Genomic DNA, 48,136 nt, shown 5'->3' on the forward strand with positions numbered 1-48,136 from the left:
CACTATTATACCGCCTCTCGATCTCGACCTCCGGCATGAAGACCAGGTTTGCCAGGATCGGTTTCCGCTCCCCATAGAAGGGAAGAGCATACTCATAGTCGCCCTTGCCGAGCATCGAGTCGGCAGACACTCCGGTCAGTCCCTCCATCGCACGGTTCCATGCAATGACGATACCATCCCTGTCGATCACGAGTGTTGCATCAGGCAGAAAATTGATGATCTCTATAAGGTTCTGGTGGGATCTGGCGATCTCCTCTTCGGCACGCTTCCGATCAGTTATATCCCTGATCGTTTCAATTGCACCGATGATCTCGCCATCCGGAGCATAGAGCGGGCTGGCTTTCGCCCACAGATAGATCCCATCCGCCCCAAATGAAGGGATGAAGATATCAACAACCAGAGTATCACCGATCTTTTCGACACTATTATACCGCCTCTCGATCTCGACCTCCGGCATGAAGACCAGGTTTGCCAGGATCGGTTTCCGCTCCCCATAGAAGGGAAGAGCATACTCATAGTCGCCCTTGCCGAGCATCGAGTCGGCAGATACTCCGGTCAGTTCCTCCATTGCCCGGTTCCATGCAATGACGATACCGTCCCTGTCGATCACGAGTGTTGCGTCAGGCAGAAAACCGATGATGTCTCCATGAATAACCCCATTCTCCACTTTTAAATCCACTCCCAATCCAGAAATGGATTCATCACAATATGAAGGTTATCAATCCCAACTATGTGAAATCGTAGAACACGCCTCCCACATCGGGATCAGTACATTACAAGCCTGACCGTATCTGCTGATGAGAACCAGAATGTCAACTATCCTAATATAAAAGGGGGATGGTTGATACTATGATACACATTGAGAAACTGCGGGAATCCTGAATTCACCTTTTGGAATTCGTATTTCAAACCGGGCACCCTCTCCAAGGAGACCGGTTTCACGGATGGTAATTCCGGTTATTCCCAGAATCTCCTTCGATAGGAAAAGACCAAAGCCGGTATTTTTACCATACCCACGATCAAAGATCTTAATCTTCTCATCCTCAGGAACTCCTATTCCATCATCCTCCCAGGTGATGATGAGGGCTTCATCCGACTGTTTGCAGGAGAGACGAATCAGGGAGACGCGCTCGCCATGGCGGAGCGAATTATCAAGGAGATTGTCAAAAACCCGTGGAATCATCGGATCAGCAAAGAGTGTAATCTTCCCGGTATCTGATGTAAACGATACCCCATCCGGCACATCGGTGCGTGGCAATATGCGATCCAGATCATGCCATTGCGGCTCATGGACACCAATATCCTGATATACCCGGGTAAACTCTATCTGGCGCTGGATCTTCTCTGATGAACGCCCAATACTCTCCAGTTGACGGATCAGTGATTCATTTCCGGTTGCCTCCGCTTTTGCAAAGTAAAGGTATCCATCAATAATCATAAGCTGGTTCAGAATATCATGGCGTGTGATGCTTGTCATCAGGTTGAGCTGCCGGTTCGCATTCCGGAGTGCATCTTCAGCAAGCTTCTTTTCGGTAATATTACGCGATACAACCAGGATCGATTGGAGGCCTCCGTTATTATCACGGAGGAAACGGGCATTGTTGTTGACCCAGATTGTTGATCCATCTTTTTTCCGGACTTCAAGATCAAGGGTAATAACCCGGTTCGGATCAGCCGGTTTATCTTTCTCAGATGCAAGCTCTTCCTCAAAACGGCTAAGAGCAAGCTGCAGAGATTCCGGTGCCAGTATCTCTTCCAATGACTGCTGCATTGCCTCATCAACAGAAAAACCTCGCAGCACCGTAATCGATGGCGAAACATAGATCGCTTTTAGGGAGAGATCCAGAACAGTCACTGTTTCGGTCATATTATCCGCGATCATCCGGTATTTCTCCTCGCTCAGGCGTAACGCCTCTTCAGCCCTCTTGCGATCGGAGATATCACGAACCACACAGAATATAAGCTTCTTTCCTGAGAAGAGAGCAGCATTGGTGCTGATCTCAACTGAAAGGACAGTGCCGTCCTTTTTCCGGTGAAGGGTCTCGAAATGATCGCCTTTCTCATCAACCGACCTGAGCATCTTACGCAATGTCTCTGGTTCAAACTGGAAATCCCAGTCCCATACACAGAGATCCCGGATCTCATCCTGCGTATAGCCGAGCATGTCGGCAAACCGCTGGTTTGATTCGAAGACTTTGCCATCCTGCTCCAGGGTAACGATACCATCCCGTGACTGATCGATCAGTATGCGGTGACGGATGGCTTCATCAGCCAGCTTTCTATCGGTTAGGTCACGGACATTTGACAGATAGAGCTCCCTGCCCTCGAAAACGATCCTTGAGCGGAACACTTCCACGTCAAAGAGTGTGCCATCCTCAGAACGCCTGGCAGTCAGTGCAGTTAACTCACCGGTTTTAGATAATACCGCTTTCAAGCCGGGATCATATCCATTCCCACCCGTATCGGTGGAAAAAAAATCAGAAATTTGAGATCGCAGAGCATCTTCATATGGAATCCCAAACATCTCGAGCATCGTTTGGTTTACATCAATGATTGTGCCATCTGAATCACTGATGATGATTCCGTCATATGAATGATCAAGAATAATCCTTAGCTGTTGCCTGCTTTCATAGAGTGATGACTGTACTTCAGTCAGTTCATCAAGCTGCTGGCGCAATTCCTCCTCTGCCGCAGTCAATTGTTCATAAGCCGCATTAATCTCGTCATTTCTTCTTTGAAGTTCAATATCCCGCTCAATGAGATCGGTGATATCTTTTCCGACAGCCTGGTATTCGGAGAGAGCGCCCCTCTCATCAAAGAGTGCATAGGTACTCCAACGGTGCCAGCGGATCTCGCCATTGCCCATGATGGTGCGTTGATCAATGGTGGCGGACGGATGCTTAGGGATGAGAGAATCATACAGCAGGGAAACCTTTCGAAGATCATCGGGATGAATCTTCGGCTTGAACCGACTCCCGATAACGCTCTCCCGGCTCACATTAAAAGTGCGGCAGTATGCATCATTCACAAAGAGGATCGTACCATCCGGGAGAAAACGGCAGATCAGCTCTGTCTGCACTTCAACAACAGTACGGTACCTCTCTTCGCTATCAAGAAGTGCCTTTTCGCTCCTCCTCTTTGATACGGCATAACGTACCTTATTTGAGAGCTCGGCAAACTGCGGCTTTGGATCACCGCCTTTCTGCAGGTAAAAATCTGCTCCATTGTTCAATGCATCTATGACGATATCCTCGCGGCCTTTTCCGGTGAATATGATAAAAGGTGTTTTGTCCCCATTCTCACGGAGATATTTGAGGAAGCGGATACCATCACACCCTGGCATCTGGTAATCGGAGATGATCGCATCAAAAGATGTTTCCGAAAGGAGCCGGACTGCATCAAGTGCACTCTCAAGGGTGGTAACGGCAAATTCACCACTCCGTTCCAGATATATTTTTCCAATCTGGAGAAGACCTGCTTCATCATCTACGTAGAGAATTGAGATTTTGGCCTTAACCGCTCCAGTATCGGGCATACAGGAGAATAGGGATTCACATGAATAATACTATTGTTTAAAAGGCTGTGTTAATCGGGTAGAAATGTTATCCACGTTTATTTTATTCTCCACCCATCCTCATGATCCGGACAGCCGGGCTTGATCGCTCAAAGAATGATGCCAGAAATACCGATAGATCCTCATTCCAACAGTCAGCATCGCGCGCAACCTCCCAGCCATGCTCTGCCATCGCCTTTCGGACATGCTTACCAAGAGATCCATCCAGAAGGATTGTGGATGAGAGAAGGGCAACAGCTTCGGTATAGGAACGGCGTATCTCGACTATATAACGCCCATTCTCAATAAAGGGACCTGATAGGGGATTTTTTTCGACATATTTCCTGATGAACCGTCCCGCATTGTCACCATTTGTTACCGGGGGGCCGATATGCCGGACAACAGGGGGAACGGTATCGTTGAAGAGCTCAAATAGAATGACCGATCGATCCTCTCCCATCCAGCAGTCGTTCCGGTTCACGGAGAAGCCCATGCGTTCCAGAAGTTCTCTAATCGCTTCCATACTCTTCCTGAGCTGGGGTACGATGGTATCCGGGACATAAGGGGGTGTTGGAAATGAGATAGTGTACAGGGAGGTCCCACGTTCGGCGAGTGCCAGCCTGACCTGGCTTCTTGTGAAGGAGACGGGGCTGTGAATTGTGAAGAATGCATCAGATGGTTCACTTTCATAAGCTCGTGCGAGTTCAATAAAAGCGCACATCTGATCAAGTGAGAGGGCAGCGGCGACATTCCGGTTCGGATCGGTCGGATCCACCACCACAAGCGGCTCACTGAAGGAGCGTTGCATGTGGTTTTCCAGATCAATCACCATTCCCGGCCGCCAACAAGCTGCTTTACTGATGAGCTGGTTAAAACCCCCATAGTAGAGTACCAGGAGTTCGCAAAGATATCCTGAAAAACCCTCTGTCATGTGATCTGATCCATATACGCCCCCGGCTTTTGTGAACTGTTTCATCAGGAGGGCATCATCGACAAAACCGGCGATCCGTGGAATGATGTACCGCGTGTGAAACGGCGTCCTGTCCACTGCACTCTGGATCTCACGGGCAGATACCACATGATAGCAGGGAACAAGATCGATATCAAGATCAAAAATCCTTGCATTCAGGTATGGATGCTCTGCATATTTCTCAACAGCAGTCCCCCCGAAGTAGTCGACGACGGCACGCCCAAGACCAATCCCCTCCCTCGCCAGATCATCCCGGGGGAGATCCGGGGGGAAGAGCATGAAGATATCGAGATCGCGATCCCCACGGACGAATGTGCCTCTGGCAACCGATCCGACAACCATGGAAGGACGCCGATGACACTCCATCAGGTACGCAATAATCCGATCCGAAATGGTACGGAGATGTTCCACCTCCTCGGGAGTCGGCCTTACCCGGGAAAGGATATCCTCTTCAAAGGGGCTCCTGCTCATAAAGGCACCTCTGTTATTGTCTCATATATTGGGCCACGGGGGGTGAGCGTGCTCTTCTTCAGGACAAAACCTGCAACCTCCATCTCTCCACAAACCCAATCTGAGAGGGAATCGATAGCAACCGGTATATCCGGGTGATACTCCTTCACACGCGCCAGAGTAATATGCGGCCGGAATGGACGTTTTTCACGGGAAAAACCAAGGGGTTCAAGGGCAGCATCGATTTCATTTGCAAGCGCACCAGTTCTCCCCCCATCCTCCACCACTGCCCAGATGACCCGGGGGCGCTTTGGATTGTTTGAAGAGATACCGCAAATTCTGAGGGTGAATGGGGACGATTCTACAGAATGAAGTACTTCACCGACTCCGCGAACCTGATCGGCAGGCACTTCTCCAAGGAATTTCAGGGTGATGTGAAGGAGCGAGGGGTCAACGATTGCAAGCCTCCCGGAACACGTTTTCAGCGGCTCCTGTACAAGAGAAAAAGCCTCACGAAGGGAGGCTACAAGATCGATTGCTACAAACGCCCTCACCATAACGGTTAACCTGTTTACCGTTTCGTCACAGAAAGGGAAATATCTTCACCCCGGTTATGTCAGGAGAATAACAGATATCAGATGATAAATAAGAATAGTGGTAAGGTATAGATCTATACCAATAACAGGGGTATGCCTCATGTCTGAAGTTCACGATATCATTGTCTATTCACTTGAAGTCTGTCCGAACTGTGAAATACTCAAACAATACCTTCAGGACAATTCGATCCCCTATATGGAACGAAGCCTTGAGGACCCCGAATCACTAACCGATCTCCGGATGAATGGCATATTTGTGATGGAAGCACCTGTGCTCCAGATAGACGAGACATACCTGACTTCACAGGAGATCTTTGAAAAAGGCGCTGTATCGGCGTCGATTGCAGGTATGTGCCGACGGTGAAGGCTGCATGAAAGAGACGCGGCAGTCAACACTTGACGGGGCATTTCAGCCCCCGATGCCCAGGGTGCGGACATCCTTTGGCCATATGATGGAATGGGATCGCCAGAAGATTGTCCAGCAGATCCTCAGTGAAACCCGTCTTGTAGAAACATTCTATGGAAGAGAAGGCGCAGAGCTGGAACTCGCAGAGCAGATAGCGCAGAGTGTCGAGAACCGGATCAAGAAACTCGGCCTCACATTCCTTTCAGGCCCTCTTATCCGCGAGATTATGAACATCACACTCCTTGAAGAAGGGCTTGTCGACTACAGAAACGTCTGTACCCGGGTCGGCACACCAGTCTATGATGCGCATCAGATCGATGTCGGGCGAGGTTTTGAGGCAAAGGACAACTCGAACCTCCAGGAGAATGCCGAAACCTCGCACAAGAAGAAAGCAGACAAGATCAGCAAAGAGCAGTACCTGCTTCAGCTCCCACCTGAACTCGCCGATCTCCACCTGACCGGTGATATGCATGTCCATGACCTTGAATATTTCGGGACAAGGCCGTTCTGTATAGACGGAAAAACCGTCATCCCCGTGAAAAGCGAAGGGCGAATCAGGAGCACCAGAGTCGATGAAATTCCAATAGACGGGGATGAACACTTCCCCCTTGATATCTCTCTTCTTACGCCCAAAGGCTGGAAACGTGTGAATAAGGTGACACGAAGAGTCCCGGATGATGGAGAACTGCTCAGGATAAAGACATCAGGCGGCCGCTCGCTCTCTATCACCCATGAGCACAGGATCCCGATACACACAGAAGATGGGATGGTAATCCGGAAGGCAGATGAGATTAGAGAAGGAGATATCCTCTACACAATTACTGCATCCGATTCGGTCAGGGGAGAGCCGGTGAATAAGATAAACCTGATCCGTGAACTCACTGATTTCGTGCCGGAAGAGCTTCTTGCCGGAATATATGTGCGGGGGGCAGCAGATCTCTTCTCTGAAATTGTCAGGACAGGGCAGGCAGGATCCTTCACTGCGATCTCAGGAACCCTTGGGATAAAACACAGGAAGCAGTGGTATTCAAGAGGTATTATGCCCGTTCGTCACTTCCGGGCATTGTGTGAACACTATGGAATCGTTGAGATGACAGGTTTGACAGTCGGGGCAACCGGCAGTGAACATGCCCTCCCAGCTCTTCTCCCAATCACCCCTGACCTGATGCGGCTGCTTGGATTCTTCGTCTCTGAAGGTAATTACAGTACCTCGCCAAAAGTCGGACAGTACAATCTTGCGATCACGGAAAACCATCATTCAGCCTCGATACAGGCATCAGTAAAGGCTACACTCAATACCTATGCAACGATCACCCTCCCAACCCCGGATACAACACAGATCTACGGGATTGATGTTCAAAGGAATCGAGCACAGCAGGTCTATTTTGGGGGGAAGATTGTCTATCTCCTCTTCCGGCATATCTTCAGAATACCAGAGGGAAGCACCAGGAAGCGGCTGCCCTGGATAGTCTATCATGCCAATGACGCATTGCTTCGCGACTTCCTTTCAGCACTCTTCACTGGCGATGGAACGGTGTACTATCGTCCTGAAAAGTCAGATTGTATCATCAACTATACAACAGCATCAGAGTCACTTCGCCAGGAACTTGCACTCCTTCTGACAACACTCGGCATAGGTGTGCACATCACCGAGCTGTATAATGATGATACAGAACGGCGGATACTCTATCGCATCCAGTTTCATGGAAGAAAGAATATCGATATCTTTTCCAGATACTGTTCGTTCCTCGATGAGAGGCAGGATCATATCGATCGCTTCCTCCAGCAGACGCAGAAGATCGACCGGACAGATAAGCCTGAACGCGTTCTTGCCATCGAACCCAGGACACCCTCCGGCAGATATGTCTACGATCTCTTCATTGAAGGCGACGGCAGCGAGGAGAGCCATACCTTCTTTGCATCGGACGGCCTCCTTATTCACAATTGCCAGGACTGGGATCTCCGCTATTTCTTCTACTATGGCTTAATGCCGGATGGAAACGGAACAAAAGCCAGTGTAGCTGGTCCAGCAAAACGCGCCGAGGTGGCGGTCCTTCATGCAGTCAAGGCACTTGGATCCGCACAGACAAACTTTGCCGGAGGGCAGGGCTATTACAACTTCCTCACCTTCTTAGCACCCTATGTCGAGGGGATGGACAGAACCGAGATAAAACAGCTGATGCAGATGTTTGTCTATGAGATGACCCAGATGATGGTCGCACGAGGTGGCCAGGTCGTCTTCTCATCAGTGCAGCTCTCGCCGGGGGTGCCAAAGCTCTGGCGTGACAAACCGATTGTCTTCAAGGGCAAGGTCTGGAATGGCAGGCAGGCTCCGTTCAGAGCATATGGAGAGTTTGAACGTGAAGTCCGGCTTCTCTTTGCAACCCTGATGGAAGTCATGCTTGAGGGAGATAACTGGGGCAAGCCCTTCAACTTCCCAAAGCCAGAGATCAGCATCGAACCGGACTTCATGGAGGAATATGAGGAGTTCAATACACACCACCCGGATATACCCACCTACCGTGAGCTCTATCTGATGACATTTGAACTCGCCTCGAAGTTCGGTACTCCATATTATGACAACCAGCTCCCGGCGTACCGTGGTGCCGGGGAGGGGATCTCATGTTACCAGTGCTGTGCCTACCAGTTCTCGACAACCGCGGCAAATGACACCACATTCGAGGACAAACTCAATTTCACAGACGGTAAACATTTCTCGATGGGATCCTGGCAGGTGATCTCGGTGAACTGTCCGCGGGCAGCATACCGTGCCGATCATGATGACCAGAAGCTCTTCTCCGAACTAAAGAAACAGATGGATTCAGCGGTCTCTATCTTTAAGATAAAACGCCGCTGGATGGAGCTTGTCAGGGCAAACGGGAGGATGCCGTTTGCGATGCAGAGGCCAAAAGATCCAAAGACACAGGAACGGGGATCTGTCGCTGTCGATCTCGACGGACTCGTCTATACAATTGGTATTGTGGGCGTTAACGAGATGATACAGCACCATCTCGGATCCCAGCTTCATGAGACAAAGGAAGCATTCAGGTTAGCAGTCCGGACAATGACCGAGATGGAACAGTATGCTAAGAAACTCTCGATCAAACACGGGATGACGATTGCACTTGCACGCACCCCGGCTGAGACGACCGGGCAGCGGTTTGCCGTTGCAGATCTGCTTGACGAGAACTTCCGCCCCCATGCCCTCCGAATCGTCAAAGGTGATACAAAGAACCTGCTTGAACGGTCAAAGAAGACGCTCGATCTCCCGGTGTATTATACAAACGGTATCCATGTCACACCATCAGCAGATGTTCCCCTGACAAAGCGTATGGAGATAGAGCATGTCTTCTTCCCGATCGTCGACGGCGGCAATATCTTCCATATCTGGCTTGGAGAGGGCCGCCCCGACCCACGCGGGCTGATGGATATGGCAATGAACCTCTGCAGGACCACCCAGATTGGATACTTCGCCTTCACCCGCGACCTGACGGTATCACTCAAACAGTTCACCGAGTACCGTTCCGATAAAACACCCGAGGCGAGCGGGAGCATCGTTCAGGCAGACCGGCGTGTGCTGATCTGATTATACCCCACCATATCTTTCATCGCCTCAAAGCACCAATAGAGTGAACAATGCGAGAGCCATCTGTCAAAAAGGAACTCTTCTGGTGTGATTCCTGCAATATTCCGCTTATCGGGAGGAGATGCGGATGTGGGAGAGAGGCACGGGCGATCCCCTTGCTCGAACCATATGACCTGAGGCCCGCCCTTCGTGCAGATTGTGATCTCATTCAGAGACTCATCAATGAGCGATTTGGAGCTGTGCCCCTCCCTGACATAATCCTCCTGAACAAGACAGGCGGAAGGGACAGATCTGATCTCATCATCATGAATGGCAGCCGCTTCGGGTGGCTTCTCTTCGACCCGGTATCCCGGCAGTTCTCACTGGATATTGCAGTTGAATCTCTTTCGTACCTGCTGAACTATGCAGCAGACGGCATCGTGAATCTCGATGATCATTTCGACGGGGATAAGAAGGTCAGGATCGGCGGGAAGCGCTTCCCCCTGAAGGAATCTGTCCGGGAAGGCACCGTCATTGTCCGGTACAGGAGAAAATATGGAACCGGCGTTGTTCGGGACGGGCATATCAGGGTCAAAGAGCTTGTACAGGTGAGCAGGGTAAACCCTCCAAATCCGGACTGGAAGAAGGCAATCCAACAGAACGAGTACCATCTCAAACTTATGGAGAGGGATGCCCTGCGGATCATCAAAAAACATAAAAATGACCGGCCGACCGCAAATGCCTCCTTTTCAGGTGGAAAAGACAGTGCCGCAGTCCTTCATCTAGCCAGGAAAGCCGGGGTGGACTCCGCCTTCTTCATCGATACCGGAATCGAACTCCCTGAGACCATTCAGTATATCGAATCCCAGGGTGTGCATATCATCAGAAAAGCCGGAGACTTCTTCGCTGCAGCCGAAAAGGCGGGACCACCGGGAAAAGATCACCGCTGGTGCTGCAAACTCTTAAAACTCCACCCACTCAGGGCATACCTCTCTGAGATTGGGCCTTCAGTCACATTCCAGGGGAATCGGTGGTATGAATCATGGAACCGCGCTGATCTTGATGAGACCAGCCAGAACCCGGCAAACCCTCTCCAGCTGAATGTATCGCCGATCCGTAACTGGCGGGCCTTTGAGGTCTTCCTCTATCTCTGGTGGCAGAATGTACCAATCAACCCACTCTATGATATGGGACTTGAGCGGATCGGCTGTTATCTCTGCCCTGCAATGCTTGAGAGTGAATACGAACAGCTCAGATCACTCCACCCCGAACTCACCGACCGGTGGGATCGCTTCCTGATAAGATGGGCAGAGGATCATGGCCTCCCAGATGCATACCACACTATGGGGCTGTGGCGATGGAAGGCGCTCCCCCCGAAGATGCGTGAGCTCTGCCGCGAATATGAAATCCCGGTCAACAAGGACTTCACCCTCAGGGAGAATCAGGTTCAGAAGAAGGAGGAAGGGATGCTGACGAGAGAAAAGAGGAATGATGAATCACAGGAGAGGAACACAAGCGCCCATTTTTCCGAAACAATACGGCGGGACTTTCCGATCATTCACGACTGCATCTACCTCGACTCAGCGGCAATCAGCCTCTCCCCGGAACCGGTCGTAAATGCTGTTGTTGAATTTGAACACCGGTACCGCTCAAATGTCGGCAGGGGCATCCACAGGTTCACACAGATCGCATCCCAGCGGTACTGGCATGCCCATGAGAAGGTCGCCCGGTTCATTGGCGGGGAGGAGGGAACCACCGTCTTCACGAAGAATACCACTGAGTCGATTAATATGGTTGCCCATGGCCTCTCATGGAAACCGGGGGATCGAGTCATAACCACCATCCTCGAACACCATTCGAACCTCCTCCCATGGAGAGCGCTTGCAGAGGAGGGAGTCGAACTCTCTGTTATCGGCATCAGACCCGATTATTCACTCGATCTCAAATCCCTTGAAGAGGAGATCAAAAAAGGCGCACGTCTTGCTGCAATCACCCATGCCTCAAACGCAATCGGGGTGGTAACCCCTGTGAAGGAGATCGCAAAGATATGCAGGAGATACAATACCCTGCTCCTCATCGATGCCGCACAATCTATCCCCCACATGCCGGTGAATGTAGGGGATATCGGCTGTGACTTCTGCTGTTTCTCGGGCCATAAGATGCTTGCTCCCACCGGAACCGGCGTCCTCTGGATGAGGGAACCTATCATTGAACCGATGATGCTGGGCGGGGGGATGATCGAAGAGGTGCATCGGGATGGGTTTGTCCCGATTGAGGGATACCAGAAATATGAAGCCGGCACCCCGAATATCTCAGGTGGGATCGGCCTTGGGGTTGCGGTCGATTATCTCAATACAATCGGAATGGAGCAGGTACGTTGCTATGAGGAAGGGCTCACAACACAGCTGATCAAAAGCCTCTCACAAATCGAGGGAGTCACTGTTTTCGCACCCACTGATTCCAGCTACCGGATCGGCGTTGTCTCCTTTTCAATCAAAGGACTCCACCCACACGAGGTTGCTGAGCGACTCGATCACGAGTATGACATCCTGGTGAGATCGGGGCATCACTGCTGCCAGCCGCTGATGGAATCCCTCGGGCTCCCCAATGGAACCGTCAGGGCAAGCCTTGCCCTTTATACCACTGAAACAGAGATCGATCTCCTGGCAGCAGCCGTCCAGGAGATCACGAGGAGCCTCTGATCCTCCCGGGATGGGATAAGCAGGCAATTCTTCCATCTGAGATGCGGGATACGAGGCAGAGGTTTCTGTCGACAGCTATCCTGACTGCAAGATCTGTTGCCTTGCCTGTTGAGACCAGGATCGGTATCCCGGCAAGGAGGCATCTCCTGATCATCTCTGAGGTGACCCTGCCGGATATGCAAAGAAATGTTTCGGAAAAGTTCACCTTCTTCATCAGCCCGTGCCCGATCGCCCGATCCACTGCACACCGGCAGTCGATATCCCGATACGATACGATTAACCCATTTTGATCTGCAAGTGCCGCCGATTCCATCTCACCAGAGAGTGAAGCAATATGATCCCTGATGGCAGAAAGAGAAACAAACCTATTCCCAGGTATTTTTGGGAGGGACGATGTGTCGATATACGAGGTACTCCCACCGCATCCGGCAAGGATAGTCTTTCTCCGTCCGGTGATCCGAAAAGGGTTTGTTGTCAGAACACTGATCCGGTTCTTCTCGATTCTGATCGATTCGATATCATCTGTTGACCTGATGATCTCTTCAGAGAAGAGATACCCGACCACATACGCCTGAAGACTGCCGGGAGAGAGGATAGTGGTATCTGCATGGCGCCCATTCACAAAGAGCGCAACAACCGTCTCTTCGAGTAGAGACCCTTCTGTCCCCATGCATTCACTATCATCCAGAAGAACGAAAACAGGAGATGCGGGGTCTAAATGAGTCATAATCTGGATCTCTTCTCCAGGTAGGAGAAACAAGACGGGCTAAAAAAAATTATTCCTGAATCAGTTCAACATCAGCGATGTCAAACTGTCTCCGGAGAAGCTGCTTGGCTTTTAAGATGTTCTTACCTTCTTTGCCTATAGCAAGACCGCGATCTTCCTCACGGACTTCAACATGTGCCACCTGGCCATCCTCCTCGCCTTCAAATTCTATCGAGAGAACCTGGGCAGGAAGGAAACAGTTCCTGATGAACTGGACGAGGTCGTCTGAGTACTCGACTACCTCAACCCGCCTGTCAAGGGCTTCAGATGCCTTCTTGATAGAGGCACCCTTCTTCCCGATTGCAAGACCCATCTCGCCGGGATTGATGATGAATATGACCCGGTCATGCCGGTCATCGATGACACAGTCGCGTGCACCTGCACCAGTCAGGCTCTCAAACTGAGAGATCAGCCGCATGCAGTCTTCTGTTAAGGTAATTTCCGACATATCAAGCTCTCTGAATGGTTAAAATGTCGGATTCACCGGCATTAATGACTGCAAGTGTGCTGACGATGAAATCCTTTCCACACTCTTTGCCGAGCTGACGGCCTGAGCCATTGTAGTGATATACAGCCACTTTCTCCTGTGCTTCGACGATCTTCTTAAAGTCTTCGGGGCAGTTCTTTGCCAGGATAACAAGCTTCGCGGTCTCATCCTGTATGCTTGCTTCTGTGCTGTTCCGGCCAAGGATGACCGTTCCGGTCTTCATTGCCCTGCGTAAAGATGTATTGAAATCCATTAGTTTTCACCTGTTTTGGTGATCGGTTGCATTGGTTTTACGACCAACCTGACATCGCCTGTACCAAGCCGGATAGGCTGGCCGACGATGACATTCTCTGTCACACCGCAGAGTTCGTCATGCTCATGCGCAATCGATGCGTCAAGGAGGTGATTTACCGTCACCTCGAATGCTGCACGTGACAGGACACTCTCTTTTTCTCCAGCAATCCCGTGGCGGCCGATCTGTTTGACCTCGCCATCCATGCACATCATATCTGCGACGAGCATGATATGGCGGACATCGACACCGATACCCTGTTCACGAAGCGTGCTGTTTGCCTCATGTATGATGGCATCACGTGCAGCCTCGATCCCAAGTACCTGGGAGATTTCGCTGATATTGTTCGTTCGGGTACGGGTGGTGTCGACACCCTCGACCTCGAATACGTCTTTAAGATTTGATCCTTCAGTATATAGGATATACTCTCCTGACTCCTTTCTGACCACGACACGCTGGATATCATCGATGCCCTGAACAATAACATTTCTGACGTGTTCTACAAGCTGGAAGAGATTTTGGTAGCTTCCCTGGTCTTTTGGGAGGAATCTGAGTATACCTGCCTGTTCATCCACCTCAGATTCAAAGTCGCGGTAATGGCGCCGATCGCGGATCTTTGTCGGAGCGCGCTCAAGGATCTCACTCACTTTAATCCTCCGCTTATCACATACCGCCTTATTTAAGGTGACAATAACCCGCATATTCTCCATATCGGTGGTGATATCACCAAACTCATGGAGAGGGGACGCCTCGATATCCCAGGAGACCTCACGTGCCCTGTCCCGGTTATCGCGGAAACCATCTTCCAGGTAGATTGTCATCGCCGGTGTTGATGGCTCACGACGTGCATCCATAATCTCGATAAGACGCGGCAGACCAAGGGTGACGTTAATCTCAGCAACACCCGCATAGTGGAAGGTACGCATCGTCATCTGAGTACCTGGCTCGCCGATCGACTGTGCAGCGATGATACCGACCGCCTCACAGGGCTCAATCCGGGTTGACTGATATTCGTTCACCACACGCTTGAGAATCTCATCAAACTGATCGTCGGTAACTGGCGATCCCTTCTCTTCCTTCTTCAGAATAAGGGTGATCAGCTGATCGTGAGTCTTCACCGGGAGATCCGCCTCATGGATACGGACAAGTCTCCGAAGAATTCGGTCAAATATCTCTTCATCAACCTCATGCTGGGCGAGCCAGTCTGAGATCAGCTTATGAATCGTCTCCGGGAGGGTGTATGAGTCGATTGTTTCAATATACTGTTCGTTCATCTCAGACCTCCTCCTTCAGGACACTCTCGACGATTCCCTTGACATCAACGGGATCTCCAAATGCGCTCTTTGTGGGGTCGGTCCCATCTTCTCCATACTTGAACTGGATGATCCTGCCCCCTGTTGTCCGTACCGTGCCGTCATATGCGACCTTCAGATCCTGAAGCGCGTTGATCAGCCTTCTCTGGAGATAACCGCTCTGTGATGTCCTCACCGCCGTATCGACAAGACCTTCACGGCCACCGATTGCATGGAAGAAGAACTCTGTCGGGGAGATACCGCTCTTATAGGAGTTTCGGATAAATCCGTGAGCCCCGGCACCCTGATCGTATTTCTTGAAATGAGGGAGAGTTCTGCCTTCGTATCCACGAACAATACGTTCACCGCGAACCGACTGCTGGCCGATACAACCAGCCATCTGGGTAAGGTTCAGCATCGAGCCTCGCGCACCTGAAACAGCCATTACGACAGCAGAGTTTCCAAGACCAAGGTGACTTCCTGCAATGTCTCCTGTCCTGTCCCTGGCCTTTCCGAGCACCTGCATGATCTGCATCTCGAGCGTCTCTTCAGCTGTTCTTCCGGGCATAGGTTCGAGCTGGCCGTTCTTGTAGATCCGGATCCTCTTCTCCACATCCAGTTCGGCTTCATCCAGCAGATCCCGAATCTGGCCATACTCTGTCCGGCTTAGATCTTCATCATCTATTCCGAAGGTGAAGCCGATGAACATGATACTCCGGATCGAAAGCTTGGTCATATCATCGATATATTCGCGAGCCCTCTTCAGGCCATGCGTCCGTATGATCCGGTTCATGATTGCGCCTTCGAATGCACCAACAGATTTCTTGTCGATGGTACCTGAGATGTGGTCGCCGTCGATGATCCTGACATATGCATCACGTTCGCAGAGCTCTTTTTTACATTCAGGGCAGTTTGTACAGGATGTTGCCCGGTAGACCATATTCAGCCCGCGTGGGAGGATCATCGAGAAGACCTGTTTGTTGCTCCAGTAGGGTATGCCATCCTCGATCTTCCCTGGTTTTGGAAGGAACTCGATATTTGCATGTTTTAAGAGATATAGGACTTCCGGCTTGGTGAACCAGCGCAGCTCATGGGTCAAAAGGAAGATACCGGAGATATGGTCATGAATACCGCCGATGATAGGGCCGCCAAAACGCGGGGACAGGATATTCTCCTGGACTGAAGCCAGAAGAGATGCTTCGGCACGTGCCTCCTCGGTCTGGGGGACGTGCATGTTCATTTCATCCCCATCAAAGTCGGCGTTATAGGGAGGACAGACTGCCGGATTCAAGCGGAATGTCCGATCGTCCATCAGCTTGATCCGGTGGGACATAATACTCATCCGGTGCAGTGATGGCTGCCTGTTGAAGAGGACGATATCACCATCCCGAAGCTGGCGATCAACAGTCCAGCCGGGTTCGATCATCGCAGCAACCATCTCACGGTTATCTAAAAGACCGGAGCCTCCATGGAGGCGAAGTCTCCTGTTATCAGGGCGGATGGCATAGTTAGCACCACAGGGATCGCGGAGTGTCGGCCTCTCCGGCCCGACAAGGATCATTGAGCGAAGTTCCTCGATATTTTCCCTTGTTACGCGGATCGGAACCGACATTTCGTTTGCGATTGCAAGCGGGATGCCAAGCTCAGATACAGAGAGGTTCGGATCCGGTGAGATAACGGTACGGGCTGAGAAATTGACACGCTTTCCTGAAAGCGAACCTCTGAAACGCCCGTCTTTACCTTTCAGCCTCTGTGAGAGGGTCTTCAGCGGCCTGCCCGAACGGTGGCGTGCAGGCGGGCATCCGGCAACCTCGTTATCCATATAGGTAGTTACATGGTACTGGAGCAGTTCCCAGAGATCTTCAATGATCAGCTGCGGGGCACCCGCATCCTGGTTCTCTTTGAACCGCTGGTTAATCCTGATGATATCAACGAGCTTATGGGTCAGATCATCCTCTGAACGCTGGCCGTTTTCGAGGATGATCGATGGGCGCATGGTAACCGGTGGAACAGAGAGGACGGTGAGGATTGTCCATTCGGGTCGCGCAACGGACGCATCGATGCCAAGGATCTTGAGATCTTCATCTGGAATCCGCTCAAGGCGAGCACGGATATCGGCAGGGGTCAGCTTATGCTCGGTCTTTCTGCCATCTTCGGTCCATGCCTCCATGAAGGTAGTCGGTTTTTCAAAGTTCACCTTCAGCTGCTGTTCGGTACAGTGGGGACATACCCGTTCCTTCTTGATATCCTTCTCAGAGACGACATCGGCCGAGAAGGGATCGTCACCGAGTGCAGAGAACTTATCTATCTCCTGGGGCTCAAGGAGAAGTCGGCCGCATGCCCTGCAGGTTACTCTGAGAAGCTTTCTGATCAGCCTCGTATACCCGACATGGATGACCGGTTTTGCAAGATCGATATGGCCGAAGTGGCCAGGGCAGTCACCAGACTTCTGGCCGCAGGTCTTGCACCGGAGACCCGGGTCGATGACGCCGAGGCTTGGATCCATTAATCCCTTGGTATAGGGGAAACCGTCGTCATCATAGGTATCGGGCCAGATTACCTTACATACACTCATTTTTCTGACATCTTTCGGTGAAAGAAGGCCAAAATCTAATTTTCCTATTCGTTTTGGGCTTGGCATATCAGATCACCTCAGACAATATCCTCAAGCAACAGTCGCGGCGCGATACCCATGCTGATCATCTCATCCAGGAGTAGCTTGAATGCATAACTCATCTCGACCTCGTAGATGTCAGTCTCGGCTCCACAGGCAAGGCATGAGGTTACCTTGCGTTTTGCGTCATACATGGCAACCATACCGCACTGTGCACATACCCACTCCTTCACGGCATCGGATTCATCAAGCAGACGTTCCTTCAGTGCCATCGCAGCGCCATGCCCGATCATCACATCACGCTCCATCTCACCAAACCGAAGACCTCCTTCACGGGCACGACCTTCGGTTGGCTGGCGTGTCAGCACCTGAACAGGGCCTCTTGAACGGGCATGCATCTTTGTCGAGACCATGTGGTAGAGCTTCTGGTAGTAGATGACGCCAACGTAGATATCAGCGCCAAACGGCCTGCCGGTGATGCCATCATACATAACTTCTCTTCCCGTGTGAGAGAAGCCAAGATCCTGAAGCTCTTTTCTCAGGGCAAATTCTTTCTCGCCACGAAATGGTGTGGCGTCGATCCGCCGCCCCTGGAGACTGCCAACCTTGCCGCCGATCATCTCAATCATATGGCCAATCGTCATACGTGATGGGATGGCATGGGGATTGATGACGAGATCGGGTGAGATCCCCTCGGCGGTAAACGGCAGATTCTCCTGGGGAGCGATAAGCCCGATTATACCTTTCTGTCCGTGTCTTGATGCGAATTTGTCCCCGATTTCCGGTACCCTGAGATCACGGGTCCGGACCTTAACCAGCCGGGAAGAATTCTCACCCTCGGTCAGGATGACGGTATCGACGATGCCATGCTCGTTGCTCCGCATCGTAACAGATGTATCCCTCCGCTTCTCAACAGCAATCAGTTCAGCAGTCGGCTCCTCAAGGAACCTCGGAGGCGAGGTCTTTCCAATCAGAACAGATTTCTCATTGACGATCGTCTCAGGGCTGATGATACCATCGGAATCAAGGTTCCTGTATGCGTCCTCGCCATGAGAGCCGGAGACTTCCTCATCGGGGATCTCGATCCTGTCAATCTGTCCGCCGGGATACCTCCGTTCCTCACCCTCATATGTCCTGAAAAAGTGGGAGCGTCCGACACCACGGTCGATCGAGGCCTTATTGAAGATGAGCGCATCTTCGATATTATAGCCCTCGTAACTGAGGATGGCAACAACAAGGTTATACCCCTGTGGCCGCTCTTCTGATCCGATCAGTTCCGCTGCCTGCGTCTTCACAAGCGGTCGCTGTCCATAGTGGAGCATATGGCCCCGGGTATCAGGCCTGAGCTTCATATTTGCCTGGGCAAACCCAAGTGCCTGTTTGACCATTCCGGCACCCATAGTTACACGCGGTGATGCATTATGTTCGGGGAATGGAACGTGGGCTGATCCAATCCCGAGGATCAGCTGGGGATCAATCTCCATGTGGGTATGGTCAACGGTAATGCCAGTCTGGTTAACGGCTATGAAGAGATCATCTTCCTCTTCGGCATCCACGTACTCGATCTTACCCTGTGAAACCATATCATCAAAAGTATATTCACCGAGCCGGATCTTTTCGATATCATCGTCGGTGATGATCGTGGCACCCTGATCGAGGACAATGAGAGGGCGTCTGGCACGGCCGCGATCGGTATTGATCACGATCTCATTGCTGTATTCCTTAAATGAGACATTTATCTCTGATGAGAGCTCTCCACGCCTTCGGAGCTGGCGGATTCTATTCGCAAGCGCCTGTCCGTCGTCAATAACGCCGATGAGTGCCCCATCAACAAAGATTCGTGCTTTTGACATCATCGTAGTTCACCACCGATTGGTTCAACACCGATGCTGAAGAGCACATTTTTTATCTCCTCTTCATCATGTACACCCTTGCTCACCTCAACAAGCTGGGCAAAGTTCTTGACAAGACCACAATTTGGACCTTCCGGAGTTTCTGAAGGACATATTCGGCCCCACTGTGTCGGGTGCAGATCACGTGCCTCGAAATGCGGCTGAGATCTTGAGAGCGGAGAGATAACACGGCGTAGATGGGAGATAACCGACATGTGATCGACCCTGTCCAGAAGCTGTGAGACACCTGTTCGTCCACCGACCCAGTTTCCTGTTGCAAGAGGATGGAGAAGCCGCTCTGTCAGGACATCTGCCCTGACCGCCGTCTGAATGGAGAGATCACGGTGTCGCATACTGGCACGTTCGAGCTGGTATTTCACATCACGGGTCAGCCGGTTCAGTGAGATACGGAAGAGATCCTCCATCAGATCTCCTGCAAGTTTGAGCCGCTTGTTGGAATAGTGATCCTTATCATCGGTCTTTCTCTTTTTCAGGGCAAGATGGAAGCAGGCTTCTGCCATACGGCCAAGGAAGTGGGCTTTGGCAAGCCTGACATTAATCAGCATCTCTTCATATCCATCGTCACCCTCTTTCACTGATGGCGAGATGAGATAGTTTAAGTGAGGAAGCAGGTAGTTGTCCAGAACAAATTCAGCACGTTTCTTCTGGTACTCCTTCGTCTGGTTCGGGGCAAGTTTCTTGCCGACATACATGACGCCTTCCTCAACGGAACTACATTCTGCTGCCTCCAGATTCTGCATCATATAAGTGAGGATATCCTCATCATGGGAGACTGCCATGACGACATCGGAATCTGTCTCAAGGCCAAGTGATCGCATTAGATCGGCAAAACGCAGATGTCCTGCAACTGAAGGGAAGGAAACATCCAGGAGATTCTTCTTATTCTTCTCAACGACAACAAGAGCCCGATAACCCCGGTACTGCGAAAATACCTTCGATACATGGATTTGCTCATTGTATCGCTCGGTGTACTCCGTCATGATCTTATTGGAAGCAAGATCTTCAAGAGACATCAGCACACGTTCTGTGCCGTTTACAATGAAGTATCCTCCGGAATCAAGGCGATCCTCACCGCGCTCGACCCGCTCGTCATCAGAGAGGCCATGCAGGTTACAGGCTTTGGATCCGATCATCACCGGCAGCTGCCCGATTGTCGTCTCAATTGGATCATACCGTTCTTCACCCTGGCAGAGTGTCATCTCCAGGATCATGGGTGCTGCATAATTGAGGTTCCGAAGCCGCGCCTCGGTCGGGTAGAGTTCGCTCTGGGATCCGTCCGCCTCACGGACGATAGGTTTTTCAACCCGGATCTTACCGAGTTCAACCCAGACCGCCTCGTTATTTTTGCCCCGGTGTTCGATATCAGTCTCAATCACACGCTGTTCATCGACGACTGTCTGAAGGTTATACTCTAAGAAGTTGTTATATGATTCGAACTGGTGGCGTGCAACATGATCTTTGGAAAAATATGCCTGCGATAATACGCTTCTTTCAATCAGATGTACCATCTCCGATTATTTCTTGGGTCTTCTCACGACGAGGCGATACGCTTCAGCCTCACCCGCTGTATGGCTCTTCCGGGTGATGCGCACAACGTTCCCGGGTACTGCATCAATAGATTTAACAATTGGGTCGTCGTGATATATTTTTAATAATTGCTCCATCGTCAGATGATAATCTGTCAGGAGAGTTTGTACTTCTTCAATATCCATGATCTGATGCTTTGGCACCATATCATGCATCAGAACATTTAACCTGGTGCCCATCAATAATTGCCCCTTTAATAGTGTTGGATAGGATGATGTTCAGAGATCTCATCGCTTAAAAGCCACAGCTTTGACCGTGGTAACGGGCCCGAGGGGATTTGAACCCCCGGCCACCTGGTTAAAAGCCAGGCGCTCTACCTAACTGAGCTACGGACCCACCGGTCAACGAAACCTAGCATTATTAAAAAGTCAGAATAGCTTAAATAAGTTTTCATTTAGACATCTCAATTGTCGGTTATTTTTAGGTCCGCGATACAATAGAGAGATTATCCTCATGAACTACCCAAATCCCTGCGAAATACATCCGCACACCTTATTGCTTCTCAAGTGATACATAACTTTGGTTTTGAAAACGGAGGAAAGGCAATTGGGACAGAACGATCATCTCAGCCCCATGATGAAGAATGTCATGGAGATTATTACGCGGTGCACACTTGTGATCTACGCACTCATAGCCATTCTCCTGATAGTCATCGCCTTTCTGACCTTCTTTGACGCCGTTTATCTCATCATTGGACTCTTTTCACATCCACACCTTGTTTCAGGCATCCTTGAGGTTCTCCATGTCCTCCTCCTGACAATCATCGTTGTCGAGGTTCTGGAGACAGTCACCGGATATTTCAGGACAAACCGGATCCTTGTCCGGCCGATCCTGATAGCAGGCTTAACAGCAATGGTAAGGAAAGTGCTGATTCTCAGTGTCGACGATATACAGATTGCCGAAGTAATCTGGATCATCGGGATCATTGCAGTTCTTACAGCGGCGATATATGTTGTTGGAAAAAGTGAAAATTATCCAAATCAGGGAGAAATAAGGTGATTGAAAAAGGAATAACCATACATTTTCAGGAGACTCAGATACCAATCTGAGCCCGTAATTGTTCGAGTCGGGACTCCTGGATTGATAGTCCTTTCTTCATGCTGTTGATCGCATTTTCTATCTTCTCAACGCTCCCGGTGCGGCGATCCTTAAGGGAATATGTATTCTCCAGTATCCTGATAAGCCGCTTATTCACATCCACACTCTTGATGAGACGCGCATACTCTGAGACCAGAACCGAGTTGACCCCCCGCTCCCCGGCAAGCCGCACTGCATCTTCAATTGCCTGCCTCCTCTTCAGTACATGCTCGATGGATTCATAGAGTTCCGTATGTGTGATCGGCTTGATGATATAATCCTCTATATACATCCCATATTCCTGTGCCTCATCAGGGGTGAGCTGTTTTGCAGTCAGCATCATGACAGGTATCTCACGGGTTGCCGGGTTCAGCTTGATATTTTCAAGAGTCTCCCAGCCATCCATCGGCTCCATCATGATATCGAGGAGGATCAGATCAGGTGAGACTTCCTGGAGGAGGTTTAAACCTTCATCTCCACTTGATGCAGAATATGTCGTGTAGCCGCCACGTTTGAGCATGGTGACAAATACCTCTACAATGCCCGGATTGTCGTCTATCACAAGCACTTTCGCAGTCATCAGAGGGCTCCTCCAATCCGCGCCCCAATCTCCTGGAGGCGGATACAGATCTCCTCCGGGTTGGCCCCCTCATCCGCAATTACAGCGATAAGAAGCCTCTCACCTGCATTCACGAGTATTATTGCTTTCTTTGGGCTTTTCACCACAACCCATGATGGAGATTCGATATTGACAACAGAGGCAGCAGCCTCGGATGATGCAATCATTGTGGCGCACATCGCCCCGAAAGACTGGGCTGAAAGAGAGTCTTCAAAACTTTTACCGACGAGAATTCCATCGGTTGAGACGAGGGCACATTCGCTCACACCTGAGACTGATCGGATTTCGTCGATAAACTGACGAATCATCTGCTTGAGTGGACCTGCTGATGACATCTGTTGTATTCTCCGGTTAATAATTGTACTAACCCTGGCAATTCATCCGGCAGACTGGAAGAAGGGGTACACCAATCATGTGCTTGCCAGAGATAGAGAGCAATAGAAGACAATTCAACCCTATACATAAATACCTTTTTGCTTTTCTTCATCAGATACACATTTACCCCCCTCATTCCTGAAAGCCAGCACTCATATCGTTTAAGGAACTGTGCCAAATTTTCAGTCTTAAAAAGGAAACTACATATGTAATACTTGCAAATAGTGTTAGCACGGGGCCATAGGGTAGCCTGGCCATCCTAGGAGACTGGGGGTCTTCTGACCTGCGTTCAAATCGCAGTGGCCCCATTCAACTCTTTCTGAAAAACTGCGAACCATATTTCATAGGTCGATCACGATGAGAATCACCGATACATGCCGCGATTGTCTCCTCTCACGTGTCCGCTTTGAAGCGGAACTCTGTACAGAGGATGGGGCAAAAATCGAAGAAGCAGTCAGTACTTCCAGTGAGCTGCTCAACTCCCTCTTCATGGACAGTGTTCCGGCTCCGGTCATCGCCAGTGCTGTCCACCGCTGCTGTTACAGGACAGTGGGAGCAGTTGATCCATACCGCACACTCAAATATCAGGATACCAGGATAGCAAGGGATGTTGCCTCAAAGATCAGGCTGCTCATCAGTGACCTTCCCTCCGCTGTTCGTGCGGCAGTGATCGGAAACGCAATGGATTATGGCGTGATGGGACATTCGATAGCACAGGACTTCACCGGCTATTTCAAAGGGGAGTTTGAGAAAGGGCTCTATATTGATGATTCAGAAGAAATAGCAAAGAATTCGCGTAGGGTTGTCTATCTCATGGACAATACAGGAGAGATCCTTTTTGACCGGATACTGATCGAGGAGCTGAAGCATCTCGGCGCCCACGTTACCGTTGCCGTGAAAGAAGCCCCCATCCTAAATGATGCCACCCTTGATGAGGCACGGGATGCCGGAATTGAAGAGGTCGCCGATCACCTGACCACAACCGGCGGCGGGGCAGAGTTAGGTATCAACCTCGATCTGATCCCAGCCGATCTCAAAGACGCAATCCGCCAGGCAACCCTGATCATATCAAAAGGGCTCGCCAACTACGAGTCCCTCTCCGATTACACCGGACTTCCCCCGGTTGCATACCTGCTGGTTGCAAAATGTGACCCGATTGCAGAGAGGCTCGGCGTTCCAAAAGGCGCACTGATCGCCCGTTTCATCAGATAATTATTCTTTCAGGAAGCATTTATCCCCACAAACCACCATCTATTGGTATGGTGCTTGAGACTAACCTGTATTTTGCGCTGATCGTAATCGGTGCATTATTGCTTCTCTTCGAAGCGATGAATCCAGGGTTCTTTGCAGCGGTTCCCGGGACTACGATGATCGTCCTTGGAGTCATGTTCCTCATGGGCATCGATGTCTTCAGCAGTACATGGGGAATTCTGATTGGTGTTGCATCGGCACTCATTGCAGCAAGCCTCTCTGTTCTGTTGTACCGTCGCCTCTCCCCGGAGCAGCTCCCAACGACGATGAGCAGGGATTCTCTTGTTGGTAAGCCAGGCAAGGTGATGAAAGAGGTGAGATCTGATGATCTGGGAGGGAAGGTTGTAGTCAACGGTGTCGAGTTGAGCGCACGCTCAACGGGAAAAAACCTATCCCCGGGAACAAATATCCTCGTTGTCAGCTCCGAGGGAGTACATGTTATTGTAGAGGAGGTATAAGGAAATGGCAATTATTGATAATCTGGTCACAATCATTCTGATTTTAATTATTGTATTCATATTTGCACGTGGTGTCGTCATCGTACAGCCGTACCAGCAGGGGCTCACAATCCGGCTCGGTACCTATACCGGACGGATGAATCCAGGGTTCCGCTGGGTTGTCCCGTTCATCACTGAGGTCATCAAGCTGGATCTTAGAACACAGGTGATCGATGTCCCATCACAGGAAGTGATCACAAAAGACAACTCACCGACAAATGTGGATGCAATCATCTATGTCAGGGTGATGGATCCCGAAAAAGCATTTTTCGAGGTTGCCGCCTATAAATCCGCAACGGTGGCTCTGGCACAGACGAGTCTGCGAGGCATTATCGGAGATATGGAACTTGATGAGGTGCTCTACAACCGTGACCTGATCAACACAAAGCTCCGGGATATGCTGGATCGTGAGACCGATCAGTGGGGTGTCAAGGTTGAGCGGGTCGAAATAAAAGAGGTCGATCCGATCGGTGCCGTCAAGCAGGCGATGACTGAACAAACCTCAGCCGAGCGTGAACGGCGTGCTGCGATCCTCCGTGCCGATGGAGAGAAGAGGGCAGCAATTCTGAAGGCAGAAGGGCTTCGGCAGAGTATGATCCTTGAATCTGAAGGTGAACGGCAGAGCAAGATTCTGAGAGCCGAGGGTGAGCGGCAGGGTAAGATCCTCGTAGCCCAGGGTGATGCACAGGGACTCCGGATTCTTGCACTTGGATCACGCCCCCTTGACAAGCGTGCTATCACAGTCCTCTCACTTGAAGCCCTGAAGAAGATGGCCGAGGGAGATTCAACCAAGATTGTGCTGCCATTTGAGCTGACAAGCCTTATCAAACAGAGCGCCAGGTTCCTCGGTGCAACAGAGGATATGCCTGATGAAGACTCAAAAGAGCTCATGGAACTCTCTGAAGATATTCTCGGCGAGATGCCAGGAAAAGATGTAGTCAGCTCTGCAAAAGAGATCTTAAAGTCGATCGAAGCTGATATTGATACGTCCGATATCAAGATGATCGGAAAAGACAAGATCGATTAAGAAGGAGGTGGCAGCATTACTGCTGCCTTCTCTTACATAAATAAAATGCATGGGAACACCCATCATTTTCATCCTATTTGCCCAGATATAGGATCATAAATGCTGTTTTATCCTCTTTTTAGCTAATCGACAATTCTATCAGCTGATTAATCCAACATTACGACTCATGGAGTACTCAATATGGCAGAGATGATCAGGGAACTCACCAAAGACGAATTTTATCTTGCAGAAAAAATCTGGCAGGAATATCGCGGCCAAAGAGCCGATTCATCAAAAGAACGTATATTTGGAGTATTTTTAGATAATGACCTGGTTGCTACGTCCCGCTGTACCCGCCATTTGGATGGGCTTGAGATGGATTGTGTCTTCACGCCCGAGAGGTATCGCGGAGGAGGTTATGGACGGAAGAGTGTGCAGGCACTCCTTGATGCCTGTGGAAATGAGACGATATACATCCATTCCACCCTTCCCCTGATCGCGTTCTATACCTCCCTTGGATTTGAGAGGATTCCGGAGAGAGGAATGCCACAGACAATTCGTGATCGATTCATCTTCTGTTTTGGGGAGATGGAAGGGTGTAATGCGATTCCTATGGTGAGGAAAGAAAGATAGATCAGTTCCTATCAGCTAAAAACTCACAATACCTTATCTCCCTGTAGTGAGGAAACGATACTCATCACAGGTGGAAGAGGTATGGGAGGAGGATCGGTGCCATTAACATGAAAAGCACCGCCCATGAAACCGAGACGACAATCCGATCTACATATCCTCCGAATCCATACTTTTCAAGAACCCTGTTTAACCCTTCCCTGAGAATATGGCCGCCATCGAGCGGGAGCATCGGCAGGGCATTGAAGATCCCGACCATGATATTGATCCATCCGACCCAGAAGAGGAGGTGGATTAAGGGCCAGAAACCATCAAAGGGCACATGAAGGTAGGTGTTCTCTACAGAGTCATAGGGTATCACCCTGAGGAAATCTGCTCCGGGAACAATATTTAAGGGGGCAATCAGGAGATAGAGCATCCCTTCAGGAGATGCGAGGTTGTGAAAGACTGAGACAACCCGTTCGCTGTCATAGTACATGACCCCCATGAATCCCGATGTCATTTCAGTGCCAAGCTCATCAGGCCATTCCGAAAGGATAAGAGTGCGATCCACCAGGGTTCCGTCTTTATCGACGGTAAGTACCAGGGAATCGCCCGGTCTGGTCCCGGAGAGGAGGGCAGTCACCTCCTCACGGCTAGCCACCGGCTCACCATTTATCATCGTGATTACGGATGGAAATACGAGATCCGCATCATATGCAGGATAGTCCTGATAGACGCCGGTGATGACCGGTGCAGGAGAGGGGGCAACCATCCCAAGGAGGAGAACCAGAGCTATAAAACAGGCAATTCCGATGGTGAGGTTATTGGTAATGCCCGCCCCAAACATCCGCATCTTCGGCATTCCATGTGTCTTATCAAGATCCTCCTCATCAGGTTCAACAAAAGCACCGATTGGGATAACCGCAAGCAGAACACCGGTGCTCTTTACTGCAATTCCCTCAATCCGGCAGAGGATCCCATGGCCGAACTCGTGGATTGCAATCGTGAGCACAAGGGCTGTCCAGACCGCAAATGATGAAGGAATAAACTCATTGACGCCAGGGATAAGGAGGAGGTTCTGAGGCTTCTGAAAATCGGTCGGCTCGGGGCGTGTTAACAACGTGATCTCGGTCGTCTTCACAAGAAGGTACATCATCAGAGCTGAGATGAAGACTACCATCAGCACCCCGATAGTGCCATATACCCTGAAGAATGCCCTGAATGGAGTGAAACGATCAAAAAAACGGACTTTTTCCGTCCTGATCATCATAATAGGCCCATAAAACGAGATATTTTCAGGAAATAACCCGTTTCGCCAGATAACAAATGCAAATATGGCATATACTGCTATGGCAACAACGACAGGAAAAAGCCAGTCCATGAGTGTACTACTGTTCGCGCCGCACCTTCATAAAACCGTTCACTGTTTTTAAAAGTCAGAGAGTGACGTCTGCTTTAGTTCCGATAGGAGGGTAGATACCGTCTTCCAGCTCTTCCGTGCACATGGCGGCGATATGCCCTGCTCCAATATATACTGCCTGAGAAACCGGATTGTCTTTGTATCAGAGGGATAGCCGCTTCCGATATCGCCATACTCTGAAGCAAGATCGGCAATCGCACGATCCCTTTCAACCTTTGCAATGATGCTGGCAGCAGCGACAATCGGGTAGGTGCTGTCTGCCCGGTGTTCAGCGATTATCTCACAGGGATGTAAAAGGAGGGCCCCAATCGTCCTGGCATACCGGGCGGCATTAACATCACATGCATCAAGGTAGGCAGTTATTGGATGAAGTGCCTCCACACATGCGGCATGAGCTTGTGCCACGACCATATTCATAGATATGAGGGAAAGAACCGAATCAATCTCTTCTGGGGAGATATATACCACATGATGGGCGCAGTCTTCGATTAACACGGAGTAGATCTCCTCCCGCTTCCGTGGAGTGAGCTTTTTAGAGTCCCTGACACCGAGAGAATCGAGCAGACCCGGATCAGTAATACCTGCGGTAGCGACGACCATGGGTCCAAGAACTGCACCTTTCCCTGCTTCATCCACCCCGCAGATCATATATAGAGATCACTCCGCAAGGTATTTCAACACGTGCACATGTAAAACCGTATATGTACATCATCGTGATCGGCCTTGGTGGTATCGGGAGAAGTCTCGCTGCTACCGCCGCTGAGAATGGCGATAGCGTCGTGATCATCGACAAGGAGGAAGAACGGTGTGCTTCCATGCTTGAATCCTATGATCTCCTTGCAATTACCGGAAACGCCACCGACAAATCCATCCTTGAAGATGCAGGGATCGATCATGCAGACGCACTTGTTGCAACCACCAGTGATGATGCAGCAAATCTTATGACCTGCTGGCTAGCCAAAAGGTATTCTGTCCCGAATGTCGTCTCGATTGTAAACCATAAGGAGCATTCCGAGCTTTTTTCAGAGGTAGGAGTCCGTATAAGTGAGAATCCCGATGAGATTGTGGCACGTTCGCTCTATACATGGGCAGAAAATCCAAATACCCAGGCGCTTGCCTCGATTCCGGGAGGTGGGATCTTTGAGATCACAGTAGAGGCCGATTCCCGTGGTGTCAATAAAAAGATCAGTGAGCTTGAGGTGAAGGATTTTGTGATTGTCGCCATTCACAGGGCAGGAGATCTGATCATCCCCCGTGGGGATGTTGTGATCAGGCCTGAAGATGTGATTACCGTCTTCTCAAAGAAGAAATCTGAGATAACGAATCTTCGCTACCTAAACCAGCAGTTTACAAAAATATAATCCCGGTTTATACCGGGAAGAAAAAATCCTCAGAGGAATGATCTGAGGTGTTTTAGCTCGAGCAGAAGGGACGGGTTTGCCTTGATCAGCTCAGTAATCAGTGTCAATGTGCTGAACTCATCAAGATCAATTTTTGCTATCGAATGAACAATTGCATTCAGCTTCTCATCTGATAATTTGACAAAGACCTCTTTTACGGCATAGTTCCGTTCAAGTGCCTTCCCCATCTTCGAGACACGCCATTCTGCGTCATAGGGCATCAGTGCGGCTTTCGATGTGTCACCCATTTCAAGTGCAGTGACAGCGGTCTCTGCGGCAAGCCGTCCGGTATACATCGCATTATAAATCCCGCCGCCTGTGATGGGATCAGATAAGCGTGCTGCATCGCCAACGATCAGCATGTTGTCTGCAACCGTGCAGGAGAGAGGCTTGCAGACCGAAACACCGCCAACGATCAGCTCGATAATCCTGCCTTGAGGGAACTTCCTTTTGACGAAGCGATCCAGGAAATCCTTTGCCCTGTGTCCTGCACCGCTCTTACCTCCACCAATCCCGATACCAACATTTGCAAGGCCTTCACCTTTTGGGAAGATCCAGACATATCCGGCAGGTGCAACCTCGTTGCCAAGGAAGAACGAGGTCATCTGTGGATCAATATCAATGCCGGTCATCAGGTACTGGGCACAGGTCTCGATCTCACGAAGCGGGACGGTAGTGTCGATCCCAGCCCACTTTGAAAACTTCGACTCAATGCCATCAGCGGCGATTGTGACTTTTGCATCCACTTCGTAGGTCTGTCCATGCTGTTCGATGACTGCACCGGCAACCGCACCATTTTTCATGATTGGTGCAGTTGCACGGGCCTTCACATAGGTCTCAGCACCTGCTTCGGCAGCCTTCCAGACAAGCTCGCGATCAAAGACCTTCCTGTCAAGGACATAACCCACCTCGCTTCCTGCCATCTTCGGCTCAAGGAGCATCGAGAAGTCATCGGGAGCAACAAGCTCCGCCCGTTCAATTTCAGTGGCGATCCACTTCGGATCAGGAGGGAGGAAATCGGTTAAGAGCTCCTTGCCGATACCTTCGGCGCAACGAACGGGAGTGCCTATTGCTGGCCGCTTCTCGACAAGACAGACAGACAATCCTTTCTCTGCCACAGTCTTTGCCGCTAGCGCTCCTCCCGGACCGCCTCCGATGACCAGCATATCATACTGCCGCTTCATTCCTTGACAACCTCCAGAGCACCGAGCGGACAGACTTTCTCACAGATACCACAATTAATACAGGTGTGATCTACCGTAAGATATGCGTCGACCAGCTCAAGGGCACCTTCCGGACAAACCGAGACACACGCCCCGCAATAGCCACAGATATCCCGTCGTATATTGAGCATTGACAATGTAATGGGACGGGGATACGTTTAATTATATTGATTCATCAGGTGTGAATTGAGTAAAGACGAAGCAGACGTTCTGCATTCAATAGAGATACCAATAACTATTAAGATTTCGAGCCAATACTTCAGAACCAACAGGCAGATACCGCTGCCTGATTTCGCGAGATCCATGACGACAAGTGAACTAAAGGGGGGACCAACCCAGCCCGAAATATGTGCCGTTGCGGTTGACAAGCTCGGAATCCGCCCGGGTGACACAGTTGCCGATATCGGGTGCGGAACCGGAACAGTCAGTATTGCCATTGCACGGACCGCACAGAGAGTATATGCAATAGACATCCGTCCTGAGGCGATAACGGTTGCTGAAGATACAATTGCCAAATCCGGATTGACAAACATCACTCTAATCGAGGACGACGCATGCAGTTTCCTTCAGGAGTCTGAGAGGATTGATCTGGCGTTTGTCGGGGGCTCAAAAGGGCTTCCCCGGATCCTCCTGCTGTTAGCAGAGAAGAGGGTACGGACGATTGTGGTAAACGCGGTTCTCATCGAGACCGCAACATCTGCGATCAACACCATGCGGGCACTTGGGATCTTCGCTGAAGCCATCCATCTTCAGGTCTCGCGATCCCATGATCTCGCCGGAAAAACGATGTTCAAGCCGGAAAATCCGATCTATATCATCGTCGGGAGGTGTGTATCATACTGATTGCAGTCGGGCTCGGACCTGGAGATCCCGAACTCATCACCCTCAGGGCAGCCCGGCTCCTCAGGGAGGCTGACTCGGTCTTTGTCCCGGGTGAGATGGCATACAACCTTGTCTCTGCATACCGAAATGATGCTATCACGCTTGATTTCCCAATGACTGCTGATGAGTCCTATATCGAGTCATGTATGGAAGAGAATGCACAGAAGATCGCGCCACATGCCCTTATGGGGACCGCAGTCTTTGGGATCATCGGGGATCCGAACTTCTTCTCCACCTTTTCCCGGCTGACGGCTATCCTAAAACGCGATCATCCGGAGATTGAATGCAGCACGGTGCCGGGGATCAGCTCGATCACGGCACTTCCTTCGGTGGCGGGTGTTCCAATCCAGAAGAGTTTTTCTGTCTCCGACGGATCTGAACAGGATGTACGGATCACGCTAAAAGTACGGCGGCCCAGACAGACGGCAGACGACCTGAAGAGAGAGGGCTATTCTGAGTTTATCCTTGTGGAGCGGATGTACATGGATGATATGACGATCTATTCCGGTGATGAATTGCCTGAAAAATCCAATTATTTCAGTATACTCTATGCGAGGAGACCATGAGAGAGTTTTATATTGTCGGTGCTGGATGCGGAGATCCCGGCCTGATCACGGTGAAGGGGATGGATCTCCTGAAGAAAGCAGATATCCTGATCTATGCAGGATCTCTTGTGAACCCTGAGCTTGTTTCTGCATCGAAAGCAGCCATAAAACTTGATTCGTCAAAGATGAACCTGGAAGAGATCTGCGGAGCTGTCAGGGATGGAATCCGGGATAAAAAACTCGTTGTAAGGCTCCATTCAGGAGATCCTGCACTCTATGGAGCCATTGTTGAACAGATTGCAATCCTGGAGAAGGAGGGGATCAGTGCAGAGATCATACCTGGCGTCTCATCCCTCTTTGGGGCAGCTGCTGCACTTAACACCCAGCTCACTCTGAGGGGCGTTTCGGAGAGCGTCATCATCACCCGTCCGGCGGGTGAAACGCTCGAAGACGACCGGATCGCGGAATTCTCACGCACCGGCGAGACGCTTGTTATCTTCCTTGGGACTGAGAAGCTGAGGGATATTATGGCACGGGTGGAATGTCCGCAGGATACCCCTGTTGCCGTTGTATACCATGCCACCTGGGATGATCAGAAGATCGTCAAAGGAACAGTCGCCGATATCGCAGACAAGGTAGAAGAAGCCGGTATAACAAAGACTGCTTTGATAGTAATCGGCAGAGCAGTCCTTGGAACCGAAAGTGGATTTATCCATTCCCATCTCTATTCATGAAATATTGCATCATCGCCCTGCCACGTTTTTCCCAGCTCGGAGAAAAGATAGCAGAGGCGATTGATGCCGATATTCTCCCCTATGAGGAGGGAATCTTCAAAACAGCATTTGCGGATTATAAGGGGATCATTGCGGTGATGTCAGCCGGAATTGTTATCCGATCCATAGCCCCGCTGCTCACTGACAAATGGCATGATCCGGGGATCGTCGTCGTGACCCCGGATGGGAAGTATGGAATCCCGATCCTCGGCGGCCACCATGGCGCAAATGATCTCGCCTCCCGCCTTGGAGAGATCGGGATCATTCCGGTTATCTCCACCGCAACTGAGGTGCATGGACGTCCGTCTGTCGAGGGATATGCCCAGGCTGTTGAGTGCAGGGTGATCAATCGCCCCTCGACCCGGAGAGTGAATGCCGCATTCCTTGATGGCGATGTGCCGGTCTACGAGATACCAAAGCCCGGCATCGTGGTGGCGGGGCCGGGGGTCTCGGTCCTGATCCGGTCAAAACCCTATACGATTGGAATAGGAGCACGACTTGGGATTACGCCTGAAGAAGTGGTTGATGCGGTCACATCCGCACTCAGGGAAGCCGGAATCCGGGCAGATGAGGTGGGAGCATTTGCAACAACCGAGAAGAAACGCCCAGATCAAGGCCTTGCCGAAGGGATCAGTCGGCTTGGGGGTGTACTCATTTACCTTGGCGATGATATGATCAACAGTATTGGTACAGCATCTCCATCACGGGCAGGCCTGATCGGTCTTTGCGGGGTTGCCGAACCTGCCGCCATCGCCTGCTCGGAGAAGGGAGAGCTGATTATGAAGAAGAAGATCTACGGAAGGGTGACCATTGCAATCGGAAGGTAAACAAACAGGCCTCCTTTCGATCGTCAGCACAGGCCCCGGGAATATCCAGCAACTTACCCCGGCAGCCTTAAAAGCGATCGCAAAGGCAGAGTATGTCATAGGGAACAATGTCTATATCGACCTGATCCGGCCACTTATTGAGGGGAAGGAGGTCGTGAAAAGTCCGATGGGCGAAGAGGTGAACCGTGCGCAGCTGGCACTCGATCTCGCTGAGAAGCATCGTGTCGCGATGGTATCGGGCGGGGATGCAGGGGTCTACGGGATGGCCGGGATAGTTATCGAAGTTGCAGAGAGGACAGGCTCCACGGTTGCAATCGAGGTGATCCCGGGAGTTACTGCAGCAACTGCCGCAGCATCATGTATCGGCTCCCCGTTGTCAGGCGATTATGTGACCCTCTCGCTCTCTGACCTCCTCACACCCTGGGAAGTGATTGGGATGCGGCTTGACCATGCATCCGCAATGGGCGTTCCGCTTGCGATCTACAATCCCCGGAGCAGGGGGCGGCCGCATAACCTGGATACCGCACTTGCGATCATCTCAAAGCACAGGGAGGATGAGACGCCTGTTGCTGTTGTGAAGAATGCATACCGTCCCGGTGAAGAGCGGCATATCATGACACTTGATGAGCTGAAGGCTGACACATCAATTGTGGATATGCATTCGATTGTGATCATCGGCGGACTGGAAAGCAGGATATGGAAGGTGGGAGACGATGTCAGAGGAATTATCACCCCGCGTGGATACCACAGAAAATACGTATATTGATCTCGGCGCAGATACCCTTGAGGGGTATGCGATCGCAAAGACAAGCAGGCAGCTTGCCAGGGAGGCGATCGGTGATAAAACGCCTGAGGATCGGATCCGCCAGCGGTGTTCGGTTGCTGTCGGGGACTTTACAATGGCGGATCTAATGCGTTTTGAGCATGATCCGATCACTGCCGGTGTTGCTGCGATCCGGGATGGAGCCCCGATCTATACGGATATCAGGATGGTTCAGGTCGGCATCCTGAAGAGGGGGCACACGTGCACTGTCGAATGCGCCCTCGATTATGGCGCTGACATTGCAGCAGCTAAAGAGATCACCCGGACATCAGCCGGGTTTTGTGCACTCGGGGAGACACTATCCGGCTCTATTGTTGTGATCGGAAATGCCCCCTCTGCCCTCCTCTCCATCTGCAAAATGATCGAAGAGGGAATTGTCCCCGCACTTGTGATTGGAACTCCTGTCGGGTTTGTGAATGCGGCCGAGTCAAAGGAGCTCCTCAGGACAATGCCGGTTCCCTCGGTATCAAATTTCGGGACACGCGGCGGCACGCCCATTGCGGTTGCGAGCATGAATGAGATCATCACCATCTCGTTAAAGTAGATTATGATCGATCCGGTAACCGGGTTCTCCTATCCAGACGAGTGGATAAGGCGTGCCAGTGAGAAAGGGGATATCACCTCTGTTGAAGAGGGTAGAGCTGTCCTGACAGCCTCCGGTGCGATACTCCGGCGGGGGATCACCACCGGGGCAACGGCGGCAGCGGCAGCAAAGGCAGCTGTTCTTTCGCTAAGGCATCCGGTATCCGGGGTGGAACTCCTTCTCCCCTGTGGAATACGGGTGATGGTTGATGCTACCGGTGAGAGTGGAGGGGGATCTGCGGTGAAGGATCCTGGCGACTACCCGGATGACCGGACAGCAGGGCTCCTCTTCCTTGCCGTTGCCGTTCCTGATGAGGGGATTTATGTCTGCGCAGGCGAGGGGATCGGGAGGTTTGCCCGTGACACCCCCCGCTATCTCGAGGGCGAGCCTGCGATCTCCCCCCCGGCACGCGAATGTATCCACAATGCAATCACTGAAGCAATCCGGGAGATCGGACTCTCCGGTGCGCACATCACCCTCAGCGTCGTTGGCGGCAGGGAGGCAGGGGCAGATACCTTAAATCCGAAGGTCGGGGTTGTTGGCGGGATCTCCCTCCTCGGCACAACCGGCTTTGTCGAGCCATGGGACGATCATCTCGAATCAACGATGGAAGAGCGGGTGCGTGCCGCCGATCGTCTGGTGATCACAACCGGCAGGATCGGCCTGCGGATATCCCGCCTGCTATTCCCCGAACATGAGGTGGTACTCGCCGGATCAAAAATTGGGCAGGCGCTTGCAGCTTCACATGATGATGTGATCCTTTGCGGCCTTCCAGGTCTTGTCCTGAAGTTTCTCAGGCCCGATATCCTTGACGGAACCGGGTACCAGACGGTGGAGGAGTATATCGCCACACCAGAAGGTATCACGTCGATGAAAGAGATACTGGAAGAGAGTGTTCCCAAGGGTGTAAGGGTTGTGATTGTAAGCCGGGATGGGGAGATCATGGGTGATTCCGCATGAAGGTAGTGGGTGTTGGATGCGGAGACGGGATGCTGACCGAAGAGGCAATCTCTGCAATCAGTGAAGCACGATTGATCTACGGCTCCAACCGTGCAATCGAGCGGGTACGGCGATACATCAATACCGGTTGCACCGTCAATGTGATCACCGATTACAAAGCCCTCAGGGGATTACCCGATCATGCCGTGATCCTCTCGACAGGCGATCCCCTCCTGGCCGGACTCGGGACCCTTGGCGGTGAGATCATCTGCGGGATATCAAGCCTTCAGGCGGCATTCGCTGCTCTGGGCATCCCATGGAGCAATGTGTCGGTGATCGATGCCCATGGAAAAGATCATGAAGGGGCGATCACTGATGCTGCCATCGATTGTAGAAGGAGCCGCCCCGTATTCATCATCGCCGATCCAAAATTCCCGGTTCGCAAACTAGCAGATGCGCTGCATGGAATGGATCTGTTGATCCATATATGCCAGAACCTTGGGGAGCCGGGTGAGCGGATCATCACCGGTACACCGGATAATCCGCCGGTTCCGGATTCAACACTCTTCTGCTGTATCGTTTTGCCCAACCGGACGGAGTGAGAGAGGGATTCTGCTCTCTTCACAAAATTCCGCTATCCTTTTCCTGACACGATCGATCATCCCTCCGCTGGTCACGATTACAACCGTCTCCTGCCTGAGTGCATGGAGGATCGAGGCATCGATGACGCCATAGGTGAAATCTGCTACAATCCCCGCTTCCGCGAGCTGCCGTTTAGCAGTTGTCCCCATCACTCCGATCCGAAGCGAAGAGACCGTCTCCATGAGCAGGCGGAGGGTACCATCCAACCCGGATGCGCAATCAATCAGGTAAATCGGTGCCGGTGGATGGTGTGTGGCTGTGGTGGCTGCCATCTCCTCGATCCGCTGTGCCATCTCAAGGAGCCCGGCCGGGGGATCGCGATCCTTCATGATGCCACGGCAGGCAAGGTGGTGGTGGAGCGAGAGAACAGCGGGCTGTGTCAGGTGTGCCCGCCGCATCAGGTCCGCATCGCAGAAGACCGAGCAGGGTTTTGCATGAGTGAGGATCTCACCCCCTTCAATCAGCACCACATCATCTGCCCAGGAATAGGCGAGCTCCACATCATGGGTCGAGAGGAGGATCGTCACCCCCTGCTGGTTGATCTCTTCGAGGAGATCCATTATTTCCGCAGCACCCGCCGGATCAAGCGAGCTTGTAGGCTCGTCAAAGATCAGGATCTCGGGTTTCATCGCAAGCACTCCGGCGATTGCGGCCCGCTTCTTCTCGCCGCCGGAGAGATGATGCGGGGGCCGTCGTTCATATCCGGTGAGCCCGACTGCAAAGAGGGCATCCGAGACCGCCTGCCGGATCTCATCCTCACCCCAACCCAGGTTCAGGGGCCCAAAAGCCACATCCTGGTACAGGGTCGGGGCAAAGAGCTGAGAGTCTGAATTCTGGAAGACCATGCCCACCTTTCGGCGTACCTCGCGAAGCTGCCGTGATGCATATTTAATCGGCTCTCCGCCGACAAGCACTTCGCCAGATGTCGGCCTGAGGGTGCCGTTGCACATCAGGAGGAGGGTGGTTTTCCCGGCACCATTCGGGCCGACAAGTGCAGTCCGGCTCCCTTTCTTCAGGGAAAAGCTGACTGCTTTCAGTGAGTCCGGGTGGCCTGTATAGGCGAAGTTGAGATCCTTGAATTCGATTGCGGGTACTGGCATGGTATCATCTCATAACGGGGGGAACGGCAGGGGGAGGAAAGCGAGGATTCCTGCTATTGAAAGGAAGAGAAGAACCGGGAAAAACTGGTAGATAGTCGGGGCGGTTGTGGGTTCGAGTATCTCAAACTTTCCATCATAACAGCGGAGATCCATTGCAGTCATCAGCTCCTCACCCCGATCCCATGCCCTGATGAAGAGAGAGGAGGCAAGCATTGAGATCGCGATGATCCCTTTCCTGAAAGAGGAATACCCGTTTCTCATCACCTGTGCGTTATAGATGGCAACAGCCTCCCCGATGATGACAAAGATCGAACGATAGAGGAGCATTGCGAGATCAATGAACTCATCAGGAAGCCTGAGGGATCGGAGTATGCTGAAGAGCTCGATCACCGGCGTTGTCAATGCAATGAAAAGAAGCCCGCAAGTGCCGCCGATTGCACGTGAAAGAATGAGAAGGGCATGGAGTGCTGCTGCATCGGTTGCGGTCAGGGTAAGCCAGGGGAGCGGTATGGTGACTATGGGAACGCCGCCGCCTGTTACAAAGAGGATCACAACCACACTCATCAGGGCAAATGATGCCGGGATGAACAGAAGTGCGAGATAGAGGCGTGCCGGTATCTGTGCGATAAAGACGGTGACTATTGAGAGAATAATTGCAATAAAAAGAGGGGCATAGGGCGTATCTGCTGATATCGCAATCAGGATGCCCCCGAGCCCGAGAATGAGCTTGATCCGGGTATCAATACCCCGGAGTGCATTCCTGCAGGCATAATCATCCAGGAAATGGTGATCGATTGACTGCACTGTTCTCTCTTATTCCTTGATTTATGGTTGTATTAACTACGAGGATGTGTTCTTTGCTCCACGCCAGAGTCCGAAGACATACCCGATGACAAATGCTCCTATGGCTGCCTGAAGGGCAAAGAGGAGCGATTCGATCTCACCGCTTGGCGGCTCCCAGACCGGATTTGACCAGGGTTCGTATCCCTGCTCTTCGATTAAGTCGGCAGCTGACCCATCTGCACCACCCCATGCCTCTTCATCGTCCCCGAGCTCTGCCTGGATGGCAGCGTTCTGGACAAGGAAGATTGCAGCAAAGGCGATTATAACAACAGCCACAATTATCTCGAGTGTATACTTCATGCCCATCCCTCCCTGAGGCGCTCGGCACGTTCCTGCGTAATGACCCCAATCTTGATCAGGATCTCAGGCTTCAGCTGCACAATGTACTTGAAGACGAGGGCAATGACAAGACCCTCAATGATCGCAAGAGGAATCTGCGTGATCGCAAATATTGCACCAAAGGCAACAAAAGATGCCATGATACCACCCACTTCAGCGGGGAATGCCAGTGCAAGCTGGAGCGAGGTGACGACATAGGTGATGATATTGGCAAATGCCGCCGCAAAGAAGATGGTTACGATCTCATTGATGCCCGCCTTCTTTCCTGCAACAAAGATCGCATATGCCACAACAGGCCCTGCGATGCCCATTGAGAAGAGGTTTGCACCGAGTGTCGAGAACCCGCCATGGGCGAGAAAGAGCGCCTGGTATACAAGGACGATCAATGCCAGTACCGATGTGATAAAAGGTCCAAAGAGCACCGATCCAAGGCCGGTACCGGTCGGATGCGAACAGCTCCCGGTGACTGAGGGGAGCTTCAAAGAAGAGAGGACAAAGACGAATGCCCCGGCAACCGCAAGGAGCGGCAGGGCTTCCCTGTTCTCATGCACCATTCTCCTGAGTGCATAGAACCCCATAATGACAAAGGGGGCAGAGAGGATAAACCAGATCTGCCACCATGGGCTTGGTAAGAAACCTTCCATGATATGCATAATTACACCAATTTTGTTTTATCTAAATAAGTTTTACTTGTTATAAAAATATACTCTTTTCAATCGCTGACCAGAGTATATTTCTGTTCCCGCACCAAACGCCCTGAACAAGGAGTGAATCGTTCATTGCCAGAAAAAATGAGACAGATCCCACGAATTATCATCGCTGGCACCCATAGCGGATGCGGGAAGACGACGATAGCCACCGGGCTGATGGGGGCTCTTGCCGCACGGGGTCTTGTTGTCCAGCCCTTCAAGGTCGGGCCCGACTTCATCGATCCGACCCACCATACCGGGATCTGCGGGAGAAGTTCACGGAACCTCGACCCCTTCATGATGGGAAAGGATGAGGTGCTGCGGACCTTCATCTCTGCTTCAGAGGGTGCAGATATCGCCATCATCGAAGGGGTTATGGGGCTCCATGACGGTGTCGAGGGAACCGCCGAGTCAAGCACTGCCGATGTCGCCAGGATCCTCTCCTGCCCGGTGATCCTCACCTGTGATGTGAAGGGGATGAGCCGGAGTGTCCATGCGATGATCCTCGGGTACACAACCTATGATCCCAAAGTCTCCTTTGCGGGCGTTATCTACAACCGCGGGGGATCAGATCACCACCGGGAGATGATCGGAACTGACAGAAATCTGCAATCACTTGGATGGATTCCACGCCGGGACGAACTCCAGGTAAAAAGCCGACACCTCGGCCTGATGATGGCCGGTGAAGGAGAGGGGATGCAGGAGAGCAGGAAAATCGTTGAAGAGTGCTGTGATATTGGTAGGATCATAGAAGCGGCATCCGCTGCCCCCCCGCTCCGTACCATATTCGATGATGAGTGTGAATGCAAACCGCATCTTCGGATCGGCGTTGCGATGGATGCGGCATTCTGCTTCTATTATACCGAAAACTTCACAAAGCTGAGGAGAGCAGGAGCAGACCTCACATTCTTCTCACCTATCACAGATCCGCTCCCGGATGTGGATGCACTCTACCTTGGCGGAGGGTATCCCGAACTCCATGCGGCAGCCCTTGAAAAAAGCCCTTGCAGAAACGATATTCGAAAAGCCGCCGATAATGGCCTTCCGATCTTCGGGGAGTGCGGGGGGCTTATCTATCTCTCCCGCTCGCTGAAGACAGCAGAGGGGAAGTATGCCGGTGTGGGGGCCATCCCGGGAGATACTGAGATGATGAACCGTTTCCAGGCACTCGGATACGTGGATGGAATCGTCACAGGAGACTCTTCCCTTCTTCCCGCTAATCTCGGGTTCCGTGGCCATGAGTTCCATTACTCAGCCCTCTACCCCGATAGCGGGTGCCGGTATGCATTCACCCTCACAAGAGGAAAAGGGATCATGGACGGAAAGGATGGGATCGTCGAGGGAAATATAACCGCCGGATACACCCATATCTACTTCACGCGGAGATTTGCCGAGGCTTTTATTGCGATGGCAACGAGAAGACAATCAGAATGAGAACGTCCCGTACTGCCCGCCGCCGCCCGGATGCAGGGTCACCCTCCCCTCACGGAAGGCGGCGATGGCATCGGCAACGCCCGGATGAACCGATCGGATCTCATCTGTGGGAAGATGGAGCAGAATAGAGAGCTCATCACCGAACGTTTCGATCAGCTCATCATAGAGGAGAGTGCATTTCTTCGTCCGTGGAGAGCAGGTGCCGAGCCGGTTTGCGATGATCTCGGCAAGAGGGAGGATATGGATATAGGGAGGGCGTTTTGTAACATTTTTCCCGGAGAGTTCGCGGGCGCGATCCGAGACGCCTTTCTTGATTCTCCCCTTATCATCCGGACAGCGCCATTTGAGATCAACTGCCTCCTCAAGCGTATACTGGTGGAAGCAGCGGGTGCAGGCGGTCCGGTTGTACTTGCCTTCTTCGGGGAAGAACCCGATATTCATCAGGATCCGGCCCTCCCGTATCGCCGATAGGAGGGAAGATACATCCATTCTCTGCAGATCAAGGATGGTGCATTCACGGCCGAGCTTCTCCGGGACGGGGCTGTGGGCATCCGAGTTGGTGAGGAACGGGATTTTCGCAAGCTCTTCAATCCCGGCACCATCACGGCTGTCTGCCGAGAGGCCGAGCTCAAGAAAAGAGACCTCTTCGTCACCATAGCAGTCAGCAAGCGAAGAAAATGCGGCATAGATCGATCGCCACGGCGTGAAGGCATGGGCAGGTCCGATAAACCCACCTGCCTCATGGACAATTTTCGCAATCGCCTCTCCCTTCAGCCGGATATGCGGCCGACCCGCTGTTTCAAGGTGGGAACAAAACGGAGTGAATGACTCCTGCATTACTGCAAATGAGTCAGGAGTCTCTGCTGCAATCAGGTGGTGGACCCGGTTCTCATCCTCTACCTCGGTTGTGGGGAGGATGATGATACCAGAGTCATTTGAAACATCCTCCCACATCTGCCGCCATGTTGGGTGAAGTGCATCCCCGGTCCCGATTGCAGCAATCCCTTTCGTTTGACATCCCTTGAGGATACGTTCAGGAACCATATCCTTCGACGTTGCCATCGAAAAACAGGAGTGGATATGGATATCGGCTGCAATCCCTGCCATATCTATCCGATATAGGAGAGATCTTCCTGCTCGCGATCCTGCTCGGACTCTTTCAGCTTTTCCAGCGCTCCTTCAAGTTCCGCTGCGGTCTCCTGAAGGCGTGAGGGATCGATATCGATGCCGATCATCTGTGAGAGGACCGAGAGGACAGAACCGGCACTAATCGGATCGACCAGATATCCTGACGTCTCACCAAGGAGCGCAACACCCTCCATACCACGAATTGCTCCAAGGCCGATAAGAAGGCCGGCAGCCCCGATGATCCCACCGGGGGGCTCTTCCTGTGCAAATACCGCACCGGCATTTACCGCATCCTCGATCAACTCCGGCCGATCAGCTGCACAGAGGACCCGGGGTTCATCGACAAGCCGCCCGACACCATATCCGCCAAGAGTATAGATCCGTGTGACCCCAAACAGTTCAGCGAGATTGAGATATTCTTCAGTGAGGATATAGTGCCCCTCTGGGGAGGTGCTCTGGCAGTCGCCTGTCAGAAGAAGTAGCGGGGGTTCTGTCTTCACCAGGTAGAGCTCGTTTTTTGGGAGATTGACCACACCCTCCTTATTAATAAATACCTGCGGGGGAAAGTGGTGCGAGATGATCCTGGCAAGGAGGACGCCATCCAGCTCATCAACAATATGGTCGGCTACAAGCTTGCCGACGTGGCCGACACCGGGTAGGCCCTCGATCAAAATCGAAGCCCTGTAATCATCTGTCTTTTCAACAGCATAGGAGATTGTTACCGGATCCATCTTCGCATCTGCCTCCTGTACTTTCCATATCGATCCTGCGGAGAGAAACGTGGCGGGTGAACCGGCTTTGTCGGTCTTCCGCAGACCTTGCATTGTTGAGAAAGAGTATAGGTGCCATCTTCAGTGCACCGTCTCATCCGGCCTCTCATAGTAACCGGATTATTTCTGTTTTCGGATCAGTTTTCCGGATCCGCCAGCCCGCTCGACGACACCAATCGTATTCGCCGCGACCTTTTCGATGGCTTTCTCTGCCGATTTGTAGTCCGGGGCGGTTACTTTGATCTGGTACTGGGGAGCTCCAAGATAGGTGATCTCAACTTCAACTCCCGGGATCTTTGCCTCGGCACTTCTGAGTGCCCTCCTGATTACATTGACTCCATCAGGCTTATCAGACATCATATCAATGATTCCGGAGATTGTCACCTTCTGAACCTTGACATTATCTGTTGCAACGACCATCAGCGCCTTGTTAACCTCATCGGAAAAGTCAAATCGGGTAAGTACTTCCTCACCTACAACGACAAGATCTTCAAAGAACGGATATATCATCGTATATTCGGAACGGAGCGCTTCGATGATCCTTGCGGGATCGATTGCAGCAACTTCAGCCGCAAATCCTATCCATTTATACGCCTTCTGTTCGTTCTTCCATTCCTGGATCTTCTCACGCCGCTGATGATCGTTGACATCCTTTAAGGAGAGGTCAATATGCCCGCGTGAGGTGTCGACATGAAGGACTTTGCAAACAACCTTCTGCCCTTCACGAATATAGTCTCGAATATATTTGATCCACCCACGCGCGATCTCGGAGATCGGAATGAGACCCTGGCGTCCTTCATATTCATCCAGTGTAACAAACGCTGCAAAGTCCTTTACATCAACGACGGTGCAGACGACCAGTTCTCCATCTTCGGGCCAGTACCTCTCGCTCATCAGATAATCACTCAAACTGTGATACGATCTCAGCCTTTATCAGTGCTTTGCCGCCGGTTGTCTCTGCCAGTACCGTCCCACAGACGATGCAGTCGACGACGGTGCTTGCCTTCTCAAAGATGATCTGTTCATTTTCGCAGTCAGGGCACTTTACTTTGACAAAACTGCTTCTGTTCTCACGATTTAACACTACCATTAATACTCACTCCGTCAGCTCGAATTTTGCAATTCTGTACCCTTTCCTGAGATGGGCTTTTTTGCAGGTTTTGCAGCGGTATCGGACATTAATCTTCTTTGTTGGTTTATCGCCACCCGGAACCTTGCTGAACTTGCCCATATTTCCAACACGGGATCTCCGTGCCTTTTCGCGGTCGATCCAGTGAAGACCTGTGGTTTTTCCTTTCTTCACTTTCTCGATCTCATGTTCCGTGTGTGTCCGGCAGAACGGACAATATGTGTTGAATTTTGCTGGTCTTTTCATGAAAAATACCTCTGTTTCAGGAACCCGAATACCATATTTATTTGCGAATTCTTATATTTAAGGCTATGTTGCGGTCACAGAGGACAGTCGCATTCGGCGAGGGGAGATATATGACATCCTCGTTCTGAAGCGCATAGGTCCTGCCGTCAATCCCCATGAATGGCTCAATCGGGGCTATAAGCCGGATCAGGCTCAGGCCCCGTGGGGCAACATCATCCTCAGCCTCTTCCTCATGCTCCGGGATCTCGGTCTCAACGATAAGCGTGGGTTTTCTGGAGCGGGGATCGATCAGCTCTGCCCGTGCATGCTGGACAGCTTTTGCAACGCTGTCAAAGAGCGCCTGCTCCTCGGCAATCATCATCCGGCGCACCTCACGATCGATGGTATCGCCGTTCCCTTTTGCAAGTGCCAGTTCGATGATCCTGCCGGTCCGGATCGAAAAGATCTCCTGGATATATGATTTAAAACTCTCAACCTGGCGGATCATATCCTGCGAACGATCAGAGAGCGGATCGCCTGAGTCATAGAGTTCCTTATACATCAGTTCGATCTCCTCATGCACCTTTACATAGAGATCCGGGGGTATCTCGGTCAGGACACCGCTAGCACGTTCGTCAAAGAGGATGGACCTGACACGGTCAAACGAGATGGTCATCCAAAACCTCCTTCAAAATCAGCTATTCCACGTGCACAGAGGAAAACCCCCAGCGCCTCGGGGACGGTATTGACCCCTTTTGAGATGGTGTACGTATTCCCGAGGATCGGCATCGTCGTCTCAAATGACGAGTTGATCCGGACCGGCCGCTCTGAAAAGACGACAGCATCGATCAATGGGTCGAAGCTGTCGAGATCGCGGAGATCAAGGGGAGTGACAAGGAAACCGCTTCCCCCATGGAGAGACGAAGGGTGGCGGATCAGCCGCTTGATATCCGTTGTCACCGGTTCGTCGGCCAGAACTGCCCGGTTACGGATATGTTTTGTCAGGAGACTGTCTGTATCCTCAAACATCGCCTGGATCACACGATCATGGAGAGAGGGCCGGTAATCGCCAGCCTCAACAGATCGTATCATCCGATCAAGCCTTTTCTGGAATTCGACAGCACCAGATGCTGAAACCCCTTTGACAGAAGAGAGAGCTTTAACCTGATCATCGGCTGGGAGAACCCGGATTTCCGCAAGCGTTGCCTTGATCGCATCCTTCAGCCTAAGCCTCCAGCCACGGTCGGAGCGATCCGGATCAGCGAGATGTACAGATGGCGATAGCCCGGTTCCGCAGACATAATTGACAAGCTCGCGCCGCTCGCCGCTCTTCCATGATCGCATTGCGAGCGAATGCAGGTGGATATGATATCCCCGTCCTCCTGAGAAGACGATGGAGAGATCTTTTGCAGGATCGACCCCACATTCACTGGTGAGCATATCGATCAGTTTGAAGAGCTCTTCTTTCACACGGGAGAGCATCCGATCATAGGGGCCGCGCATAATATGATCGGCATCGAGATCGAAGATAACATCAGCTCCGCTCCACCCCTTATCATCCATCGTCGGGGCTGCAGGGTGCTCGTAATAGGCAGTTGAGTAGTAGACATGGGCAGGAGTCATCGACCCGAGGTACGAAAAGAGTTCGTCTTTTGATGGAAAGGAGAGATGCCGCCGCATACCAGGAGTATTTCGTGTACCAAAGAACATGAACCCCCACTCCCGTGAATCGAGCGCCTCCGGTACCCGCAGGGGAGCGGTCATCTTCAGTGAACCGGAATAATAGTCAGAGAACCGGTTTCTGAGGAACTCAACAGTTGCAGGTTTCATGACAGCCTCTTCAGCATATATGGTCCTTTTCGTACATAGCCCTGTTTACCATAATAGGGGCGAACGCCGATGCCGCTCATCACCGCAACAGTTGAATAACCTCCATATCGGGCCGTCTCCTCTGCCTCCTCAAGGAGAAGTTTACCATATGAGCTGTGCTGCCGCTCACTGCCTGTTGGATCACGTGATATCGGGACGATACTCCCGTACACATGTAGTTCGCGGATGAGGGCAGCACCCTCAAGTTCAGGTGAGAAGACAGAACCTGGGAATCTGAGCCTTACAAATCCGATAAGGGAGTCTCCCGCCTCTGCCTGGATGAAGAACTCGCGACCCCCGCAGCAGTCATACCCAATCGTTCTAACGCTGCCTGTATCCAGGCTTGGGCTCCGCCCGATCTCCCGGCACCGGATACATCGGCATCGCTTACCAGCGGCTTCAAGATACTTCTGTGCGAGCTGACGGAAGTTACCATGGCGTGAACCGGCGACGATCAGCTTTGCCGGGATATCACGCTGGATCCGCTGGAGCCTCGTATACTCAGGAAGCTGCTCCTTGCCATATGCCACAAGTGCAATCAGCTCCTCCTCATCATAAGGGAGATATTCTCCGCGATTGTAGAGCTCCTCGATCTCTGATCCCGGAGTAACAAGCGTCGGATAGATCTTCAGAAAATCCGGCCGGAAGCTGGGATCGGAGTAGAGCCTGCAAAACATTTCCCGGTCCTTTGCGATATCGCTTCCAGGGAGGTTCGGCATCACATGGAACCCGACCTTCAGCCCTGCATCCCGGAGGAGGCGGTTGGCTTCGATTGAATCTTCGACAGTGTGGCCACGCCGGTTATATAACAGGATCTCATCAAGGAGGTGCTGGACACCGATCTCCACTTTCGTCACCCCGAGGGAGAGCATCTTTTCAATATGCTCGCGCCTGCACCAGTCCGGCCGGGTCTCAAATGTAATTGCGATGCACCGTACCGCCGCGGACTCGTTAGCGAGTGCAGCCTCTTCATACCCGTAGTCTACCGAAGATCGATCCGGAAAGTCATTCATCGCCCTGAGACATTGGGTGATAACATATTCCTGGTATGCCGGATCCCGGGCTGTGATCGTCCCGCCCATCACGATCAGCTCCGCCTTGTCGACATGATGGCCAAGGAGGCGAAACTGGGAGAGACGGGCATGTACCTGTTCATACGGGTCATACCCGTGTTCACGGCCCCGGAGGGCCGCTGGCTCCTCTCCCGTATAGCTCTGGGGGGACTGGAAGAGATGCTCAGGCCCTCCTGGGCAGGGGAGGCAGATACCATGGGGGCAGGGATGCGGCGATGTCATCACCGCTATCGGAGCGACCCCGGAGAGGGTCCGGGTTGGCTTTACCTGAAGAATACGCCGAAGGTGCTCCCGTTCATGCGGCTCTGCTGCAAGGAGGATGGCAGAGTTTTTTGGAAATGCAGATAGCTGGAATTCCCGGCAGACAGAGAGCTTGATCCTCTGGATATCATCAGGAGTATCTGAAGAAGAAAGCCGGGAGATGATCTCCCGGAAAGCGGTATAATCATCCATGATAGGATCAGTTTTTAATCAGGACAGAAGTAGCAGATTTTGTATGGTATTCCGGCCGGATGGAGCCGGGATGCTCATGAATCCGCTCGACTATCTCTTCAGCAAGCGTCAGGAGCGCTTCTTTATGTGAATTTTTATTCTTGTGAATATGAACAGGGGAGATAAGAAGAGAGTCGTACTTTTGAGTCGATACAGCGTCGCCGGTCATGGTTTCATAGTACTTCTTTACGGTAACCATGAGCATGTGTAAATGAATGAGTTCTTCTTTCTGGTAACGTAACAAATCTTCTGTAAAAATTAAATTGGCCCTGCAGCCTACCATTGTTTGCAGAAAGGAGACACAGGGCCATGGATACCTATGCATTTATCGAAGATTATCTTTCCGATAATCAGAATG

50 protein-coding genes and 2 tRNA genes are annotated in these 48,136 nt (G+C 51.6%); 19 read left to right on the top strand and 33 right to left on the bottom strand.

The window, feature by feature from the left end; translation table 11 throughout:
* From FTO68_RS09000 to thpR, 4 genes are all read right to left on the bottom strand, one after another.
* The coding region (locus FTO68_RS09000; RefSeq protein ID WP_255333066.1) for a PAS domain-containing protein at positions 1-667 on the bottom strand (667 nt) is incomplete at its 3' end.
* A gap of 180 nt (positions 668-847) precedes the next feature.
* Positions 848-3,535, bottom strand: coding sequence for a hybrid sensor histidine kinase/response regulator (locus FTO68_RS09005; RefSeq protein WP_255333067.1), 2,688 nt, complete (start codon positions 3,533-3,535; stop codon positions 848-850).
* An 82-nt stretch (positions 3,536-3,617) separates the two neighbouring features.
* The gene (gene cca / locus FTO68_RS09010) at positions 3,618-4,994 is read right to left on the bottom strand and encodes a CCA tRNA nucleotidyltransferase (RefSeq protein ID WP_255333068.1); all 1,377 of its coding nucleotides are present in this window, start codon (positions 4,992-4,994) and stop codon (positions 3,618-3,620) included.
* Positions 4,991-5,530, bottom strand: a complete 540-nt coding sequence (gene thpR, locus FTO68_RS09015; RefSeq protein ID WP_255333069.1) for an RNA 2',3'-cyclic phosphodiesterase — start codon at positions 5,528-5,530, stop codon at positions 4,991-4,993. The genes cca and thpR overlap by 4 nt, the downstream gene beginning before the upstream one ends.
* 139 nt (positions 5,531-5,669) lie before the next feature.
* Between thpR and FTO68_RS09020 the strand changes: the two genes are divergently transcribed.
* Genes FTO68_RS09020 through FTO68_RS09030 form a run of 3 tightly spaced genes read left to right on the top strand, consistent with a single transcriptional unit; the run spans position 5,670 to position 12,242 of the window.
* Positions 5,670-5,933 carry a glutaredoxin family protein gene (locus tag FTO68_RS09020; RefSeq protein ID WP_255333070.1) on the top strand — a complete coding sequence of 88 codons (264 nt, stop codon included), beginning with the start codon at positions 5,670-5,672 and terminating at the stop codon, positions 5,931-5,933.
* 7 nt (positions 5,934-5,940) lie between these two features.
* Complete coding sequence (gene nrdD, locus FTO68_RS09025; protein WP_255333071.1) at positions 5,941-9,561, top strand: anaerobic ribonucleoside-triphosphate reductase; 3,621 nt, start codon at positions 5,941-5,943, stop codon at positions 9,559-9,561.
* Between the two features lie 50 nt (positions 9,562-9,611).
* A complete protein-coding gene (locus FTO68_RS09030) occupies positions 9,612-12,242 on the top strand; it encodes an aminotransferase class V-fold PLP-dependent enzyme (RefSeq protein WP_255333072.1) in 2,631 nt (876 codons plus the stop codon).
* Here FTO68_RS09030 and FTO68_RS09035 read toward each other — a convergent pair.
* The 9 genes from FTO68_RS09035 to FTO68_RS09075 form a co-directional block, all read right to left on the bottom strand.
* Entirely contained in the window at positions 12,226-12,969 is a 744-nt protein-coding gene (locus FTO68_RS09035) for a formate dehydrogenase accessory sulfurtransferase FdhD (RefSeq protein ID WP_255333073.1), read from the bottom strand. The two genes, FTO68_RS09030 and FTO68_RS09035, sit on opposite strands and share 17 nt — an antisense overlap.
* A gap of 49 nt (positions 12,970-13,018) precedes the next feature.
* Entirely contained in the window at positions 13,019-13,456 is a 438-nt protein-coding gene (locus FTO68_RS09040; protein WP_255333074.1) for a NusA-like transcription termination signal-binding factor, read from the bottom strand.
* Position 13,457: 1 nt separating this feature from the next.
* On the bottom strand, positions 13,458-13,748 hold the full coding sequence (locus FTO68_RS09045) for a 50S ribosomal protein L30e (protein ID WP_255333075.1): 291 nt from the start codon (positions 13,746-13,748) through the stop codon (positions 13,458-13,460).
* Positions 13,748-15,061: a DNA-directed RNA polymerase subunit A'' gene (gene rpoA2 / locus FTO68_RS09050; RefSeq protein ID WP_255333076.1), complete on the bottom strand. Its 1,314-nt coding sequence runs from the start codon at positions 15,059-15,061 to the stop codon at positions 13,748-13,750. The genes FTO68_RS09045 and rpoA2 overlap by 1 nt, the downstream gene beginning before the upstream one ends.
* A 1-nt stretch (position 15,062) precedes the next feature.
* Positions 15,063-17,720, bottom strand: a complete 2,658-nt coding sequence (locus FTO68_RS09055; protein ID WP_255333078.1) for a DNA-directed RNA polymerase subunit A' — start codon at positions 17,718-17,720, stop codon at positions 15,063-15,065.
* An 11-nt stretch (positions 17,721-17,731) separates the two neighbouring features.
* Complete coding sequence (gene rpoB / locus FTO68_RS09060; protein ID WP_255333115.1) at positions 17,732-19,546, bottom strand: DNA-directed RNA polymerase subunit B; 1,815 nt, start codon at positions 19,544-19,546, stop codon at positions 17,732-17,734.
* Positions 19,546-21,114, bottom strand: coding sequence for a DNA-directed RNA polymerase subunit B'' (locus FTO68_RS09065; protein ID WP_255333079.1), 1,569 nt, complete (start codon positions 21,112-21,114; stop codon positions 19,546-19,548). The genes rpoB and FTO68_RS09065 overlap by 1 nt, the downstream gene beginning before the upstream one ends.
* A gap of 6 nt (positions 21,115-21,120) precedes the next feature.
* A complete protein-coding gene (locus tag FTO68_RS09070; protein ID WP_255333080.1) occupies positions 21,121-21,372 on the bottom strand; it encodes a DNA-directed RNA polymerase subunit H in 252 nt (83 codons plus the stop codon).
* 83 nt (positions 21,373-21,455) lie between these two features.
* Positions 21,456-21,529: transfer RNA gene (locus tag FTO68_RS09075), tRNA-Lys, on the bottom strand.
* A 210-nt stretch (positions 21,530-21,739) separates the two neighbouring features.
* On the opposite strand from FTO68_RS09075, the gene FTO68_RS09080 reads away from it, so the two are divergent.
* The gene (locus FTO68_RS09080; protein WP_255333081.1) at positions 21,740-22,192 is read left to right on the top strand and encodes a phosphate-starvation-inducible PsiE family protein; all 453 of its coding nucleotides are present in this window, start codon (positions 21,740-21,742) and stop codon (positions 22,190-22,192) included.
* 34 nt (positions 22,193-22,226) lie between these two features.
* On the opposite strand, the gene FTO68_RS09085 is transcribed toward FTO68_RS09080, so the two are convergent.
* Both FTO68_RS09085 and FTO68_RS09090 read right to left on the bottom strand, forming a co-directional pair.
* Positions 22,227-22,850: a response regulator gene (locus FTO68_RS09085; RefSeq protein ID WP_255333082.1), complete on the bottom strand. Its 624-nt coding sequence runs from the start codon at positions 22,848-22,850 to the stop codon at positions 22,227-22,229.
* Entirely contained in the window at positions 22,850-23,224 is a 375-nt protein-coding gene (locus FTO68_RS09090) for a roadblock/LC7 domain-containing protein (RefSeq protein WP_255333083.1), read from the bottom strand. Before FTO68_RS09090 ends, FTO68_RS09085 begins: the two co-directional genes overlap by 1 nt.
* Before the next feature lie 274 nt (positions 23,225-23,498).
* Here FTO68_RS09090 and FTO68_RS09095 point away from each other — a divergent pair.
* The 5 genes from FTO68_RS09095 to FTO68_RS09115 all read left to right on the top strand — a co-directional run bounded on the left by FTO68_RS09095 (position 23,499) and on the right by FTO68_RS09115 (position 26,651).
* Positions 23,499-23,572 (top strand) — tRNA-Pro (locus FTO68_RS09095).
* Between the two features lie 49 nt (positions 23,573-23,621).
* Complete coding sequence (locus FTO68_RS09100) at positions 23,622-24,476, top strand: damage-control phosphatase ARMT1 family protein (protein ID WP_255333084.1); 855 nt, start codon at positions 23,622-23,624, stop codon at positions 24,474-24,476.
* Positions 24,477-24,523: 47 nt separating this feature from the next.
* Positions 24,524-24,973 carry an NfeD family protein gene (locus tag FTO68_RS09105; RefSeq protein ID WP_255333085.1) on the top strand — a complete coding sequence of 150 codons (450 nt, stop codon included), beginning with the start codon at positions 24,524-24,526 and terminating at the stop codon, positions 24,971-24,973.
* Positions 24,974-24,977: 4 nt separating this feature from the next.
* Positions 24,978-26,039 (top strand): SPFH domain-containing protein, encoded by a 1,062-nt coding sequence (locus FTO68_RS09110; protein WP_255333086.1) that lies wholly within the window; start codon positions 24,978-24,980, stop codon positions 26,037-26,039.
* Between the two features lie 180 nt (positions 26,040-26,219).
* Complete coding sequence (locus FTO68_RS09115; protein ID WP_255333087.1) at positions 26,220-26,651, top strand: GNAT family N-acetyltransferase; 432 nt, start codon at positions 26,220-26,222, stop codon at positions 26,649-26,651.
* 64 nt (positions 26,652-26,715) lie between these two features.
* Here FTO68_RS09115 and FTO68_RS09120 read toward each other — a convergent pair whose 3' ends face one another.
* Positions 26,716-28,011 carry a site-2 protease family protein gene (locus FTO68_RS09120; protein ID WP_255333088.1) on the bottom strand — a complete coding sequence of 432 codons (1,296 nt, stop codon included), beginning with the start codon at positions 28,009-28,011 and terminating at the stop codon, positions 26,716-26,718.
* A 48-nt stretch (positions 28,012-28,059) separates the two neighbouring features.
* Positions 28,060-28,698 carry a ribonuclease HII gene (gene rnhB / locus FTO68_RS09125; RefSeq protein WP_255333089.1) on the bottom strand — a complete coding sequence of 213 codons (639 nt, stop codon included), beginning with the start codon at positions 28,696-28,698 and terminating at the stop codon, positions 28,060-28,062.
* A 53-nt stretch (positions 28,699-28,751) separates the two neighbouring features.
* On the opposite strand from rnhB, the gene FTO68_RS09130 reads away from it, so the two are divergent.
* Positions 28,752-29,411, top strand: a complete 660-nt coding sequence (locus FTO68_RS09130) for a potassium channel family protein (RefSeq protein WP_255333090.1) — start codon at positions 28,752-28,754, stop codon at positions 29,409-29,411.
* 29 nt (positions 29,412-29,440) lie between these two features.
* On the opposite strand, the gene FTO68_RS09135 is transcribed toward FTO68_RS09130, so the two are convergent.
* Both FTO68_RS09135 and FTO68_RS09140 read right to left on the bottom strand, forming a co-directional pair.
* Positions 29,441-30,634, bottom strand: coding sequence for an NAD(P)/FAD-dependent oxidoreductase (locus FTO68_RS09135; protein WP_255333091.1), 1,194 nt, complete (start codon positions 30,632-30,634; stop codon positions 29,441-29,443).
* Positions 30,631-30,804 carry a 4Fe-4S binding protein gene (locus FTO68_RS09140; RefSeq protein WP_255333092.1) on the bottom strand — a complete coding sequence of 58 codons (174 nt, stop codon included), beginning with the start codon at positions 30,802-30,804 and terminating at the stop codon, positions 30,631-30,633. The genes FTO68_RS09135 and FTO68_RS09140 overlap by 4 nt, the downstream gene beginning before the upstream one ends.
* Before the next feature lie 172 nt (positions 30,805-30,976).
* Here FTO68_RS09140 and cbiT point away from each other — a divergent pair, with 172 nt between their 5' ends.
* The 8 genes from cbiT to FTO68_RS09180 are packed head-to-tail and all read left to right on the top strand — an operon-like array spanning position 30,977 to position 36,647.
* Entirely contained in the window at positions 30,977-31,516 is a 540-nt protein-coding gene (gene cbiT / locus FTO68_RS09145) for a precorrin-6Y C5,15-methyltransferase (decarboxylating) subunit CbiT (protein WP_255333093.1), read from the top strand.
* Positions 31,501-32,121 carry a cobalt-factor II C(20)-methyltransferase gene (locus FTO68_RS09150; RefSeq protein ID WP_368659892.1) on the top strand — a complete coding sequence of 207 codons (621 nt, stop codon included), beginning with the start codon at positions 31,501-31,503 and terminating at the stop codon, positions 32,119-32,121. The genes cbiT and FTO68_RS09150 overlap by 16 nt, the downstream gene beginning before the upstream one ends.
* Positions 32,118-32,834, top strand: coding sequence for a cobalt-precorrin-4/precorrin-4 C(11)-methyltransferase (locus tag FTO68_RS09155; protein WP_255333094.1), 717 nt, complete (start codon positions 32,118-32,120; stop codon positions 32,832-32,834). Before FTO68_RS09150 ends, FTO68_RS09155 begins: the two co-directional genes overlap by 4 nt.
* Entirely contained in the window at positions 32,831-33,700 is an 870-nt protein-coding gene (gene cbiG / locus FTO68_RS09160; RefSeq protein WP_255333095.1) for a cobalt-precorrin 5A hydrolase, read from the top strand. The genes FTO68_RS09155 and cbiG overlap by 4 nt, the downstream gene beginning before the upstream one ends.
* The gene (gene cobJ / locus FTO68_RS09165; RefSeq protein WP_255333096.1) at positions 33,684-34,466 is read left to right on the top strand and encodes a precorrin-3B C(17)-methyltransferase; all 783 of its coding nucleotides are present in this window, start codon (positions 33,684-33,686) and stop codon (positions 34,464-34,466) included. The genes cbiG and cobJ overlap by 17 nt, the downstream gene beginning before the upstream one ends.
* Positions 34,414-35,067, top strand: coding sequence for a precorrin-8X methylmutase (locus tag FTO68_RS09170; protein WP_255333097.1), 654 nt, complete (start codon positions 34,414-34,416; stop codon positions 35,065-35,067). Before cobJ ends, FTO68_RS09170 begins: the two co-directional genes overlap by 53 nt.
* Before the next feature lie 3 nt (positions 35,068-35,070).
* A complete protein-coding gene (locus tag FTO68_RS09175) occupies positions 35,071-36,066 on the top strand; it encodes a cobalt-precorrin-5B (C(1))-methyltransferase (protein WP_255333098.1) in 996 nt (331 codons plus the stop codon).
* Entirely contained in the window at positions 36,063-36,647 is a 585-nt protein-coding gene (locus tag FTO68_RS09180; protein ID WP_255333099.1) for a cobalt-precorrin-7 (C(5))-methyltransferase, read from the top strand. The genes FTO68_RS09175 and FTO68_RS09180 overlap by 4 nt, the downstream gene beginning before the upstream one ends.
* Here the strand turns inward: FTO68_RS09180 and FTO68_RS09185 are convergent.
* From FTO68_RS09185 to FTO68_RS09200, 4 genes are read right to left on the bottom strand one after another with little or no spacing between them, the layout of a single operon-like run.
* The gene (locus FTO68_RS09185; protein WP_255333100.1) at positions 36,603-37,787 is read right to left on the bottom strand and encodes an energy-coupling factor ABC transporter ATP-binding protein; all 1,185 of its coding nucleotides are present in this window, start codon (positions 37,785-37,787) and stop codon (positions 36,603-36,605) included. The genes FTO68_RS09180 and FTO68_RS09185 overlap by 45 nt on opposite strands.
* A gap of 9 nt (positions 37,788-37,796) precedes the next feature.
* Positions 37,797-38,591: a cobalt ECF transporter T component CbiQ gene (cbiQ, locus tag FTO68_RS09190; protein ID WP_255333101.1), complete on the bottom strand. Its 795-nt coding sequence runs from the start codon at positions 38,589-38,591 to the stop codon at positions 37,797-37,799.
* 36 nt (positions 38,592-38,627) lie between these two features.
* The gene (locus FTO68_RS09195) at positions 38,628-38,930 is read right to left on the bottom strand and encodes an energy-coupling factor ABC transporter substrate-binding protein (protein WP_255333102.1); all 303 of its coding nucleotides are present in this window, start codon (positions 38,928-38,930) and stop codon (positions 38,628-38,630) included.
* The gene (locus tag FTO68_RS09200; protein ID WP_255333103.1) at positions 38,927-39,622 is read right to left on the bottom strand and encodes an energy-coupling factor ABC transporter permease; all 696 of its coding nucleotides are present in this window, start codon (positions 39,620-39,622) and stop codon (positions 38,927-38,929) included. Before FTO68_RS09200 ends, FTO68_RS09195 begins: the two co-directional genes overlap by 4 nt.
* Before the next feature lie 126 nt (positions 39,623-39,748).
* Here FTO68_RS09200 and FTO68_RS09205 point away from each other — a divergent pair, with 126 nt between their 5' ends.
* Positions 39,749-41,092 carry a cobyrinic acid a,c-diamide synthase CobB gene (locus FTO68_RS09205; protein WP_255333104.1) on the top strand — a complete coding sequence of 448 codons (1,344 nt, stop codon included), beginning with the start codon at positions 39,749-39,751 and terminating at the stop codon, positions 41,090-41,092.
* On the opposite strand, the gene FTO68_RS09210 is transcribed toward FTO68_RS09205, so the two are convergent.
* The 10 genes from FTO68_RS09210 to FTO68_RS11990 are packed head-to-tail and all read right to left on the bottom strand — an operon-like array spanning position 41,084 to position 47,977.
* Positions 41,084-42,199, bottom strand: coding sequence for an endonuclease Q family protein (locus FTO68_RS09210; RefSeq protein WP_255333105.1), 1,116 nt, complete (start codon positions 42,197-42,199; stop codon positions 41,084-41,086). The genes FTO68_RS09205 and FTO68_RS09210 overlap by 9 nt on opposite strands.
* A gap of 2 nt (positions 42,200-42,201) precedes the next feature.
* Positions 42,202-42,951 (bottom strand): proteasome assembly chaperone family protein, encoded by a 750-nt coding sequence (locus FTO68_RS09215; RefSeq protein ID WP_255333106.1) that lies wholly within the window; start codon positions 42,949-42,951, stop codon positions 42,202-42,204.
* Positions 42,939-43,100, bottom strand: coding sequence for an RNA-protein complex protein Nop10 (locus FTO68_RS09220; RefSeq protein WP_255333107.1), 162 nt, complete (start codon positions 43,098-43,100; stop codon positions 42,939-42,941). The genes FTO68_RS09215 and FTO68_RS09220 overlap by 13 nt, the downstream gene beginning before the upstream one ends.
* A 10-nt stretch (positions 43,101-43,110) precedes the next feature.
* Positions 43,111-43,884 carry a translation initiation factor IF-2 subunit alpha gene (locus FTO68_RS09225; protein WP_255333108.1) on the bottom strand — a complete coding sequence of 258 codons (774 nt, stop codon included), beginning with the start codon at positions 43,882-43,884 and terminating at the stop codon, positions 43,111-43,113.
* A 7-nt stretch (positions 43,885-43,891) separates the two neighbouring features.
* A complete protein-coding gene (locus FTO68_RS09230) occupies positions 43,892-44,080 on the bottom strand; it encodes a 30S ribosomal protein S27e (protein WP_255333109.1) in 189 nt (62 codons plus the stop codon).
* A 6-nt stretch (positions 44,081-44,086) separates the two neighbouring features.
* Positions 44,087-44,365, bottom strand: a complete 279-nt coding sequence (locus tag FTO68_RS09235; RefSeq protein ID WP_255333110.1) for a 50S ribosomal protein L44e — start codon at positions 44,363-44,365, stop codon at positions 44,087-44,089.
* A gap of 37 nt (positions 44,366-44,402) precedes the next feature.
* Positions 44,403-45,020, bottom strand: a complete 618-nt coding sequence (locus FTO68_RS09240; RefSeq protein WP_255333111.1) for a hypothetical protein — start codon at positions 45,018-45,020, stop codon at positions 44,403-44,405.
* Positions 45,017-46,174 carry a DNA primase catalytic subunit PriS gene (gene priS / locus FTO68_RS09245; protein WP_255333112.1) on the bottom strand — a complete coding sequence of 386 codons (1,158 nt, stop codon included), beginning with the start codon at positions 46,172-46,174 and terminating at the stop codon, positions 45,017-45,019. The genes FTO68_RS09240 and priS overlap by 4 nt, the downstream gene beginning before the upstream one ends.
* Entirely contained in the window at positions 46,171-47,739 is a 1,569-nt protein-coding gene (locus FTO68_RS09250) for a tRNA uridine(34) 5-carboxymethylaminomethyl modification radical SAM/GNAT enzyme Elp3 (RefSeq protein WP_255333113.1), read from the bottom strand. Before FTO68_RS09250 ends, priS begins: the two co-directional genes overlap by 4 nt.
* Before the next feature lie 7 nt (positions 47,740-47,746).
* Positions 47,747-47,977: a UPF0058 family protein gene (locus tag FTO68_RS11990; RefSeq protein ID WP_438362305.1), complete on the bottom strand. Its 231-nt coding sequence runs from the start codon at positions 47,975-47,977 to the stop codon at positions 47,747-47,749.
* Positions 47,978-48,136 lie beyond the last annotated feature (159 nt).

Origin of the sequence: Methanocalculus taiwanensis (assembly GCF_024372745.1) — an archaeon.
Classification (GTDB): Archaea; Halobacteriota; Methanomicrobia; order Methanomicrobiales; family Methanocorpusculaceae; genus Methanocalculus; species Methanocalculus taiwanensis.

What these genes read in the sequence shown, in the direction of transcription:
- FTO68_RS09030 (WP_255333072.1), top strand. Translation starts at nt 9,612, where the DNA reads ATGCGAGAGCCATCTGTCAAAAAGGAACTCTTCTGGTGTGATTCCTGC.
- FTO68_RS09175 (WP_255333098.1), top strand. Translation starts at nt 35,071, where the DNA reads ATGATCGATCCGGTAACCGGGTTCTCCTATCCAGACGAGTGGATAAGG.
- FTO68_RS09045 (WP_255333075.1), bottom strand. Translation starts at nt 13,748, where the DNA reads ATGGATTTCAATACATCTTTACGCAGGGCAATGAAGACCGGAACGGTC.
- FTO68_RS09235 (WP_255333110.1), bottom strand. Translation starts at nt 44,365, where the DNA reads ATGAAAAGACCAGCAAAATTCAACACATATTGTCCGTTCTGCCGGACA.
- FTO68_RS09115 (WP_255333087.1), top strand. Translation starts at nt 26,220, where the DNA reads ATGGCAGAGATGATCAGGGAACTCACCAAAGACGAATTTTATCTTGCA.
- cbiT (WP_255333093.1), top strand. Translation starts at nt 30,977, where the DNA reads ATGACGACAAGTGAACTAAAGGGGGGACCAACCCAGCCCGAAATATGT.
- FTO68_RS09035 (WP_255333073.1), bottom strand. Translation starts at nt 12,969, where the DNA reads ATGACTCATTTAGACCCCGCATCTCCTGTTTTCGTTCTTCTGGATGAT.
- FTO68_RS09200 (WP_255333103.1), bottom strand. Translation starts at nt 39,622, where the DNA reads ATGCATATCATGGAAGGTTTCTTACCAAGCCCATGGTGGCAGATCTGG.
- FTO68_RS09140 (WP_255333092.1), bottom strand. Translation starts at nt 30,804, where the DNA reads ATGCTCAATATACGACGGGATATCTGTGGCTATTGCGGGGCGTGTGTC.
- FTO68_RS09180 (WP_255333099.1), top strand. Translation starts at nt 36,063, where the DNA reads ATGAAGGTAGTGGGTGTTGGATGCGGAGACGGGATGCTGACCGAAGAG.
- FTO68_RS09065 (WP_255333079.1), bottom strand. Translation starts at nt 21,114, where the DNA reads ATGGTACATCTGATTGAAAGAAGCGTATTATCGCAGGCATATTTTTCC.
- FTO68_RS09090 (WP_255333083.1), bottom strand. Translation starts at nt 23,224, where the DNA reads ATGTCATCAGCAGGTCCACTCAAGCAGATGATTCGTCAGTTTATCGAC.
- FTO68_RS09185 (WP_255333100.1), bottom strand. Translation starts at nt 37,787, where the DNA reads ATGCCAGTACCCGCAATCGAATTCAAGGATCTCAACTTCGCCTATACA.
- FTO68_RS09220 (WP_255333107.1), bottom strand. Translation starts at nt 43,100, where the DNA reads ATGAGAGGCCGGATGAGACGGTGCACTGAAGATGGCACCTATACTCTT.
- FTO68_RS09230 (WP_255333109.1), bottom strand. Translation starts at nt 44,080, where the DNA reads ATGGTAGTGTTAAATCGTGAGAACAGAAGCAGTTTTGTCAAAGTAAAG.
- FTO68_RS09020 (WP_255333070.1), top strand. Translation starts at nt 5,670, where the DNA reads ATGTCTGAAGTTCACGATATCATTGTCTATTCACTTGAAGTCTGTCCG.
- FTO68_RS09085 (WP_255333082.1), bottom strand. Translation starts at nt 22,850, where the DNA reads ATGACTGCGAAAGTGCTTGTGATAGACGACAATCCGGGCATTGTAGAG.
- FTO68_RS09105 (WP_255333085.1), top strand. Translation starts at nt 24,524, where the DNA reads ATGGTGCTTGAGACTAACCTGTATTTTGCGCTGATCGTAATCGGTGCA.
- cbiG (WP_255333095.1), top strand. Translation starts at nt 32,831, where the DNA reads ATGAAATATTGCATCATCGCCCTGCCACGTTTTTCCCAGCTCGGAGAA.
- priS (WP_255333112.1), bottom strand. Translation starts at nt 46,174, where the DNA reads ATGAAACCTGCAACTGTTGAGTTCCTCAGAAACCGGTTCTCTGACTAT.
- cca (WP_255333068.1), bottom strand. Translation starts at nt 4,994, where the DNA reads ATGAGCAGGAGCCCCTTTGAAGAGGATATCCTTTCCCGGGTAAGGCCG.
- rpoA2 (WP_255333076.1), bottom strand. Translation starts at nt 15,061, where the DNA reads ATGAACGAACAGTATATTGAAACAATCGACTCATACACCCTCCCGGAG.
- FTO68_RS09215 (WP_255333106.1), bottom strand. Translation starts at nt 42,951, where the DNA reads ATGGATCCGGTAACAATCTCCTATGCTGTTGAAAAGACAGATGATTAC.
- FTO68_RS09210 (WP_255333105.1), bottom strand. Translation starts at nt 42,199, where the DNA reads ATGGCAGGGATTGCAGCCGATATCCATATCCACTCCTGTTTTTCGATG.
- FTO68_RS09130 (WP_255333090.1), top strand. Translation starts at nt 28,752, where the DNA reads ATGTACATCATCGTGATCGGCCTTGGTGGTATCGGGAGAAGTCTCGCT.
- thpR (WP_255333069.1), bottom strand. Translation starts at nt 5,530, where the DNA reads ATGGTGAGGGCGTTTGTAGCAATCGATCTTGTAGCCTCCCTTCGTGAG.
- FTO68_RS09135 (WP_255333091.1), bottom strand. Translation starts at nt 30,634, where the DNA reads ATGAAGCGGCAGTATGATATGCTGGTCATCGGAGGCGGTCCGGGAGGA.
- FTO68_RS09005 (WP_255333067.1), bottom strand. Translation starts at nt 3,535, where the DNA reads ATGCCCGATACTGGAGCGGTTAAGGCCAAAATCTCAATTCTCTACGTA.
- FTO68_RS09070 (WP_255333080.1), bottom strand. Translation starts at nt 21,372, where the DNA reads ATGGGCACCAGGTTAAATGTTCTGATGCATGATATGGTGCCAAAGCAT.
- FTO68_RS09170 (WP_255333097.1), top strand. Translation starts at nt 34,414, where the DNA reads ATGTCAGAGGAATTATCACCCCGCGTGGATACCACAGAAAATACGTAT.
- FTO68_RS09110 (WP_255333086.1), top strand. Translation starts at nt 24,978, where the DNA reads ATGGCAATTATTGATAATCTGGTCACAATCATTCTGATTTTAATTATT.
- rpoB (WP_255333115.1), bottom strand. Translation starts at nt 19,546, where the DNA reads ATGTCAAAAGCACGAATCTTTGTTGATGGGGCACTCATCGGCGTTATT.
- nrdD (WP_255333071.1), top strand. Translation starts at nt 5,941, where the DNA reads ATGAAAGAGACGCGGCAGTCAACACTTGACGGGGCATTTCAGCCCCCG.
- FTO68_RS09120 (WP_255333088.1), bottom strand. Translation starts at nt 28,011, where the DNA reads ATGGACTGGCTTTTTCCTGTCGTTGTTGCCATAGCAGTATATGCCATA.
- rnhB (WP_255333089.1), bottom strand. Translation starts at nt 28,698, where the DNA reads ATGATCTGCGGGGTGGATGAAGCAGGGAAAGGTGCAGTTCTTGGACCC.
- FTO68_RS09155 (WP_255333094.1), top strand. Translation starts at nt 32,118, where the DNA reads ATGAGAGAGTTTTATATTGTCGGTGCTGGATGCGGAGATCCCGGCCTG.
- FTO68_RS09040 (WP_255333074.1), bottom strand. Translation starts at nt 13,456, where the DNA reads ATGTCGGAAATTACCTTAACAGAAGACTGCATGCGGCTGATCTCTCAG.
- FTO68_RS09250 (WP_255333113.1), bottom strand. Translation starts at nt 47,739, where the DNA reads ATGGATGATTATACCGCTTTCCGGGAGATCATCTCCCGGCTTTCTTCT.
- FTO68_RS09195 (WP_255333102.1), bottom strand. Translation starts at nt 38,930, where the DNA reads ATGAAGTATACACTCGAGATAATTGTGGCTGTTGTTATAATCGCCTTT.
- FTO68_RS09055 (WP_255333078.1), bottom strand. Translation starts at nt 17,720, where the DNA reads ATGCCAAGCCCAAAACGAATAGGAAAATTAGATTTTGGCCTTCTTTCA.
- FTO68_RS09225 (WP_255333108.1), bottom strand. Translation starts at nt 43,884, where the DNA reads ATGAGCGAGAGGTACTGGCCCGAAGATGGAGAACTGGTCGTCTGCACC.
- FTO68_RS09100 (WP_255333084.1), top strand. Translation starts at nt 23,622, where the DNA reads ATGAGAATCACCGATACATGCCGCGATTGTCTCCTCTCACGTGTCCGC.
- FTO68_RS11990 (WP_438362305.1), bottom strand. Translation starts at nt 47,977, where the DNA reads ATGGTTACCGTAAAGAAGTACTATGAAACCATGACCGGCGACGCTGTA.
- FTO68_RS09240 (WP_255333111.1), bottom strand. Translation starts at nt 45,020, where the DNA reads ATGACCATCTCGTTTGACCGTGTCAGGTCCATCCTCTTTGACGAACGT.